This window comes from Legionella sp. PC997 (assembly GCF_014109825.1).
GTDB lineage: Bacteria > Pseudomonadota > Gammaproteobacteria > Legionellales > Legionellaceae > Legionella.
In genome coordinates, this window is the sequence record NZ_CP059578.1 from 1 (window position 1) to 57,671 (window position 57,671).

The window sequence follows — 57,671 nt, forward strand, 5'->3', positions numbered from 1 at the left end:
ATGTTCGCCCTTGTTGATTGTAATAATTTTTATGCCAGCTGCGAGCAACTGTTTCGACCTGACCTAAAAGAAACACCTATTGTGGTGTTATCCAATAATGATGGTTGCTGTATTGCTCGTTCTAATGAAGCAAAAGCTTTAGGTATCGCCATGGGCGAGCCTTATTTTAAAATTAAAGCCCTATGCCAACAGCATGGAGTAAAAGCATTTTCTTCTAATTACACCTTATATGGAAATATCAGTCATCGGGTAATGTGTACCATTGAAGAAAACTGGCCGCATGTGGAAATTTACTCAATTGATGAGGCTTTTCTTGATTTAAGCAGTTTGCCAGCTGAATTTCACGATACATTTTGTCAGGAATTGCAAAAGAAAATACTTAAACATACGGGCATTCCTACTTCAATTGGTATTGGGCCCACCAAAACCTTAGCAAAGATTGCCAATCATTTATGTAAAAAGGTATATAAGATTCCCGTGTTTAATGTCACAACCAATCGCGAATTACTCCTAAAACAAATAGCAGTGGGAGATGTCTGGGGAGTAGGGCGGCAATGGGATAAAAAACTTACTGCTAGAGGCATCTATACTGCATATGATTTATCAGTGACGAATACTCATCTTTTAAGAAAAAACTTTAATGTCATTTTGATGCGTACTGCAATGGAGCTTCAAGGAATTGCATGTGGCGGTTTGGAGGAAATTGAGCCCAAGCAAAGTATTATGTCTTCGAAAAGTTTTGGGCAGATGCAAACAGAGTTTTCTGCTGTAGCACAATCAGTTAGCAGCCACTGTGCACGTGCGGTTGAAAAAATGCGTGGTCAAAATCTTGTGGCGCAGCGCATGTACATTTTTGTTCATACAAATCGATTTCGAGAAGATTTGGCACAATACTATCAATCAATGGAGTTTCGCTTTATCAATGCAACAGATGACTTACGCCTTATTACCAAAATTGCAAAAAGATGCCTGCGACGTATATTCAAATCGGGATATTATTATAAAAAAGCTGGAATTTGTCTTGAGGACTTAATTCCAAAAAATCAAAGACAACTAGATATGTTTCATCAGCCTAGTGATGAACAAATACAACATAAAGATGATTTAATGGATGTATTTGACGAAATTAATCAGAAATACGGAAGAAGCACCATTCGACTAGCAGCTGAGGGATATTCAAAACCTTGGGCGATGCGCGCAGAATTAAAATCACCAGCCTATACAACACGTTGGAGTGAAGTTCCGCGGGTTAAGTTAACTTAAATAGGATTTAGCTATAATTAAGGGTAGCTTCTATGACAATTTCATCTCAAAATTTCGCTACATGGAGGAAGAAAAAATGAATAAAGAGCATCATGTTGTTCCCAATGCCCAAGGAGGCTGGGATATTAAACAAACACATCATTCCAAAAAATTTCATTTTGATACTAAAGAGGAAGCAGTTAACAAAGCTCGGGAACTTAGCAGTAAAGAACATACTGAGCTTGTTATTCATGATAAACAGGGAAGGATTGATACTAAGGACAGTCATGGTAACGATCCTCGAAATATTCCAGGCTAATTCAAATGAGTATTTATTTTTGAAATTAATAAATGATGGTCTATATTTATAATGTAGGGTGAGTGCTTTGAGCTTTGCCTCAAGTACATTTTCCTACTGCGAAAACCACCTTAGGGTGGTTTTTGTCATTCTGACTCAACAAAATGGAAATATAAATATGGGTCTAGAGCATTATCATCAAAAAAGGGACTTTTCTAAAACTCCTGAACCAAAGGGTAAAATACATCACCGTAACTACCATCGTTTCGTAATTCAAATGCATAAAGCAAGTCACCTGCATTATGATTTTCGTATGGAATTAGATGGAGTATTAAAAAGTTGGGCAATTCCTAAAGGACCGTGCTTAGACCCTGATGTAAAACGATTAGCCATGCACACCGAAGACCATCCTGTGGAATATTTAAAGTTTGAGGGTTTTATTCCAAAAGGAGAATATGGCAGTGGAAGGATGATTATCTGGGATACTGGAAAATGGGAACCTATAGATGAAGACCCTTTGAAAGCTTACAACAAAGGGCATTTACGCTTCATTTTACATGCTAAAAAACTAGGCGGGCGCTGGGATATATTCAAAATCAGAGGGGAGGGGACTTGGTTTTTAAAAAAATATGACGATGATTTTGCGCGTCCTTTGGAATCGTTTGATATCACTGAAAAAGAACCTCAAAGCGTTGTCAGTGGACTCAAGGTGGAAGAAATAAGAGAAAATGTAAGCTCACAAGCTCCTAGAAAACGTGCACTTTTTAAAGGGTTTAAATTAGATTTACCCGAATCACCTTTTCCTCAAAGCTTATCACCACAGTTAGCAACTCTAGCTAAAGAGGCACCTGAAGGTAATGAATGGATACATGAAATAAAATATGATGGCTATCGCATGCTTGCTTTTAAAGAGGGGAGTTCGGTGCGCATGATGTCTCGCAACCATAAAAATTGGACTAAAGAATTTAGGGTTGTAGCGGATGCGATAGCGAAACTTCCTATTAAGAATTTATTACTTGATGGAGAATTAGTTATCTTAGATGAGGAGAGTCGTCCTAATTTCCAGCTCATGCAAAATTCAATTAAGGGAAGAACAGACAAACAATTTATTTATTATCTGTTTGATATCGTATATTACGATAAATGGAATCTGTGTTCACTCCCATTACTCAAGCGGAAAGAGATTCTAAAGTCCCTTATTCCCGACTTTCATCCTATTTTTCACTATAGCCCCCATATTGTGGGCTCAGGGAATGAAGTATATGAAAAAGCTTGTGCTTATTCTTTAGAGGGTATTATATCGAAATTAGCGCTAAGTACTTATCAAACCAAAAGGACTAAGACCTGGTTGAAGTTAAAATGTACAAAGAAGCAAGAATTTGTTATAGGTGGATATACACCACCTCAAGGTTCACGCACGCATTTAGGCTCTTTGTATTTGGGATATTATAACTCAAAAGGTGATTTGATTTACTGTGGCAATGTTGGCACAGGATTTAGTGCCGCTACACTTAGAGAAGTTACTTTAAAACTCAATGAGCGAATTAGCCCAAAGAACCCATTTTCTTTGAAAAATCCACCAGGGTATAAAACAGCCATATGGGTCAAACCTGAGTTGGTATGTGAAGTGGAATACATTGAATGGACCTCTGAAGGAATTTTAAGACATCCCAGTTTTAAAGGTTTACGAGAAGATATCAACGCAAATCAAGTGACCAAAGAAGAAGCAAAATCATTTGAAGAAATTAATCGAGACTTCATTACTCAAGAAAATTTGCAACCAACAAAGCATATTCGCTTAACCCATCCAGAGAAAATCTTATATCCTGAAGATGGTATTACCAAACAGATGGTGTTTGATTATTATGAGCATGTGTGTAATTTTATGTTGCCTCATATTCAAAACCGTCCTTTAACTCTTGTTCGTTGTCCCAGTGATTATAAAGAGTGCTTTTATCAAAAAATGTTCAACAAATCATCCTCCAAAGAACTTCAAAAAGTCTCAATTGAATCACCTAAAGACCATGAGATAAGTGATTATATGTATCTCACAAATAGAGAGGGTTTATTAGGGCTTGCGCAAATGGGTGTATTAGAGATTCACCCATGGGGTAGTCAGGTATCTCATCTCAAGTTTCCTGATGTACTCATATTTGATTTAGACCCATCTCCTGAAGTCCCGTGGAGTAGGGTGGTTGAAAGTGCTTTTGAAGTAAGACAATTCTTAAAAGAGTTTAATTTAACTTCCTTTGTTAAAACTACTGGCGGTAAAGGCTTACATGTAGTGGTTCCAATTAAGCCTGAACATAATTGGGACGTAATCAAAGAATTTACCCATTCTTTTGTTGAGACATTAGAAAAAATTCATCCGAATCATTATGTCAGTGAAATGTCTAAAGCCAAAAGGGTAGGAAAGATTTTTATTGATTATCTACGTAACCAATGGGATGCAGCCATTGGACCATACTCAACCCGAGCACGTCCTCATGCGCCTGTAGCAACTCCCATTCATTGGGATGAGCTAACAAATAATATTGAAGATACTTTTTATAATATTTTTACCATTCAAAAACGATTGAATTCCCTAAGAGTTGACCCATGGAAAGACATTTGGCTAATTGGAAAAAAACAATCGCTTAACTTAGATGATAAAAATTGAAAATAGAAATTAACAAAGATAGAAATTTCTATTTTTAATTTAAATCACTCTTTTGCTTATAAATCTCAAACTGTAAAACTTCTTTATCCCAATACTTAATCACACTTGTATTTATCATCCCTGATTTTGAAAGTACTTTTTGAGAGGCGATATTGTCGGGGTGGACAACAGCGATAAGTTTTTGGATTGATAGATTATCAAATCCCCAAAGAATTAAAGATTTGGTTAATTCTGTTGCATATCCCTTCCCCCAATATTCAGGTAAAAGAGCATAAGCCAATTCGATGTTCACTTGATTATCATCATAATTAAAATAAATTAAACCAGCTCTACCGATAAATTGGCCTGAATCTATTTCATAAACAGAACCAAGGCTAAATTGATGCTTTTGAAAGTGACTGATGGCCTTTTCCAATCCAGTCCTTGCCTCCTTTTTATTCCTCCTTCCATTGCCTATAAATTTCATCACTTTTGAATTTGATTGAAGGTTATATAAATTATCAAAATCATTAGACGAGGGTTCGCAAATTATTAATCTATGAGTTGTTAAAAAAGTTTTCATTTTGAGCTTTATATCAGACCAATCTATTTGAGAGTATATGGAAAAAAATTTTTAAATCTAATTCATTAATATGAAAAGAAAGAAAAGTGTTCTTCCAGGATGTTAATAATTGTTCAATTAATATTGAATTTATTTAAATTATTACTATATTTTAAAGCTTAACCTATGTAAAAAATACTCTGCCCCCTGGAAAATAATATGACTTCATTGATGGATGCTGCAATTATGTATTTATCTGAGAAAAATTACAGTGAAAAAGAATTGAGAAATAAATTGGAGCAAGAATTTGGAAGTTTGCCAGAGTTAGATAAAGCAGTGAATTCGGTAATAACTCGCCTTAATGAACTTGAAATACTTAATGAAAAACAATTAGCCATTAATATTGCGACCCATTATTCACACAAAGGCGATCGGTTCATTTTAAGAATGTTAGAACAAAAAGGAATAGATTCTGATTTAGTTAAAGAGGCAATTAATTCTTTATTGCCTGAACAATTTAGGGCTATGGATGAAGTGAGAGGACATTTTTTTTCGAACTCGAACAAAACACCCGATGATCTATGTCGTTTTTTAGCAGGGAGAAATTTCTCGAGTCAAACCATAGAATTGGTTTTAAAACAATTTATGAATTATAAAAATGGTAAATCATTATTTAAAGAAGTTGCCTAAAGGGTTGTACAATTTCTATTAAATTAATAGAGACTCATTAAGAATAATATTTTTCTTGCACTAAGGAATTTACTGAATTATCATGAAAAAACCTAAGGGAAATAGGTAGGAAGTTCAAGGGATATGATTAAACCCATTGATACCAAAAACTCTAATGTATCTATTGTCGATGATGATTTAATAACTTGTGAGGCATATTTACATTTATTTAAATCTGTTCATATAGAAGCTTATGCTTATCAAAATGCTAATGACTTTTTAAATAGTTATAATAAAAAAACTGGATGTCTCATTCTAGATGTTAGAATGCCAGGAATGAGTGGTTTAGAACTTTTAGAGCATTTACAAGCTCATAATATCAAAATACCAGCCATTGTAGTTACAGGATACGGTGATGTGACTATGGCTGTAAGAGCCATGAAAGCAGGTGCTGAAGACTTTTTTGTAAAACCTGTAAATCAGCAAACATTGTTAGAAGCTAGCCAACGATGCTTAATTAAAAACTATAATATCCCAGACAAAATTGAAGAGCAAATCAATAGATTAAGTAAACGCGAAAAAGAAGTCATGGATTTAATCGTAGAAGGCAAACTCAACAAACAAATGGCTGCTTTACTAAAAATTTCTATCTCTACAGTAGAAGTTCACAGAGCAAATGTTATGAGAAAAATGGAAGTGAAAACATTAGCAGAACTTATAAAAAAAATCTACTATTTTACCAATCTAAATAAAAATTAATTCTATTAAAATAGAGAGTCTCTTCTAATTCTTTAAAATAGAATTTTCACTACACCGCTTGCAGCTTTAAAATATCTGCGGGGGGAACCCTGGATAAAAGTTATAGACTCAAGTCCCCAAGAAGTAAACATTTGAAGGTTTGTATTTTAATTCAGTATGTTTTTAATTTAATCAAAACATAACAAATCTACTATTTTTGAAATTATTTTTATTAATAATTTTTAAAAAATAACTTATAAAACAAATGTAAAATGCTCATGATCTGATCAAGTCAAATCATACTATTCATTACATAATTGCAACAAATTAAATAAGTACTATCCTAATAATAAGAGTTAGATTAAATTCAAAGTTAATAACATGAGTTGAATCTGGATTGTAAAAGACTACTACTTATAACTTTCAATATTATTTCTTAAAGTTATAAACTTAACTATAAGTCGTCTATGGAAAACCCAATACTTTTTTTAATAATCGATGAATCATTAGGAGAACGCATCATAATGCGCACTCATTTATCGCAGTTGCAGCATAAGGTAGATATGGCTTCAGATGCAGTTTCAGGGTTAGAGCTAGCTTCAATGAGACGCTACGATGTGATTTTAGTTGATGAAAAATTAACCAACATTGTCTTTAACGAGCTTGTTGAACTAATTCACGACAGCTCGATCCACAACCAAACCACACCTATTATAAAAATAACCTATAACCCTGAACAAAATTCCCTCCACCTACAAAAAAAACAAATTCAATGCATGAAGCCTTTTACACGACAATACATGCTTAACATTGTCGAGTTAGTATATGAACTACAAAGCAAAAAATAATTTTGAAGTTAAATATAATTTTCAAGAAATTAAATAAAGGTGCAATACAAAAGAAAACAAAGTTACTTATAAATTTTCACTACTAAAATTTATAATATTAAAACCAAAAATGGATAAAAAAAAATATTATAAATCCACTAAAGGAGCCAACATCAATAAAAATTGTTCCTTTTGATAATAGGGGGAAACTCTAGAATCAAGTTTTTAAAGGATAACAATTTATGTGTATTTATACTGCAAAGATATATATAGAAGATGAAATCATCGATGAACGAAACAGTGACGATCTTGATGGCCTATATATCTGGATGATTGCTAAGGCGGATAGTCAAAAAATTCCTTACAAAGGTATAATTATAAATAATTATACGAAAGAAGTTGTTCGAACATTTAAAACCTCTTCAATAGAATAGATTATGGGCAAAAGAATCAATTTTACTAAGATTGAAAAATTATTTTTTCAAAACAAAACTTAACTTTCCTGTTCTTTCAAGACGTGCTTCTTTGATATTATCCAATGTGTCAAGATGAATTGTTTCTCTTACACTTTCCATTATATCGTCTTTTGTAATTTGATTTTTTCGTAAAACATCCCAATTTACTTTACCGTTACAAATGACTATCTTAGATTCGCCTTTTAAAATTTTACCTGCACGATGACTTTTAAAAGTCCAATGTGCAATGAGCCAGTGTAAGATAATTAATACTCCGCCACCTATCATTGATTGAAAAAGCGTAGATGAACCATTGATGGCCCGACTTACTACAGAAAGTTTATAGTAGAGAGCTTTCAGGTGAAATCAAAAAGTTTTTTTAAGCCCATGTTGTTTTAATGAAATTATCTATATTTGATAGATTTGACCTTGTTTTATTGAGGAGTCTAATTTGCTTCTAACTCTGTTTCTTTGAATTAAATGATCAATAGTGAACAGTTATTGAAATATTATAAAGTGGCTTTTGCAAAGATACAAACTGCACAAAATACGTACATCAATTCATCTTTAAATAAGTACTCTGCGTTAGAATTATAACTTCTTTTTAATATGATTTTTAATATTATGTATACTATTATAATTGACAAAAACATTCCTTTAACTTCTCAGATTAATAATATACCTGCTGGTGCAACAACAGTTAAGTTTAAAGAACTGTACAGAGAACCTAATTTAAAAACGATAAGCCGATAATCACCTTTGCTGCAGAAGTCCAAAACAGCTACAACAAATGGCATCTAGTTTTCCGAAATCTGTTCATCATGTGAGCTTAGCTCATAATCAACTGAATCTTATGGGAATTGATTTAACCAAGGATTTAAAAAACTATGAATCCCTTATTCAAGCTCAAGGAAAAGCAATGAAAAAAATGCTTTCAGGCTTTGAAAAACATGTTATTGAACTTGATTTGTCTCATAATGATCTAGGAAAATATGTATACTCACTTAAAATAGGACTGCAGGGACTACACAAGGTTTTTACTTTCCTTAACTTATCCGGGAATAGTTTGGGGCAACAATCTGAGGTTGGTCTTGCAGAGGCATTATCCGTTCTGGTTAGAAGCGAGAGTTACTTAGCCGTTGATTTACGTAATAACAACCTCTTTAAAGGAAAAACAATAAGGCAGCACGAGGAGTTGCTAAGAGGTTTGTGGCCTTTTCTTTATAAGCAATTTTGTAATTTTAATAATAATGGCAATATAATATTAAATGTAGGCAAACAATTGGCTTATTTAAACGAGATTAATGAATTACCTTTAGATGTAAAGAGATTGATTGCCAGTAAATTTGTAAGGGTTAGTTGTGGAGCCCAATATCAGTTTAATTCTTCCTCGTTCTTTAAGGCCAAACCGAAAGAGAAATTAGTTAAATCGCAATCTTTAGATATGTTAATGACGTAATTAAAGATAAGTAAATTTTTATGTAATGAATAGTTTTCCTTGTAAAACTGGAGAACTATTTTAGCGATCAGCTACATAAAAATAATAAAGTTCTTTTTCCTCAAAGAGGATACGAAGAAATTTGGAAACCGAATTTGGATCCTGGATTAGAAGGCTCTAGAATTCCGCTTCCTGATAATTTTATTCAGGATGGTTTGTCTTTATGCGAATCACCTCTGGGCATGAGGATAGGTAACACGCAGAAAAACGTACTTTTGATAAAATAGTGCAAATAATACTACTGTAAAAGAAACTGATTTGTTACAAAATCTCGTTTAAATACACGAAAAGCGTTAATGAAATTAATGGACTGGTTCTACTAAGAAGCTAAAGTATAAATTACTTGGGAGTCTATTATGTTAAATATTATTTTAGTTTGGATTTTCTCTGCAATTGCCCTACTTATCACTTCAAGATTAGTGAAGGGTTTTCACCTTAAAGATTTTAAAGCCGCGATGATTGCAAGTTTGGTCGTTGGATTTTTAAATGCAATTATAAAACCGATTCTTTTTATCCTAACACTGCCAATTAATATTCTGACCCTAGGCCTGTTTACATTTGTGTTAAATGCGATAATCCTTGGCATTGCAGCAGGAATCCTACCAAGTTTTACAATAGATGGATGGATTACAGCTGTTAGCGCTGCAGTCATTTTAATGATCGTACAACTTCTTATTAATTTTGTCTTTGGTTTCTAAAAATACATCACCTTCATTGCTGCTATTTAATGAATAGATTTGAAGCTTTGAAATTACCTTTGTATACCCTACTAAGAGAGCAAGGCTAAATGTGCAAATGGGTGACATTACCCTTTTAAACTGACTGTATAGATTAAGTAAAGAATAAGGCTGAAAAAGCATGATACTAGTTCATATAACGATGGGTTTGTGAACAATCACTATAATGCATTTTCTAGTCTAAATTAATCCTAGATAGTGTTCAAAAACTAAGTCCATAAAACAAAGTTTATTAAAAAATAATTTTTATAGATAATGAACCCAAAACTTATAGATTCCTCCCAAGAGAATAATTATTCCTAATAATGAGTAGATCCAATGATTTTTTATAAGCTCTATTATGGTACTCGGATGTACTCCATATATATCAACCCATTTTGCTTTTGTTCTTAAAGTCCCATCGAGAGTACGCTCTAGAATATTGGCTAATGCATCTGATTTCCTAAGAGTGGATTGATGTAATTTTACGAACTCTCTTTTTTCAAAGGCATCTGCCTCCTCTTCACCCGTGAGAATGTCTTTCATAGTAATTTTATTATGTTTTAATAATTCATTTAGGCGGCCATGCTCTCCATGGCTGATATATTTAATTCCATAGAGCCCTATGAGAACTCTAGCAAGATCAATTTTATTTAAGTCATTAATTATTACGGGCTCACCATTTAAAACTTTATAACGATGCTCTATTGCTTGAAAACCAAAATTAATATCTCTCATATTCCAATGTATAAACTTATAGCTATTCTTGTTAGAAAGAAAGATGAAATATTGATCTAACATTTTTCTTTCTAATTTATCGTAGTGATTTTCGATCTGATCTTGGGCAATGTGTTCTTCTTCTGCAGACTTATGAATAGAAAATGAATGCGTTTGGCCATTTTCAAAGTTTCTTATAGCTATGGATGTAACTCTAGGAGTGTGGCCATCAACAATTTTATAAAAAGATTCACAAGAATAGTGAATGATCATACAGTAGGATTTGTTATTATTTACTGTAGATAATTGATCTTTGCTTTCCTGTCTTCTTTTCTTTCGTTGTATCCAATTACTGTGAGTCATGTATTATATCCCTATATCGCTCAATCACTAGCCATCTGAACGGCCGATAAATCCTTTTATGCTACTCAACTTTAAGAATTTTTTAATCAATAGAATTGTATGAGACACCTGTCTTTGATTTTTAATGTAATTGCTATCATCCTTTAATAGTTAATTATAGCTTTTTATTTGAGATAGATAACGTATCTATCTATCTCAAATAACCTGGAATAGATAGGAAAGAGAAAAGGAACCTATGGGTTTGTTTGCGCGTTAGAAGATCAATAATCAAGAGTGTGTGATGGATAATGTTTCTCAATAATTCATATAAAAATATTTTTAATAATTCTAAAATAATTAATTAACCGTGCATTTTTCAAATGATATGTCTCCTCTGCCATTATCTTCAATACCAGATAAATTATGAAATAACTGGAAATTATATTGAGGTTCAAAAACATAAAATTTCGTTATGTTAACGTTGTTATCATGTACAATTTTATCTACTAACATTTTCTTACATTGTAGTTTTTTATTAAAGTAAATGCATCTCGAAATATATGTAATATCTTCAGAAGTTTCCAGAAGTGTAAAAAAGGGATGTTTATCTAATTCTTCTTTGGAGTATTCGTGCTCAAAACCCAATTTTTTTATTATGTTACAAGTGTAAGTTACGGCATAGCTTGTAATAGGTAATAGCAATAAAATAATAAGTATTTTTTTTGATAAGTTCATTTTTAATCTCCTGAGGTTAATCTAAATATAGGAGAAATAAACAATTTGATTTTAAAGCAGGTAATAAAAATTTTTGTTTAGAGAAAAACCACCGTTAAAATGAACTCATTAATTTCTGTATAAAATTTGAACTTTAGTGGGCTGTGGCGGTTTAAAAAGCTGTTTCAATTAAATATTGTTTCATTTATTGCAATGGAGCGTTTTATTAAACGGAGTTTAAGTGTCTATTGGGTACATTCTATTGATAGAAAACATTATCCTTAAAACGATTAATTTCTCTTTACTTTCATTTCATGGAGGTAAATAAAAATTTTTAACTTCCCCTACGCAGTATTTGTTTATAAGTTTTCCCTCAATAAAATAAGTAGAACTAACCAAATATCTTTTCTATTTCAAATTTAGTAGGGCTGTTGCTTCAAATGAATCACCCTTTCCAAAATATAAAATTTTCATCAAGAACTAACTCCTTAAAACTCACTATTGCAGAAGGCTTATTATTAAACATAGTACCGGTATTGGTAGTGGTGGAACAGGTTATTACAATATTTTCTCTTGTACATATATAAGAAATCAATGATCCTTCAATGGCTTTAACTGAATAGCCATCCCCACTTAGCATTTTACAATCACTATCCTGTAACCATATCTCCTTTGCTCCATAAATTATTGATGAATATAAAACAGATAAAACTATTAAAAATTTTTTCATGATTACATTACACTCCTTTGTACATGAATTATTCTTCATTATAGACTTAGTGCATAGGCAAAGATTGATACAATTAAAAGCTCCCCAAATATAATTTAATTTATAGTATTCCTTCTAAATTTGTTTTCCTTAATAGTTTGAGATAGATACGTACCTCATCCATCATAAACAAAGGATAATGAGTAAGATAACGTATATATTTTCTGGAGCGGTAAGAAAAAAGTCAAAAATTTGTGATGGATAATATTTATTAATTACATTTAATTTTTTAGATAAAGAGCTCCTATTTTTGTACCATTCCGAGCGTATTCATTGTAAAGTTCATTCGGTAGATGATCCAGAAGATCCTCGTAAATCCTATATATTTTGTCCCAATCATCAGTACCTAATTCACCAGGTAGACATGCCATTCCTGGAAAAACTTCATCTTTTATCTCTATGAGTATTTTCTGAATTGAATCATGACTTTCATCATCAAGATAACGATGGTAAAAAAAAGAAGTAATTTTTTTAAATTGTTTTAGTTGATCAGGTGAAAAATTTATAGATAAATTTTGAGCTAAATAATCCAGTTCATGGGTGAATGGAATTTTTTTCTTATTCCATATCCACAAGCTTTTTAAAAGAAGCTCTATTCCTAAATGCCCGAGTGTAGCCGCGGTATTAAAAAACGATGGAAATGTAAATAGGTATTTTGAAACTGCTAAATACTCATCGGATAATCTTATAAAATGAATAGCTAATTGAGATACATCATTATCCTTAATATCGGTAAATTTCATGAAAATTCTCAAATGTATATTGTGAAGTAAGTATAGATATTTTTAAAAACTATTTAATTAAACAGTGTTTGATTTATCGCCAAGGAGCATCATATTAAACTAATTAGATTCATTATTGGCCATCCCTTTACGCCGTTATCCGCACATTGAAGTTAATAAGAAAACTTCTAGTCTATAATTTATTTAAGTCCTGGCCTAGTGCAAGAGGGGGGATACGTGACGCTGATGTTAATAGGAAGAAAATGGGGATAAATACAAAAATTAGTGATTTGTATAAAACAAATTATGTTGCACATTATACAAAAGCGCAAACTGCCATAAAATTCATTTTACCTAACCAAACTATTAAATTAGGGAATGCGTTGAGTGTTAATGATCCTTATGAAAACAAATTATCATGGTTTGAGGATGATTGTAGTACTTATGCTGAAAATTATGTCATTGATAGAGATGAGGCAAAAAAAATATTGGCTCAAAGAATAAAATTATTCTGTACTACTCAATGCAATATTGAGGGTGAAAATAAAATATTTAGTTATATTCATGGCTTAAAAAATTCATTTTTTTCAATACCTTCAATGTGGACACATTATGGGGATAATCATGCTGGAGTATGCCTCATTTTTGATAAAGAAATTTTAAATGAACAAATTAAAAAAGTAAGGTCTGATAAATTACTTAGTAATAAAGTAACGTACCACGACTATATTCCACATCGATCAGCTGAAGTAAATAGAAATAATTTGAAAACATATTTAGAAGATCCAATAATATTTAATGAATTTTGTTACCCATATATAAAGGAGGTGTTTTTTAAAAAAAATACATGTTGGTCTTATGAAGAGGAGTATAGATGGCTATTGCTCACCGAAAATGAAGATGAATTATTAGTCAACTACTTAAATTCACTTAAAGCTCTTGTTCTTGGAGCGGATTTTGATTACGAAAATAATTTTCAGTCGATATTAGACTTTAAAGTTCCTTATTACTCTATCCGATTCGAATACGGTAAATATATAATTACTGGAGATTAACCCACCCTTCATTCAATCTATTAAAACCATATCTGCCATATAGCCTCTTTAATTAAAAATAAATAGAGCAATTGAGATTAAAATAATAATCAACATAATTATGTATTTATGATTAACCATGATGAATCGTCCAATAAGCGTAACTCTTGAATTTTAGACTATTTATTCAAAATCTAGGATATCGTCAGTTTATTAATTCAACATTAATCGATATTAAAAATAGTTCTTATGAATATTGAGTTCAAAAAAATACCATTTAACTCTTTAATATCTGTAGTGAATTAAATTTAGCAATGAAACATTTTATTGAATTAATCGTTACCTTCGCTTCCCCGAATAGGGCTGACTTTTACGAATTAATTAATTCTAGAGAATCTGTCTTCAATAGTTTTAATTAATTCAACAACAAAGGTAGCTGGATGGAAGTTTAAGTTAATTTTATTATCTTTAAATGCAGGTATTAATTGATTCCATAATCTAGATGTTTTAAAAGTTCCGTTTTGTGCAGAGCTTCTTTGTTTTAATCTTTTATAATGATTAAGTTCATTTCTAACAAACAGGATTCTTTTAAAACTTGTCTTGTGTAAAGAGCTAACTTTATAATTAATAGATTTTTTACGTAATATATAAGGAAGAATTACAATTAATTTATCCTCTATAGAGCATTCTTTTATCAAATCTTCTTTTTTATGCAATAAAACACTGGTTTTAAAATTTTTAGTTAATTCTTTCAATTTCACATAATCATCAAGATCAGGACTAAATGAGTCTATTCTGAGATTAAGGTATGCTTCCAAAGCGTTAAAAGAAAAAACATAGGCGGAAATAATAAACCTAAAATATTTTAATAAATCACTGGGATTATTCGTTGCCAGCGTATAAATCTTTTTTTTATCTTTTGTTCGTTCTTTTTGAAGGGTACGAGAGATAGACTGACTTACCGCAAAGGCTTTCGTCTCATCATCAGAAGCCATCTCCAGATAAAACTTCCAAATTATTAAGGCAGGAAATTGATAAAAGACATGATCGTATTCTGCTACTTCTAGACGATTTATAATTGTACCATCCGTAATAAATTGATTAAGCAAAAATTGATCGCCTTTAACTAAAAATACATCTTGAACTGGACCGAATTGCTCTTTTTCCATTCCTATCTACTTCTTCAGATAAAAAGATATAATAAAATTTGTCATATGGATACATTCTTGTCACTTTTGTTTGGCCTTATTCATATAATAATCTTCCAAATATGTTCTTATATTATAAAGCGACTTAATCTTGAATTGTATAAAGATCAAGACCATATAATTTATAGCTATCTAAAGTAAATTCCTTTTCCATATCTGTCAAATTAGGAAGAAAAAATTCATTTATATCAAATTCCTCCCAAAAAGAATCAGATTTTAGGTCATTTGCATCCATAATATATGTTAATTTATATTTATTGTCTGATAATTTTAAAATGTATGGAACAATATGCCCAAAGCTATAACCAAGTTTAATAGCTTTTTGCGCTATTTTTAACATACTTAGGCTAGAAGGCATCCAGCGATTAATTTCCCTCCAAGCTTTTTCCTTAATTTTTTCATCCAGTATTTCTGCGCTACCTTCGATTAAGTACTCCCAATGGGGTTCGTCATCGTATTGTTCACCATTCCAATATTTATCAATAACGCTTATATATTCACATCTTATAATTTTGTCCTCATTTAATGCCGCGTAAGTAATCCACTTAGAGTCAACTTTAGATACTTTATTTGAGTTGATCCTAACTTTAACCAAATTTTCATTTTTTAAAATGGGATCCTCCCCAATCCATAGCTACTTTAGCATCACTTTTCTTTTTAAATACATATAAACAACTCATTCGAGACACTGCATTAGGAAAATGTTTTGCTCTAACATATTCAAATATAAATTCATTACAAAGCCTACTATTATTTTTAGAGTCAATTATCCCTGCTAACCATACTGATGGATGTGGAGGTTTATTTTCCTCAATAGATTGAGGGGTTATTAGGACTCCTCTACAGCATTCCCAAGCTACTAACCGGGTTTGGGGAGCAATGGAACAGCCAACCGACTTAAGGACTATATTGGTCTTTTAATATCTATAATTCGGTATGTTTCATTTTATAGGATTGTAAACTGTGAAGTTGTTCAAGTATTTTCATTGAATACAGATAGATAACCAATTTTTTTCATCATTAGTAATTAAGTTTTCAAATTACCTATAATAGAACAAATAGTTTTATTGTTTTATTCAATATCTATGATGAATTCTTTAAAAACCTTTATTTTTAGGTAACAATGACGCTTTAACATTACGGCTCTGAAGAAAACTATGAATAAGGGGTATAAATAAATGGGCTGCTCCACTTGTCCTTCTCACAAAGAACCAATGCCCAAACTGTGGCATAATCCTAAAGTCATTACGGCAGCAATAGCCGGTATATTATTAACTATTGGTTTTGTAGGCTCATATTTGACACTACCAAGGATAATTGCTAACGGGTTTTACATAGGCGCGGTGTTAATTGGTGGATATTATTTCGCACGGGAAGCTATAGAAGAATTTTTCAAAGAACATGAAATCGGTATTGAGTTTTTGATGTCTACCGCTGCTATTGTTGCTGGTGTGATGGGACAATGGGCAGAATCGGCAACACTGGTTTTTTTATATTCTATTTCTGAAGCAGCAGAGGGTTATGCTGGTGAAAGGGCGCGACATGCTATCAGAGTATTGATGGAACTTGCCCCAAAATCCGCATTAGTCCGACGTAATAATAGCGAGTTCCTAATACCTTTAGAAGACATTCAAATTGGAGATGAGTTTATTGTTCGTCCTGGTGAAAGCATCGCTACAGATGGAGAGGTCATATCTGGACATTCTAGTGTAAACCAAGCGCCTATCACGGGTGAATCAATTCCTGTTGAGAAATTTGTGGGAAATAAAGTATTTTCTGCAACTATTAACGGCGAGGGGACTCTTACTATTCGCGCTACCAAAAAATTTGCTGAGAACACGTTATCTCGTATTATTTTTCTTGTTGAAAAAGCACAGGATAAAAAAGGTCGCAGTCAACGATTTATAGAGCGTTTTGGCAATCTCTACAGTCCATTCGTTCTTTTAGCAGGGGTACTAATAGCTACCCTACCTCCTCTATTTGGGCTGCATTGGCAAGAATGGGTGCTACGTGCAACGGTGTTTATTGTTGCAGCTGCACCATGTGCTTTAGTAATTTCTATCCCAATTACCCTTGTAGCTGCTCTTGGTACAGCCAGTCGAAACGGAATATTACTTAAGGGTGGGATATATTTAGAAAAATTGGTTCAAATAAAGGTTATTGCGCTTGATAAAACAGGAACCTTAACACAAGGACAACCCAAGGTCACCGATATCATTTCGTTAAATAATTATACTCAGAACCAAATATTAAATGTAGCTGCCACCCTTGAATCGCGTTCCCAGCATCCACTGGCACATGCCATTTTACAACAAGCAAAGGCAGAAAGTGTTGCATATAAACCTGTTGAACATTTTAAGTCATTGACTGGTTCAGGGGTTCAGGGTTTTATAAATGGAGAACAATTTTATATTGGCAATCCAAAATTATTTATTGATATGGGTCTATTGGTAGAAACTGTAATTCAAGAAATAAATAAATTACAGACCGTTGGAAAGACTGTCGTATTAGTAGGAACAGATAAGGAAATTCTCGGTTTAATTGCAATTACTGATCCTCTAAGATCTACAGCAAGGCAGATGGTATCGTCCCTAAAATTGATGGGTATTGAGCGTGTTGTTATGCTCACTGGAGATAACTCGATAACTGCCGCGTCAATTGGAGTTCAAGCAGGTGTAGATGAAGTATTCTCTGATTTATCACCAGAAGATAAGACACGAAAAATTGAGGAACTGGAAAGACGTTACGGTAAGGTAATGATGGTTGGCGATGGAGTAAATGATGCTCCAGCACTTGCAGCAGCACATGTAGGAGTTGCAATGGGCGCCGCTGGAACCGATGTTGCATTAGAAACTGCGGATGTAGCATTAATGGGTGATAATTTATTAAAATTACCTTATCTCATCGAGTTTAGTCATCGAACCTGGAATATAATTTTACAAAATTTAGGACTATCTATAATTGTTATTAGCTCTCTTATTGTCGGGGCGGTAACTGGCTATTTTACGTTGCCAATAGCAGTTTTAGCCCATGAAATAAGTGAGCTTATTGTTATTGCAAGTGGTCTTCGCATGTTAAAATCTTAACTGTAGATGAGCGCATTACAATGCGCTTAATACTCTCTCCAGTTTTTGTCTTACTTCTCCAGCGACCAGATTGATCTCAGGATTGCCGACCAATTCTAATACTGATTTTGGATCCATAAATTCAATATGCACTTTGCCTATATCATCCTGGCGTACAACCACATTACATGGTAGAAGCAAACCTATAGATGGCTCCTTTTCTAAAGCATGATGGGCAAATTGCGGATTGCATGCACCAAGAATTTGATAGGGAGGCATATCTTTATTTAATTTTTTTTTCAAAGTTGCTGACACATCTATATTTGTAAGAACTCCAAATCCCTCTTTTTGCAGTTCTTCAGTAACTTTTTTAATTGCATCATCAAATGAATACAATACTTCTTTTCCAAATCCATATTTTATATTGATCATTCTTTATCCATAAAAATTAACTCAAACCATACCAGATGTTATCATTAATAAATAATTCTTAATATTAAGAATACCATAGGATTGGGGATCTGTAGTGAATTATTCTTGTTGTAAACGATAAATTGTTGCTTTATGGACATTAAACGTTTTTGCAATCTCACTTACCGATTTATCTTCTTGCAAAAGCCGCTTGGCCAATGACTTTTGTTCTTTATTCATTTTTTCAGGTCGTCCAAAACGAACTCCACGTTGCTTTGCAGCTGCGCGACCCGCACCAGTACGTTCACGAATTAAGTCACGCTCAAATTCTGCAATACCTGCGAATACGGTCATGATCATTTTACCGGCATGAGAAGTGGTATCTGCCCAAGGCTCGGAAAGCGAACAAAAGGAAGCCTCTGTTGTTCTTATGCAGTCTATTAATTCTAATAAATGCTGGGTTGAACGCGCCAATCTATCCAATTTCCAAACAACGACTACATCTTCAGGTCGAAGCTGATCAAGTAATCGTTGTAATTCTGGACGATCTCTTTTTGCACCAGAAATTTTTTCCTGATAGATACGTTTACAACCAGCTTCTTTTAGTGCAACTAATTGCAACTCTAAATTTTGATCCGTGGTTGAAACGCGAGCATACCCAATTTTCATAACTAATCCCTAATATTTTATTTGCAAATCATATCGCAAAACAATAGACTTTTGCATCTGATTTTTGCAACGAATTTAAACCTTTAAATAAAGGCATTCAAATTCCGTTGCAAAACTTCTAAGTTTAGCAACAACACCTATTGATTTTGGATAAACATGCCTGTTAGTTTTCTCTCCCCAGTACAATGTGACAATTACGCTAAATATCCTACTGACCTACCACCAGATATCGTAGATAGCCTTTTTTTCCTCGATGATCAGGATATGGAGTGGATTGCAAACAAGCGTGGTGACTTCAGCAGGTTAGGTTATGCATTACAGCTGACAACAGTTCGATTTATTGGAGCTTTTATTTCCGACTTGAATCAGATTCCTCGTGTGGTAATTGAGCGAGTTGCTATTCAAATCAAGGTTAATGATCCTGAAAGTTGCATATCAATGTACATGAAAAGTGAGCAGCGTTGGCGTCATGCTGTTGAAATTCGAGCGCGTTATGGCTATATAGAATTTGCTGAAAAAGGTAGTCGTTATCGTCTTGGTCGCATATTATGTGCACTATGCTGGACTGGTACTGACAGACCTGGAGTGCTTTTTGATCATGCAGTGGGTTGGCTATCGACCAACAAAATATTGTTACCAGGTATTACAGTTCTTGAGCGTTTTGTTGCAGAAATTCGCTCCAGGATGGAGTCTCGCTTATGGCGAATGTTGATTAAAAATTTAAGCGCATCACAACAGGAAAAACTGAATGACCTCTTGGTGGTAGAGGATGACGAACATCTGTCATTGCTTGATAAACTGCGTAAAGGTCCGGTTAGCATCAGTAGCACAGCTCTTGTGCAAGCATTAAAACGGGTTGAGTCTGCCCGCAACATTAGTGTTGAATTACCACTGTACCGCATCCCCGCCTGTAAAATAGCAACACTTGCACGCTTTGCTAATACGGCAAAAATTACAGCCATCAACCGCTTGCCGTTTGAGCGTAAAATGGCGACGCTCGTTGCTTTTGCGAATCATTTTGAGTCAGACTCCCAAGATGATTCTCTGGACGTGCTCAGTATGGTATTGCGTGATTTATTCTCAAAGGCCAAGCAAGAAAATAAAAATACACGACTGCGAACTCTTAAAGATCTCGATCAAGCTACAGCCACATTGGTCGATGCATGTAAATTACTACTGAATACAGAATTATGTGATCATGAAATTCGGGACACAATTTATACAACAGTAGGTCATGAAGCGCTTGTATCTGCAGTTGAAAATGCCACTGCCTTAATCAGGCCGCCAAGTAATGTGTTTTATCATGAGCTTGAACAAAAGGAAAAAACAGTTCAGAAATTTTTACCTTCGCTCCTTCGAGTAATAAATTTTGATAGTAATCAAGCGGGAAAACCTCTTCTTGCCAGTCTTGAATGGTTAAAGGGAAAACAAACGGATGAACCGCCAATGGAGATTATTGGAACATCATGGAAACGTAATATTGTTATTAAAAATGAATGTAGCGTTATCAATTGGCCACAAGACGAACCACGACCCACTTATCGCGTCATAAAGAAACTTGTAAAAACCCAAGATGGTATCATTTTGCATAACGATAAACTTTTATATGCTGACCTTATCAATAAAAAAATTAAGGAAATCGTTGTACCAGAGAAAAAACAATCTCAAGTTGAGAAATTGAAAAAATCCATTTTAAACATGAAGGAAGTTCAAAAAAACGCAAATAATAAAGAGCTTGCATTAATAACATCAATAACTGGCCGGGATAGCAATAGAACTACAATTGACCGAACAGCATATATATTTTGTGTTCTTGATAAATTGCAATCGGCACTGAAACATAGGGATGTGTTCATAAGTCCGAGTTGGCGGTATGCTGATCCAAGAGCCAATCTTTATTCTGGCTCAGAGTGGGAGGCAATACGTCCTATGATTTGCCGCTCATTAAATTTAACAATTGACCCAATGTTAGCCATAACAAGCCTTACAGATGAACTACATCAAGTGTATCGGTTAGTTGCTGCAAATATTGATAATAACCCTGCTGTTCGATTTGAAACAGTTAAGGGTAATGAGGAGCTGATTCTAACTCAGCTTGATGCACTTGATGAGCCTCCATCATTAAAAGCATTGAGAGCTGCTGTAAAAGCCAAATTACCACGTGTCGATTTACCCGAGATGGTACTTGAGATAGCCACACGTACTGGATTTGCGGATGGATTTACCCACATCAATGAAGGAAGTGCGCGTGCTGAGGATCTATTAATCAGTTTATGTGCTGAATTGCTAGCAGACGCTTGCAATACTGGACGAGAACCGTTTGTTCGTGAGGACATACCTGCTTTAAAAAGAGATAGATTGGTATGGGTTGATCAAAATTATATTCGAAATGAAACGATAATGGCGGTCAATGCCATTTTAGTTTCTGCTCAAAATCAAATTCCATTAGCTAAGAAATGGGGCGGAGGCGATATTGCATCGGCTGATGGCATGCGCTTCGTTGTACCGGTTAGAACAGTGCACGCTGCTCCAAATCCAAAATATTTTAAATCAGGTCGTGGTGTCACTTGGTACAATCTAATCTCTAATCAACGAACTGGCTTAAATGCTGTAACAGTACCTGGCACTTTACGTGATAGCCTAATATTGTTAGGCGTTGTTCTTGAGCAACAGACGGAATTACAGCCAACGCGGATCATGACAGATGCAGGCGCATACAGTGATATTGTATTTGGACTGTTTCGTTTGTTGGGACTTCGTTTCAGTCCGCGATTGGCTGATATGGGTGGTGCTAGATTCTGGCGGATTGATCCGTTGGCTGATTATGGAAAGCTCAATGTACTTGCAAAAAGTCGTATAAATATAAATCTTGTTCCTCCTGAGTGGGATGATATTTTACGTTTATTGGCTTCATTAAAACTCGGGAGAGTTCCCGCAGAAGGCATTATGCGCACTCTTCAAGTTGCTGATAAACCAACTCGTTTAGCCAAAGCAATTGCCGAAATTGGGCGAATTGACAAAACTATCCACATGCTCAATTATCTTCATGATGAGTCATTCCGTCGTCAGACTTTGGTACAACTAAATTTGGGCGAAGGCAGACACAGTTTAGGTCGTTCTGTTTTTCATGGTAAGCGAGGAGAACTTCATCAGCGGTATCGTGCAGGGCAAGAAGATCAGTTAGGTGCCCTTGGACTGGTTTTAAATATCATTACACTTTGGAACACTATTTACATGGATGCTGCCATTAATCAATTACGACAAGAAGGCTTCCCCGTATACGATGAAGATGTAGCCAGACTGTCCGCATATGGATATGGTCATATTAATATGCTCGGACGATATTCCTTTGCCATGCCAGATGAGGTAAAACGTGGTGAGTTAAGGCCATTAAGAACAACAGAAAAGCCTTAAGTCGGTTGGCTGTTCCATTGCTCCCCAAGCCCGCTAACGGATGTTTAATATCTAAAAATATATATCCTGATTCAATTTTTTCCTTCATGCTGTCTACCTTAATCTGATTCTTTAACATACTTGTATAAAGTAGGCTTCGAAATGCCAATCAAATTACAAATTTGCTTTATACTATGTTTTTTTTCTTTATAAAGTTGAAGAGCTAATTTTGATTTGTCTTTATTTAATTTTTTAGGCCGTCCGCCATTTCGTCCTCTTGCTCTTGCTGCCTCTAAGCCTGCATGAGTTCGTTCGCGAATTAAATTTCTTTCAAATTCGGCGAGTGCCCCGAAGATATGGAAAATTAACTTCCCGGAACTAGATGATGTATCAATTGATTCATGAAGACTTCTTAATCCAACTTTTCTTGAATCAAGAAGGGCGACCATGTCAATTAAATCTTTAAGTGAACGACTTAGTCGGTCTAAACGCCAAACAACGAAAATATCTCCCTCCCGGGCGAACTCTAAAGCAGCCTCTAAACCTGGTCGTTGAATTTTGCTTCCAGTAATTTGATCATTGAAAATTTTCTCACATCCTGCATTTATTAAGGCATCATTTTGTAAGTTTAAATTTTGATCATCTGTAGAAACTCGGGCATATCCAATTAGCATAATATAATCTTTTGGTTAAATATCTCGATAAAATTAATAATAAATTAACATAGAATATTTTACCATATTAATTTACCTGGTTTGATTCAAGAATTAGAAAAACTTATGCGTGATTCTTAAAGGAAATAAAACCCCCGTTTAACTAACTAAAAAGATTAAATAATCAAAAATTGACATATATCATTTATTGATATATCATATCTATATGAACTGGACAATAAAAATAACAAACAAAGCCGCTAAGCAAGTAGATAAGCTACCGAAATCTGCTAAAGCTACTTTATTACTTTTGCTTCGTGATATAGAGCGAAATGGGCCAAGTACAAGTGGAAGCTGGAAAAACTATGGAAAATTAAAGGGCATGATAGGGGATAAACGTCATTGTCATTTAATGAAAGGAAAACCAACGTATGTTTGTTGTTGGGAAGTTATCGATAAACAAGTAAAAATTATTGAGGTGTATTATGTCGGAACACATGAAAAAGCCCCATACTGAAAATATTGCTATGGTTACTTGGCATGGAGCACATTATGCGTTGCCAGTAAGGGTTATTGAAAAATATAGAGTTAAAGAAGAAAGTAAATCTCATTTATCTATTGATGATGTTTTTGGTGAGCTTATCAATGAGCATGGCGAGCCTGGTCTTTTATTAAGAGGCTTACGTCATAGAGAGGGTTTAAGCCAAATTGAATTTTCAAAAACTCTAAATATAACTCAAACAAATTTGTCTGCAATGGAGAATGGTAGGCGTCCAATTGGCAAAGAGCTTGCAAAACGAATTGCTGAAAAGTTTCAAGTTGATTATCGTATCTTTTTATAAAAAAACTATTTTAGGAAGAGCATATATAACTACCATAATAAGTCTTATTAATTCTAAAATTAGAGTAAGTCCATTTTATCGATCAGGGTCTCGAATAAGCAACAAAGGATAATAGATTCGTTCTTTGCCTGGTAGTGGTAAGTCTTTATTAATTTGTTAATTAAAAAATATGTACACCATAATAAAGAATGAGAATTATATGAGCAACTTTGATGATTACCGTTTTTTTAAAGTTTGCTATCAAACAAAAAATATGCAAACCACTTCGGATAACAAACCATGGATGCTAGATTAAGAAGATCATTATTAAATATACAAAAAAGTTGCTTTAGCTAGGAATGCGTATAAATATTTTAAAATAATCGCGCTTGATGGGGTAAATAATTATCAAAAATTTATTCACTAATTAAAAGCTTAAAAATGTGTAAAAATATTACCAGACGAAATAAATGCTGCGGCACTCCGACAGAATAGAGCTGCATAATTTTCAGTTCGTTAATCCCCATTAAGTTCCACTGAAAGGTGATTTCATGAAAAAATGTGGCCTCGTCAAATATACTATTTTTAATAGAAACTTTCTGCGTAATAGAGTACAAACATATAATCCGCTGGAGAAAAATTTATTTAGAACTTCTTTTGATGATATAAATGAAATATATAGCTAATGACATAACTTAAATTATCTTTTGGGTAGTACAACCTACATTGGCTAAACAGCTTAAGTAAGGAGTCAGCAACAACTGGGTACTTTCACACAATTAATCTAAAGGTACTTTGTGATAAGTTTTTTTATAAATTTATTTTTTAAAGTTACTGTTTAACAGTCATCATGGAAGCTCTCTTTGAATTAACATATAGCAGCAATTTTAAGTAATAACGTGGGTAAATGGTAGGAAGCAAGTTGAGTATCTAGGAAGGGCATATGAATAAAAACAATGAAAAAAGAAATATTTTAATAATAAGTGTAACTAACTTATTGTTCAGCGGTACACTTTGTGCTGAAACTCCAATATGGACGTTTTCGGCACCACACCCAAAAAGTGTGACAGTTTCCGATAGAGGGTTTGCGACTGTCATCTATACCGTAACAAATCAATCAAGAAGAGCAAAAAGTTTGGTATTAAAGCCAACTCAAGGTCTTAGTGCCTCCGTCTGCAACTTAGCAGGGAGGGGAAGTATATGCGAATTAAAGTTGACCATTAATGGCAGTTTGGTACCCCCACAAGGCATTCATTCAGGGCCTATACTATGTGAACAGAACAACCCGAATCAATGTTACCAGCCAAGTCCTAATAATATATTACAAGTAAGTAAAAATACGATCAATACCACAAGTTTGCAGGTTAGTGTGAACGAGCAGGTTTTGAGTGTTACGGGTTTGTCAGAGTATGGTATTCTCACTGGAAAATCAGTTAATTCAGGCAGGGAAAGAAGCATCACAATTACAAACACAGGGGCGATTGAGGCCATGAATGTGATGTATACAACTTCTCCAGGCTTACCAATTGGCACCACAATTAGCCCTTCGAGTTGCGGAACAATAGCGCCTTCCAATACATGTGTGCTAACAATTAAACCTGGAAGAATGCCTAGTGCAACTATTGGTGATGCTAATCCCAAACCGGTTAGATTATCTATTTTAGGGACAAATACCAATACGGTACATTCAGCGATTCATGTTTTAGCTTATGGATCTATGTACCAAGGTGGATACGTTTTTGCTTTTGACGATACTAAGGGATGTATCTCTCCTAGGGATTGCAAGGGCAGTGTGAGGGGTAAAATTGTTACTACTAAAGATCAAGCAAGTGGCCCTTTCCCAGGTGGTGTTCCTTGGAGTTCAAATGGCACTAGCGCTACCCGAAATGATGTGAGTAATGATTTTATTCCTGGCATTGCCCTGAACTCCACATCATCGGTAGGAATTCCTTCTTTTAGCGCATTAGCAAGCATGTTTGATTATAATAATGGAGGTACTACTTACACCAATTTACTTGCCTTGATGGCTTCAGATTTTGAGGCGTGCGCAGGTAAATCAGATGGGGCTTGTAATACTAGAAATATAGTGAAGTTTTATAATACCTATGTAACGAATTATTCTCAATTGAGCTCGCCTCCTTTTACAGCTATGTTAGCGTCAACGAACCCATATTTTTATGCAGCTGGTTTATGCACCCAATCAATTGCAGGGCATAATGATTGGTATTTACCGGCAATTTGTGAAATGGGGTATGATGATGGTTCATCTGCGATTTCTGGTTGTGGAATACCTCCAGCCCAACCACTATTACAAAATATTCAATCTAATTTGGTTGAGGCTGGTATTTCTGAAGCTCCCTCAGGCTTATACTGGAGTTCCTCTGAGGATAGCTACGATCCCTCTGGCGAGGCTTGGATCCAGGGATTCAACTCTAATGGCAGCTATCAAAATAACGATATTAAGCGTTCTCAGCGGAGTGTTCGATGTGTTAGAGTATTTTAAGGGATTATTTTACTAAATCTATCTTACTAGAACCCAAACATATTTGAAAGTCTTGGGTTCTTTAAGCACACTATAATTCCGGCTCAGACACAATATCAATTAAATTTCATTAAGACTGATACTCTCACCTATTTTAGAATATAGTGGCTTGTGTATTAACTTGACCAATCTTTCTCTTTTATAAGAATCAAAAAGTCAGAAAATTAAAATTAAAAGCACTCCAAATTTTAAGAGAGCAAAGGGTAAATCATGCTAAATGTGCTCTGTCTAATTAATATTCTGAATATAAATTAATTTAATTGGGTAATTTCACTCATTTAAGTGATAGATTCTCTTGTGATAAATTACTTTCCTAAGACCGCCTTTTGTGTCGAGGATATGGCTAGCAACTCTCCAGTGTGATGAATGATGTGTTGGAAATAGAGCACTCAATGCTCAGAATATTTAATTCTGTACTATATCAATCTGAGTTGAAATTTGATCGATCTTCGGTAACCTTTGAATTGAAGGCCATGTTTTGAAAAATAATGTATCTGCACATTGTATAAGAAGGATTATTTTAATTCATAGGCATCGAGATAAAGTCAATGAAAAATATACATTCCAATTATCCAGGACCTTTTAGAAAACATAAATTATAATAGGATGATTTTAATTATGAAAATAAAAATAATAATAGGATGTTCAATACTAGGCTTTTTATCTACAATTCAATCTTCTTTTGCTCAAAATAAAGCGCTACCTTCACCAGTAACTTGTGAAAAATGCATGGGACAAATAAATCAAGGCGCAAAATGGAATTACGTTATCTCTGAAACGCCAAAATTTTCTGTTTTAGCTGATATTTATGATATTGATGGATTTAGCAGTACTTCCAAAACAGTGAATACCATTCATACTCAAGGTAATAAAGCTGTATGTTATATCAGTGCAGGGTCATGGGAGAATTGGCGTCCGGACGCGAACCAATTTCCCTCGTCTGTTAAGGGAAGATCAAATGGTTGGCCTGGAGAGAAGTGGCTTGATATTCGTCAAACAGACATCCTCCTTCCTATTATGCAAGCACGTATCGATATGTGTAAGGAAAAGGGTTTTGATGCTGTTGAATTTGACAATGTTGATGGGTATACCAATAAAACAGGGTTTCCCTTAAAAAATTCTGACCAAGCATTCTATAACGCTTATTTGGCTAATATGGCACATCAAGCAGGCCTAGCGGTTGGTTTGAAAAATGATTTGGAACAAGTAGAGATATTATTACCCTATTTTGATTTTGCCATCAATGAACAATGCTTTGAATATAAGGAATGCAATCAATTAATGCCTTTTATTAATTCGAATAAAGCTGTACTTGAAGTGGAATACGATTTAAAACCAAGTAAATTTTGCGCTAAAGCCAATTCCATGCACTTTAGTTCAATTAAAAAAAATGAAGATTTGAACGAAAAAGTAACATTTTGTAATTAGATTATGGTTTAAATGCAAACGCCATCTTTAGAGTCAAGGATTCAAAGCCTATCGAGATGGCGTAATCATTCATTTGCCATGCATAATCACGCTGTCTCCATTCGAATTTAAACTATTTCACTATCCTTCGTTTTTTATTCAGAAGTTATGTTTGGATTTATACAAAGGCATAGCCTGGTTTTAGATAGCCAATTAAGAATAGAATACCTCTGTGGATTTTAGTAAAATATTTAGCGAGTTTATAGAAAAATTATATGTTTAAATTGGGAGCAGTTCTACATTTAAGGAGCTTTATGAATAATTTCTCATTAATATTTGCATTATCCGCAATCATGGCAACTGGTAGTACTTCAGCGGGTACTATGGGGGCTGTAGAGCCTACGGGTTCGTGGGTGGGAACTCTGAGTTTAGGCCCCGTTTGGGAGAGTGGAGGGAAAACGCAAACTTTCTACTTGGCATCTGAGATTGAAAAGACTTATGCAGCAAATTCTGATACCCATACATTATTTGAGGGAGAAGTTTTTCTTGGTTTTCAAAAAGTACTCTCTCAAAACCTGCAAGGACAGCTAGGCTTAGCAATTGCTGCAACTAGTAATGCGAGACTTTCAGGGGCGATTTGGGATGATGCTGATCCAGAATTTGCCAATTATGTCTACGAGTACCAAATACAACATACGCATATCGCAGCCAAAGCAAAGCTTTTGGCCGACATGGGGTATTGGGTGACGCCTTGGATAAGCGGAAGTTTAGGTGTTGGTTTTAACTACGCCTACTCCTATAGTAACACGCCGATAATTTTTGAAGCCATACCCAATGAAAATTTTAAATCTCATACTGAGACTACATTCACTTATACAGTAGGCGCAGGTATACAAAAAGCATTGAATAATCATTGGCAAATAGGTGTTGGGTATGAATTTGCGGATTGGGGGAAGAGCAATCTTGATCGAGCTGCGGGGCAAACGCTAAATAGCGGAATTAGCTTAAACCATCTATACACGAACGGAGTGATGTTTAACCTCACTTATCTGGCATAAGGATATGCAATATGAATATTAATACAAAATGGTCGCGCTTAATAAATAAAATAGGTTTAGGATTTAGTATACTGGGGTTTGCTGTTGGAGTACAAGCTGCAATTCCTTTATGGACATTCGCGCCTGTACCCGGATTTCCACCTAAATTAACGATAGGTATCACCGATACAGCCCAAATTAAATACACAGTAACTAACCAGTCAAGCAAGTCACATACTTTACAAATGAAACCAATACAAGGGATAACTTCTTCGGGATGTATCGCTCCTTTAGGTTCTCATCAATCATGTATTTTGACTTTATCCGTAAATGGTGGTTTGCCAGGAACTATAAAGGGCGGGCCTGTGCTTTGTGCAATGGGAAATCCAAATCAGTGCTATCAGCCAAATTCAACTGATACTTTGAATATTCAGATACTTACCCAGGCACAATTAAGCGTACTAGCAACTTATAGAAGTATATTTTTCGCGCCACCTGAAGTAAGGACAAGTCCCTACTTTAGTGATTTACTAAAGTATGAGGTAACCTTTCCACCCCGATCTCATTGGGACGCCCAGAAAGGAATTGTGGCAGCAAATGGACAATTTATTATTATAGGTGGACAAATAATAACCAATCCGGCGGAAATTGCCTTACTGTTAAGCAGCACGACAAGAATCCCTCTTACGCCTCCCTATAATCCCTTCAATCCACCTGGACCAGGTGCTTCTAATGACATCGCTAATTTGCTGGCTTATCAAACTGTAGATAAACAAATCATCTTCATTGATCAGTTTCAGCGCTATGCAGTGGTTGGAGGTCAAACCATTCAAATTCCACCACCACCTCCCGCGCCAATATTATCGCTGGCTACCACTTTCATAGATTATATTAGCAATTTGCCTATAAGCAGTTATGGAAATAACTATCAGGTGCCCTCTAATTTCTCTTATGATGTCGTTCGTTCCTTGGCGTCCTTTGTTCAGGGGAATCCTAACGCACCCAAAACAATGTATGTCTTCGGCGAGCCTAACTGCTCTGTGTGTCATGAATTTTATGTCGCCATGCAGCCTTACGTGGTAAGTGGGCAAGTATCAATCCATTGGATTTTGGTCAGCTTTTTGCAACCCACGTCTCAAGGCAAAGTTTGGTCTATCCTAGATGGTAAAATTCCTGCCGGTTCAAATTACCCTGCTACACCAGCGGGAGCATTCGCATATAATGAAGATAATTTCAACATAACAAGCGAAAGCGGAGGTATTCCACCCTCAACTAATCCGTCAGCGTATGCAATTCGTTCCTTAAATAAGAATGAGCAAGCGTTTATTCGATATACTGGAATAGTTGGCACACCTACAATTATTTATATAAATAATCTAGGTCAAACTGAAGTGATGATTGGTACACCTATGGATTATCCTACTTTTGTTAATGATATAAGAGGATAATAAAAAAAAGCCCATTTTAAATGGGCTTTTTTAAAAAATTCTAATTTGTGTTTTAGTCCTTTAATTAAAGTATATATTAAGTCAAAAGCTCCGCTCAGCATTCATTATGCTCTAGCACAACTAGAGTAATAATTTCTTTTCCATTACAAATTTATATCTTAAAACTAAGAAACCTTATTTCAAGGGCTAACTTCAAAAACATGTTATAAGAGCTCTTAGGTATTATTACAATCTTGGTTCACTGGAACTCACTAACAGTTATCGGGTATACAACCAAAAGCTTTTATGATTTTCATTTTATATCTCTAATAGCTGAAAAAATAATACCTGAGAGATGTCTTACTTAATTATAATGGTATTGATATAATTTATTGATTTGTAATCGAAATTTTATGCCTCTTTTTCTTAATCAAAATCAAACAATCAATGATATAAAAAATTCTGAAGATTTTTCAAAAATATTGATCCGTTCTGTGAATAAAATTTTATGCCTACACAAAGAAGTAATCACTCATTTAAGCTCCTCCACGACATTCGATACACGTTTACACGAAGATAAGCGTATTTATGTAAAAAACAAAATAAAGCAATGTCTTCAAGAGATTAATGCTCTGTTGGCGCTTTTTAAATACAATGAAGATCTCCTTCCAGAGGACATCACCTTTGATAAATGGATTGAATTTTTAAAAAATTTGGAAAAGCAACACTCTAAATTGTTTAATAAAATGCACTATCAAAACATTGTAAAGGAAGAAGAATTAGTTCATTGGATTGAACAATTCAAATTTATTAATGAACACGAAGATTGTTTAAAAGACTCTCTACTGCGAGTAAGACAATGGATGAATAATAAAAGCCGCAAGCCTAAGACAGTTTTTATTAGTTATGCTTGGCCGCTTAGAAGACATTCATCCAGCGAAGAGTGGGTACAAGCCTTTTTATTACATTTTGTGACTCATCTTCGTGAAGCAGGAATAATTGTGTTCTTCGATATTCAAGATAGTAAATATGGCCATCGAATTCAGCATCACATAAATCGTTTGTTGATATCGGATTGCGTCATTTTAATTGGAACCCCATCATTAAAAGTGAAATATGAAACAAAAGAGTACTGTATTGTTCAAGATGAAATAACAGAGATGTTAGTCAGCAAAATTCCAGTAATTCCTTTATTGCTATTAGGGGATTTTAAAACTTCTTTTCCCAGACCATTCTTAAGAAATATTAACATTGAAGATTGGCGCTCTAAACCATATGTTAATCTGCTAAAAGATTTAGTAGCCAAATTATACGAATGTTCTTCCCCCCAATATGAGTCTTTTTGGAAAAAAATATTATCTTTTTCCCCCCAAAATGCCAATCCAACTGTTTCTTCTTTAAACCAAACTTTAGAATCAAAAAAAGAGCGGGACCTCAGACTTGGTTTATTCAAATCGCCTCCTGTACGGAAGGAAGACTGGGAAATACCTTATATCACGAAAAAATCTATTGGGTGAAAATACCCAAAATCCCTTTATTTATTGATTCATTAGAATTTTTAAAAGATTATAGAATTAATTTGAAGAGTGAATATTATGATTGAAATTTTGGAGATGATACAAATTTCTGAAGGGTTGAAAGAGTTTAGTCTTCCTTTAAAAAAAATTGGTATTCATACTTTTACGGTATTGTTAAATTATGATGATGAAACCCAAATCAATTTAAGCAATAAGCCAAATTGGATTAAAGATTATTATGAACTGCGATTACATGAAAGTAGTGTATTTGATAAAAAATATATTATACCTCAGAGCGGTTTTAGTCTTTGGCCTAATACCTTGAATACTCCGGTATATCAGCATGGATTGGTTTATGACAGTGGGCAAGGGATTACCTTCTATGAAAGAGGAGAAGATCATAATGCTTTTTATTTTTTTTCAGGTTCTAATAAGAATGCCTTCTTGATGAATTTAATAATAAATAATCTTCAATTTTTAGAATTATTTGTTCACCAATTTAAAACTAACGCGTCAGTACTTTTAAGCACAGCAAAAAAATTAAATTATAAAAAAGTCTATGAGAATCCCAGACCACATGTTCTTTCCTATTTAAAAAGGAAACAAGAGTCACAAGACCAAATTGCAGAATTTAAAAATAATTTATTTAAACTTGCTCCCACTTCAAGACAAAAACAAGTTTTATACTGGTATTCAAAAGGGAAGACAGCGAAAGAGACGGCAAGACTTTTAAATGTTTCACCACGCACTGTTGAGCGACATTTTGAAGAATTACGAAAAAAATATGGTAATTACAGTAAACAGGAATTAATTGCTTTCTTCTCTGCGTATGTAAAATTTTAACTCCTTAACAACTGCACGGATATAGGGAAATTTATGATAAAGTTTATTTTTTTCTTTTTGTGTCTTTCAACTTCTGTATTCGCAGATATAAACTTAGATGTTCAATCACTGAAAATACGTGTAGGTCCTCCTATAATAACGTTAGGCCCTGTACCTAACATGATAGACAATTTATTTAACTCTGTTCGCTTAACCAATAATTCTTATTTATGTTTCACTGCTAATTCTTTCAGTTATAAAATGACAGGAAGTGATCCATTATGTCTCAATAGTAGGTTAAAGCCCATTATTGGCCCAGTTGCTAATGGTTATGCTGATTGTGGACTTTGGATAAATGATGTTCTAATTGATCCAGAAAATAATAATCATTTATTCGGCTTTGCTCATGCCGAAACTGCTTGTACAAATTCTGGAACCCATAAATCAATGAATTTAGTCGAGTCTACAGATAACGGGAAAACATGGAGTCTAAATAGACAAATTATTACCGGAATGGACAGTCCTACTCTAGGTAAAATTACAGGAGAGGGCGATGCCAATATCATCCCAGGAAATGAAAACTACAACTACTTATACATCTTACGAAATAGAGATTATCGCACAATAGTCGCAAGAGCTTTGAAAAACCATCCTGAAGGACCCTGGTATAAATACTACAATGGTAATTGGAGCTCTCCCGGTTTAGGTGGTGATGCCACTGCACTTAAGGTTTTTGGATCTGCTTCAGTATGGAGCGAAAAAAATTATGTGATGCTTTTGTCCCTTCCGAATGTGAGTGAAGGTGTGCGTGCATCATTCTCCTCAGACTATATTAATTTTACTCAGTTACTAGATCCAATACTAGTTAGTGATAATTCAAGTTGGGATCGTATGCCAGAGTCTACAGAACTTTTTGCTTATGTCTCTGCCATATCAATGAAGGGTGGGCGACTATGGGGGGACGGCCGGTTTTTTCTAACTTATATGTACTTAGAGCCAGGTTCCAACTTTGGTTCACGTTATCTTGTCAAAAGAAAAGTAAGTATTACCACCACCAATGCACATAATGTAGATGGCTCTATTCCTCAAGTTGGTGTAGCGTTAAGTCGATGGGTTAATTCAGTTCCGAATCCCAATGAGCTTTGGACTACCACCGCAGCCACCCCAGGATCTTTTAAATACTTAGATCGCTTAGGTTATCTGATGACGCGTAAACTGACTGGCAATAATGCTCCGCAGACTGTTGCGATAGAAGAATGTCGTAGCAATTGGACAGGAGGTATCGATCATGTCATTACTCTTGATGGTACTTGCACCAAAGCAGGTTATACTCGCCTTCGCACATTAGGCTGGTTATATAAAGATAATTTGCCTAATACTACTGCTCTTTATCGGTGTTGGAGTCCTGAAAAATACAAGTCTCATTTTGCTTCTACTGATATTAATTGTGAAGGAGAAACTACTGAGTTTATCTTAGGATACATTATGATGAGTTAAGTTGATCAGTTTTTCTCAAGGGATGGATGATTAACATCAGGGTCAGGACTTAGTTGGAATGACAAATTTTATATATTTATTAAAAAATATTCATCCTTAATTTGTTTTAAACAAAACACTAACATAATTAATATGTATATTTTTGAATAACAATATAATTCGAAGCAAAAGATGTAAACAAATATAATTCTTTTAATTATTTTATAACTAATTTAAATTAATCATTACAAATAAAAATAACTGTAACTTTAGGATGTTTATTTGGATTATATCTTTATTTGTTTTATGGGAGCTCCCTTTTTCTTACTGTTTTTTAATTTCGTTTAGAAGACAGTGATCGACTTTCTTGATGAAATGCTAATAATACATAAGTCTTCATAACAGAGGAAAATAGCTCATAGCTTCTTTGGAATCTAATTTTAGTTTATGCATAAAGCTGAGTTAATGCATCTTCATAGTTAGAGAATACTTGAGGTGTTAGATTTCCCAAGTTTTGTTTTAATGCGATAGACATTTATGGGTAATTAATTAAATGTCTATTAATTTATCAATTAATAGACATTGTGCGAGATAGAAAGTTTTTTAATATGTTATAATTCAGGTTAGAAATTTAATTAAGCAAGATAGGAAAGGAAGAAGCTTTTCAACCAGATCTACCTGACTAAGCAACATCATATTCCTTAAACTCACGGCAAGGGTTAAATAAAACCTCATTTATTAACTTAAGTCAGTGCTTAATTCATTGATTATTTTATAAAGGAACTATTATCCATTCAGGATATAATATTCAGTTTATGGCCAATATCGGAATGTAAATGAGTAAAAATAAAATTCAAGAACAATCAATGAATTTTAATAGCCTAATTACAATAATAATGCTACTCATAACCAACTATCTTCTAAAGCTAAGAAAGCTGTAAATGCTTACCTTACTGAGAAATTGGTTAATTGGTTACTATATCTCTAAATATAAATTAAAAGGAGAAGATCGCGCTTAATATGGAGATAAATTATTGAATGCAATCGCGACAAGACTCTTAGAACTTCTAATAAGTAATTGCAATAAAAAACAATTTTATGACTACATTAAATTTTATCGAAATTATGCTCAAATTGCGCCTACAGTGTCGGCACAATTAAGTATTTCATCCATTGAGCTTTATAATATTACATATAACATGTTTAAAATGCTAATGGAAATTAATGGATGAACAAAAGAGAAGCTTTTATGAATTGGAATGTATTAAAGGGAATTGGTCTGTTCGTGAATTAAAAAGACAAATGGACAGTCTAAGGGCTTAGTTAAATATTAATAAATAAAACAAGAGGTAATGCCGAGTTAAGAGTACTGAGTTTGAAATTAGATTCTTATATATTTGAATTTTTAGGTTTAACACTAAAAGAAGTTATGAGTGAGTCTGATTTAGAAGATCAATTAATTTCTAAAATTGAGCAGTTTCAATTGGAGCTAGGCGATGGCTTTTGTTTTGAAGCACGCCAAAAGAGGATTCTAATAGGAGGAGAGCATTTTTTATCAATTTGGTTTTTTATAATCGAATTCTGAAATGCCATGCATTAGTTGAATTGAAGCTGGAAAAATTTACTCATGAGAATATAGGACAACTTAATACTTAGGTGAGTTGGTATAAAAAAAATATGATAGTGGAAGGGGATAATCCTCCAGTAGGAATATTATTGTGTACAGATAAAAATCATGCGTTAGCTGAGTATGCCATAGCAGGCATGGATAATAATTTATTTCTATCTAAATATTTATTAGAACTTCCAAAAAAAGAAGAGATGCAAAAAATTATAGAAGAAGAATTAAAAAAATCTTAGGATGAAGATTTGGCCTTAAAGTATGAAGTGTTGGCTTTTAATGAATATTCTTATGTAATTAAAGACACAAACTAAGTATTAAAAATTAAAGATAGCTGCAACTTCTCATTGTTCTTTTGTATTACTGGTTTATTTGCTTTAATGGGAGCGACGCTTCTTTTATTGCTTTTTGAGTTTTGCTTAGAAGAAAAGTGATCAACAACATGATGAAATGCCAATAAAAAAATAAAGCCCTCAATAATAGAGGAAAATAGCTCATAGCTTTTTTGGAATCTAATTTTAATGAGTGCATAGAGTTGAGTTAATGCATCTTCGTAATTAGAGAATACTTGAGTGGTAGATTTCCCAAGTTTTGTTTTGATGCGTCCATTGCTTAATATAATTATCCAATCTCCAAATAAATCCTGAGATAAACGAAATTCATAATACCGAGTTCCTTTTTCAAATCTAATATAATGAAAGGGATTTTTTTTAAGCTCAAATAATTTGAACCAAAAAGGATTGTATAAAAATAACATTAAAAGATTGCCATACTTGAAATTCTTTTTAATCGATTTGGATTATCTTCTACATATTCAGATGTTGTAACAATATGGGCATGTCCTGCTAACCGAGAGACTGCTTTGATATCCGCACCTTGTTCAATAAGACGAGTGATAAAGGTTCTTCTTCCAGTATGCGAACTTGCACCAACTAATCCTGCCTTATTATAAAGTTTCCTAAACCACTTCTGAAGCACGTCGGGATGAAAGCGACTTCCTCTTTGTGTTTTAAATAGGGGGGCCTTGAAATTAAAAAGCTCCTTTTCTTTTTTGTGAACATCATCAATATATTCCAATAAAGCAGATGCAACTTTTTTATTGGTGATATAAACATGACGTTGTTTATCCCCTTTGGTCATTGCCCTTTTTAAATTAACTTCTTCCAGAATATTAAAATCAAAATCAATAACATCTTTAAACGTTAGAGACGAAATTTCCTTAACTCTTAATCCTAAGCCAAAAGAACAATAAATTATTGCTATATTGCGTAATGCAAAAGGGGAGGCTTTTGCAATGATTAAAAGACGTTTGAATTCTTGTTCATTTAAAACCCTGGCTTTTCCTTCGCGAGACATAAAAAGTATATAAGTTCTATAAATATAATAAATAATAACATTTAAAGACCTCATCTACTATATGAAAGTCTGAATAATTTATTTAATCCTTTAAAAGTGCGGAGAGGTCTTATAATGTATGTTTCTAGACCTTATATGATGTTTTGTGATGCGAGCATGTAAGGTGATTATGATCATTAAAAAAACTTTTGAGTAGGTTATCTTATTAGTCTACACCCATATTGAGTTTTGATGTTTTTTTTTCTAATAGCCTGTCGGTTATTCCTTATATTCCAGGAATAATAATTTTTAATTAAATCAAACCAGGTAATAGAATGAGCGAATCCTCAGGAGTTATAGTATTCTCATGTTTATTGAGATGGAGTAAAGAGCAAGCAGTAATGATTGTTAGCCCTTAGCTAGATTTTCTTTCGCCCAAACAGACTAATTCATAATCTCTTCAAAATTTTAAATTTTTAACGGTGGAGATTAAGAGCAATTTTTTTAAGGTTTATAATCTGCTAGAAATAGATGGGCAAAAAGATGCGACTATACGATGACTGAAAACATTTTTATTTTTGAGGGTGGGTCCTTAATTCTTGCAATGAAACTCATATAAAAATGGAATCTATTACATTTTTAATGTATTAAATATAAACTTAAAAACTTTAGATGGAATAAGGGATAGGTCTATATTGCACATTTCACTGATGAGGTATGCCGTATTTGGGTTTGTCTTTTAATAATTAATAAGTAAATATTAACTTATTCCAAAATAGACTAATGGGGATTATTTCTTATACGGCGAGGGTCCAAAACCATTTCTTTTTTGAAGATGGGAGAATTTTCAAATCTTTTAATCATGTTAAAAATAATTCTGCAGAATTCTTGAGATTTTTCAGAGTTCAATTTATATAATTTAAATAAATTATCATCAAATTTTTTATTAAAATAATTCCATGCAATTTCCCGATTTCTATATTCTAATGAATACCAATTATTAGTATCACTAAAAACTTTCAAATCCTCCGCTTTTGAATTTATTGGTTCAAAAAAGCCATTAGTAATGAAAATATTATATGTTTGGCTGAATGTTACTAACGATTTATATATATCTAGTAACCACATAAGTTCTTTATTGTTTAAATATTTTAAATTCATATTAGAATCCAAAATTTTTTCTAGCTGCGGAATATAGTTTTCCCAATTGATAAAAATATCAAAACCTAAAAATGTTTTTTCTTTTAAAGTATTACTTAATAAATGAAACTCCCAATCAACAACATGATTTAAATCCTTTAGAGAGGTTTCCTTTGTATAGTGTAAGAATGTTAATCTAGTTAAAGCATGCAGGATTTTTTGAATGTGATCCGCAATTTTCATATTTATATATCGATGTATTTCAATATTCAAATACCGATCCGAATAATATTTTACAGATTCAAATACTAATAATACTAATACTATGGAGTAGGAGGTACCTGCCAATCCAAGCCACAATTCATTTAAAGCTTTATTATAATATGCAATAAGAAGAAAAATACTACCTAAGATAACTACTATAAGATAAGGAAAAATAATAATTAAAAAGTTTTTTATAGAATTCCATTTCATAACTACTCACTTAAGTATGGACATCATGATACATTAAGTATAGCTGCTGCAAGTGCTAATAAATGGATAATGGGTTGTAATGAGTATAAATAGGAAAGAAGTTGCACTAGTCAGATAATTGTAGAGAGAGATTAGAAAAGAACTGACCTCGAGATCCCCAATAATTGAAATTTAATTTTTACCTCACAAGCAGTAAATACACCAAATCTTTTGAGCTGATAAATATAGTTATTTAAGAATTGTAAGGCGAAGAGCTATACTTTCTTAATAAGAGTCCTTCTATGAACCATTTAAAATGGAATTTTATACTTATTTAACTTTGGAAGATTTACATAGATGTAGAAATAAAATAATCCTCCCCATTATTAATGATTTTTCTTCTGAAAATCTTGAGTATTTAGCCCTAGAATATATAAAAAGTTACGAGCCATGTCAGTTAATCGAGTTCCTTTCTTTGCTTAACATGATAGTGTCTGTAAAAGAAATAGACGAAATAAGATTAATACAAAATCATTTATTAAAAAGCGCTGGTTGGCCAATTTTTCCTCGCCATATATTGTTGCACCGATACAATCTATTAAGTCTACTGGGAGTAACTTTAAAGCATATTGAAACAATGAAAGGAACAGTTTCTCTATCCGCACGATGTTTAATGAATAGTGATAAGTTTCTGGTAGCACTAGCAATTTTAAATTGCCACCCTCACAAAGAGAATGACTTTATAAGACAATTAATTAGAGATTTTCCGAACTATAATTACAACCATTTTGGCCAAATAATATTTTTTAATCGTATTTTGAAAAGTTATTTACTTTTTTCTCACAGAGAAAATAAAGAGTGGAATGAGTTATTAGGCCTTTTTAAAAGGAAAAATGAGTTAGATATAAAACAATTAATCCAGAGCGTGGTGGGATTTTGGCAATATTATTCTTCTAAATTTGATTTAAACCGACCTCAAACCTTTTTTATTAAAGACTCTAAGTTTAAAAAATTTTTGCCTGCCATAAAATATTTAACTAGCACTACAACCGAAATAGGTAAAAAATTTCATTCTCAAGACATAAAACTTTACAATGTATCTAATGAAACAGTGTTACGACCATTTATCCTAAAAGAGGAAGGGGTAAGATTTCCAATAGATTTTTTTTCCATTATTAATACAAATGGTGCTTTAGCATTTGAAATTTTCGAACAATGCTATTTTTCATCTGATAATGGTAATAAGGCAGAACAATATAAAACTTTCAAGGACAAGATATATTCTGCTATATCAGAAGATATTTTTATTAAAATAATAAAGAGAATCTTTCCGGAACATTTCGAGGAAACTAGGAATCAAAAAGGATATCCGGATTGTATAGTCAAAGATAATCGTTCGATTATTTTATTTGAATATACCACTCAAGAACCCGGTTATTTAACAATTTTTTCTCAAGATATTAGTAGAGTTAAAGAAAAATATTCATCCATCCTTGTAAAAAGGTCAAGTCAATCTAATCCTAAAGCCAAACTTGAGCAAATTTCAAATCAAATTTCATTATTAAAGAACAAATATGAAGTCAAAAAAATTTTCCCTATTTTAGTTACTGATAATCATTTTGGTGATTTTGATTTACTTGATCAAATGGATTATTTTTTAACTCATTGGATATATAAAAAAATGAAGTCAAAAAAATTTTCCCTATTTTAGTTACTGATAATCATTTTGGTGATTTTGATTTACTTGATCAAATGGATTATTTTTTAACTCATTGGATATATAAAAAAAATCTTACAAATTTAAAAGAAAATAAAATTACTTTTTTATCAATGGATGATATATTTTTCATCTTCAGATATAAAAAAATGAACTCCATATCTACTTTAACTAAAGCATTGCAAGAGTGGAATTCAGATTTTTCACTGAAAAAAAACTACACATATAGTTTTTCAGCATATCTTGCATCAAACTGCAAAGTAATCTCAAAAAATTACAAGGCTTTTTGTGATTCTGCTTTTTCATATTTAGATATGAAGCCTCTCAATAAATGATTTCAATCTGCAAATCTTACCGGATCAAATTAATCTGATAATTAATAGGGGATAGGGAGACTGAAATCAGAAAATCCTTAACCTTAATAAGTCTGATTACTTTAATAATCAGACTTTACTGTAATATTTTATTGCGCGCTATTTCTAACTATTGATAAGGCTCCATTCACATGAGCCACTGAATAGCCAGATTCAAGCAAATCTCTCAATAGTTCAGGAAAAATCATTCTGTCTACTGAAACATTTATCAAAGATGAGTCGTTATTAATTAAGACTTCATTCTTAGAGATATCCTCTACCTGCTTTTTGGGATTAAAAAATTTCTTGAAGGAATCTATACGCATCAAATTTTTTGCACTAATTTCGCAAACATCTCGGAATTCATTTAAGTAGTCTTTCCCGCTTTTTGTAATTAACGCAGTTCCTCTCTTTGGGAAATCAATTAGTCCTGCTTTCTTTAAATATGTTAAAGCCCAACTCACGCGATCATTATGAAGTGGTGTACCATTTTTTTTCAACACTTGCAGCAATGGGTTTGGAAGGTTCCAAATTTTTTGTATCATATCTGGTAATACTTTCCGTGCATTGCTAATCATTTCTTCTTTACTAATTAAATCTAAAACAACAAACGTATATTCACGTAAATATGGTAATTTCGAATCACTCATAAAAGGCCTCAAATCTAATAAATATTAATCATAATTTTGGAATTATTTAACAGTTTTCCAAAACTACACAAAAACTACGTTATTAACTAAATAGTTTTATACATAGATATAATATTAATTGCTTTATATCATAGTAATGGTCGCTATTTAATCACTTATATAAAACTATGTCAAACTATGGTGTAGTTTAAATAGTTTTACCCATGGTTTTAATGGTAATTAAATAGTTAGATAATATAAAACAATAGTTTTATGAATATATAAGTGAATTTTCTCTACCATCTGGCATAAAGGAGAAATCTCTGACGCCCATGAATATGGCTCCAGCGCTGGAGATTTTTAGTACGTTTTTTCGTTTAGTATAAATAGTATTTTCAGTAGGACTTTTTAAAAGGAAGAGCTCATAATAGCTGGCCTTACCTAACGGGCTATTTCCTCATGTAAAATAAAAGGGCCTTGATAGTTATTCAATAATTTAACACCTTTTAACCTATTTGTTTTAATCCTTTTTTTATTCTACTGGCTAATTAATTGAAGAAAATAGTTAAATTGGGGATATTCTCTACAATACAACTCTAATTGCTTTTCACATGTTGCATTAATCATGCATCGCACATCTGGAATGAAATCCATTAAAGTTGTTACGATTACATGCTCAGGGACATTTCTTTCAAGAAGTTGTTCGACTTGAATATTAATTACACGAATTAATTCTTTATCATGGTCCGAGAGTAGTATTGGCTTCATTGTATATTTTTAAAAATTTTGTTAAAAAAATTGAAGTTGGAACAGGATGAGTGACTTCGGCAGTATCATTATTCCAACTTGACGAACTGGTTCCGAAGGTATTGTCCGAACTATCAAAAGCGCCTCTCATAGGAAGTCCTGTTGCTGGACTAATTCGAGTGTCCTCTTTTCTGCATGAATTACGTGATGATTCTTCAACTTCCGATTCAAGGTTGTTGTAAATCCATAGGAACGGTTTGAACACCAATTTAATCCATTCATAATTTATACTTAATGTGTTGTTATTCCATCTGTTCGGTTTCTAGGACACTTTGTTCTTCCTGAATTGGCTCTAAATGAAATAATTCTCTATCCACATTCCGTTTAATGTAATGATTCATTTGCTGGTATAAATCAAACAAAGTCCCCTCTCTACTAGCTTTATCAATGAAATAGGAACCAATGAGAATTTTCCGTCGCGTATCTCGCTTTCTCTCTCGGGCTTTTTCAAGTGATTCAAGTTTTTGAATTTGCGCTTTGATCTGTTCTTGTTTTTTCTTTAAGGCATCCAGCCGCGATTGTTTTTCGCTCATTTTTTTATAATCAATAGTCATCCTAGTCCAAATTCTACGAGGTTTTATATAAATATCAAGAGATAATAAATATTAATAAATAACATTGGAGCGAAGCGACCCAGATGCCGCACTGGCGATAGAAGTGCGCGCTTATACGTTGCGTTACAACGTGCGCTTTGATATGCTGAAAATTCTTAAGTGAACAAATCTAGTTTTAAAACCACAAAATTATGGTATAGGGATATGGCCATTTATCGTTTCAGCGCCCAAATCATTTCGCGCTCCCAAGGACGCAGTGTTGTTGCGGCTAGTGCCTATCGTTCTGGCGAAGAACTTATTGATGAACGCACCAGCGTAATTCATGATTTCACAAATAAAAGCGAAGTTATTCATAAAGAGATTCTACTGCCCGAGAGTGCACCTCAATGGATGAGTAACCGTTCTATTTTATGGAATGCAGTAGAGCTTTGCGAAAAACGTAAGGATGCACAACTTGCGCGTGAAGTACAACTCACCCTTCCCCGTGAATTGAGTTTAGAGCAAAACATCGAATTGGTGCGCGAGTTTGTAACAAATGAATTTGTCGCTCGTGGCATGGTAGCCGATGTATGTCTGCATAATCCAACAGGTGATGATGGGCTATATCAACCCCATGCACATATTCTTTTATGTTTGCGACAAGCTCATGAAGATGGATTTGGTCTTAAAGAAAGAAGTTGGAACGATAATGCCTTATTAGAGCATTGGCGTGAAGAATGGGCGAATTGTGAAAATCGTCACTTGGCTTTGTATGGTATTGACCAGAAGGTGGACCACCGCAGCTATAAAGAACAAGGAATTGCTTTAGAGCCCCAATATAAAATTGGTCCAAAGGATGCGCAAGCGCGTATGGCTCGTCTTGCCGATCATCAACGCATTGCTCGTGAAAATGGCCAATTGATATTTGAGCGACCTGAAATTGCCTTAGATGCAATTACTCGCTGTCAATCTACTTTTACCCTACAGGATATAGCTCGTTTTATTAACCGTCATACCGAAAATGCAGAGCAATTTAGTCTCGTATTTGAGCGGGTTAAGTCATCCCCTGAGTTGGTTTATTTAGGATTGGATAAAAAAGGAGGACAACGATTCTCAACCCAGAATATGTTGCAAATCGAATCTTCAATGATGCACCAATCGGATACGCTTCACCATCGTTTAGGCCATGGAGTAAGCGAGAAGACTATTTTACTTACGCAATCGAGTCGTACCCTTTCAGAAGAGCAAAAGTCAGCTCTTCGTTATTTAACGCAAACAGGTGATTTAAAATCTCTTTTAGGCTATGCAGGAACAGGGAAAAGTTACCTCTTAGGCGCTGCGCGTGAATCGTGGGAGCAATCAGGATATCGGGTTCACGGAGCTGCTTTGTCGGGAATTGCAGCACTTAATTTAAGAGACAGTTCAGGCATTAACTCTCGTACCATTGCTAGTCTTTTCTATCGTCTGGACAAGGGTATGTTTCATTTTACTTCACGTGATATTTTAGTGGTGGATGAAGCAGGGATGCTAGGCTCCCATACCATGGAACGTTTGACACGGGAAATAGAACAGGCAGGCGCAAAACTCGTATTAGTCGGCGATTGGCAGCAACTGCAAGCCATTGAAGCAGGAGCCGCATTTCGAGCCATCGCAGAAAACTATCAGTATGTTGAACTCAATCAAATCAGACGCCAATCAACCCCATGGCAAGTGGAAGCTTCTTTAGATTTAGCCCAAGGTGAGGTGGATAAAGCCCTTCTCGCCTATGATGCTCATGACCATGTACATCACTTCGTAAATACCCATGATGCAAAACAGGCTTTGATTGAACAATGGAACGATGTACGTATCTCAAGTCCTGCAGACTCGCAAATCATTCTTGCTTACACCCGCAAGGATGTGAAAGAACTCAATGAGATGGCCCGCTCAATGAAACGAAAAGATGGACAGCTGGGTGAAAATATTGTTTTTAATACGGAACGAGGAGAGCGTGGCTTTGCGGTGAATGATCGCGTTTATTTCTTAAAAAGAGAGGACAGTCTTTCTGTGATTAATGGCACTTTAGGAACGATTAAATCCATCGACGCCAAAGCAGGTATCATTTCAGTCGCTCTTGATGGTGATAACTCAAAATCAAAGCCGCAAATCGTTCAGGTAAACACCAATTACTACAAGCATATAGAACATGGATATGCCGCCACCGTTTATAAAGCCCAGGGTGTGACTGTTGATCGAACTTATGTCTTACCAACTGCGCATTATGATGCCCATTCCACCTACGTGGCAATGACACGCCATCGTAAAAGCTGCGATCTCTTTGTCAGTCGCGAGGTTTTTACTCATGATAAGTCACTGATTTACTCGTTAGGTAGGAATCGTGCAAAAGATATAACATTAGATTACACCCAAATGCATGGAGAATTTGCACGCCAACGTGGGCTTCTTAGGGATAACCCCCCTGCCCTCTCCTATGTATCTGAGATGACTTTTAAAACATCAGAGGATTCGCTGGAATCTTTAATGAACCAAGTAATGGGTAGAGACTTACAAAAAGAGCAACAAAAACTAGATGAGTTTGAGCGGCAGTGCCTGAGGGAAAACCCAGACCAATCACTGCACATTGCGGATAGCCTACTGTCACGCGCTGAACACCAAGCTAAAACATTAGCACATTCTTTTCAGCCCTACAGTAAGCTTTTGTCACAAGATCGACTTACTTCAGCACAAAAAGACGAATTAATCCTTTTGATGAGACAATTGCCAGATGATCCTCAGTTGATGAATGCATTTAAAAAAGAATATCCCGATTTTGCAAAACAAGCAGAGTATTTCATACAAAATAATGAGCAGCAAATACAATGCATAAGAATCATCGATAAAGAATTAGATCTATAAAAGGTGAACCATGTTAGATAGAGAAGATGACGAAGTAGCTTTAATTAATCAGTCGAGGGCTGAACATTTAAATAATTATGAAATAGCCTTTTATGAATCAATACAAAGTCTCAAATCGATTACTCTTTTATTAAAAGGGCTTTATGGACAAATGAATGAAGAGCGTGAAGTCATTACACTGGCATCCGGCCAAATGACACACTCCGTGAAACAATTTGAACAGCATCTGATTCAATTTGAATCCTTTGAAAAAACATGCAAACAAAAGGTAATAGAGCATATTAAGACCGATTTAAAACAAAATATTCGCGAAACCGCTCAAACAATAGCCCAAGAAGTGACTCATCTTGCTTATGAGTCCATTAATCAAAGCATTAGCTCTTTGTGTCAGTTAAGTAAAGAGCTAACAGAACATCGAGCACTTCAGAAAAGCTCTAGAGGATGGAGTACAGCCTTATTCCTCTCTGCAGCTTTATTAGGAGGTATTCTAAGTGGCTTTACTCTCCATTATTTAACAGCGCCCTCTAAAGAGTTAAAAGTGAAGTTAGCTGCAGGAGAAGCTTTAATGCGTTCATGGAACAAATTAACTAAAACCGAGCAAGAAAAAATCTTCCCAAACAAAGCTAATTAGATGTCGCGTATACTGCCTATTAAATACAATTGATAATGAGTAATAGTGCCTACATTAATTTGCCTTTCAATTTAAAGCTCAGTAAGTTCATCGATATATTTATGTTCAGCATTAGTGTTCATTAATGCTTGCTTATTCCTCATATGACCATCCGTACTCGACTCCCAGTCATCAAATGATTTTAATTGAGAGAAATTAAAGCCTAAGGGCATACTTCGTTCAATAAAACCATTAGTTTTTGTTGTTCGAAAGCCTAAATTAAGTGCTAACTGGGTGATGGGATAATGTCCTGGCAAACGGACAAAACAGTGCAAATCTTTTAGCTCCATAATTTGAGGATAGGATACTATTGGACGTGTAACTCGTTGCGCTCCTAACGAAATCCCGTCTCGAATACTGTTGGCGCCATATGAATAATTTTCCCGTGATTCCTCAATTTCTTCTTCACCAAGTTCTAAGGCCACAAGACGGGCCATATCGCTACTTGGACTACGAAAGAAAAATCGAGTGTTTAATAAATCAAATATTTCTTTAGCACCTGCCTGACCATAGACTTTAGTAAGCTGTGAAAAGCTTTGCATACCTAGAAGAAAACAACCGCCAAATTTGCGTACCTCAGCAATTGTTTCACCAAGCAGAGGTAATTTATGAAGACTTGGCAACTCATCACAGATAAACCAGATGCGCCTGTTTCTATCAGGCTTAAGACTTAAAAGAGCAAGGGATGCTTGTGCTAGCCACATTGAAATTAAAGGCTTAAGTGACTTATGTGTTTCACCATTTGATGAAATAAAAAGCCAACCTTTCTGTTGCTCATCTAGAATGTAATCTCGAATAGAAAAAGGTGGTTCCCCCTCCTGGTTCAGTTGAGCTAATGCAGAAAAGGATTTCAAATAGGTTGTAAGGGTTGCCCGAATAGAAATAGCGGTTTTCTCAATTTTAGTACACACTAAAGTTGCTGCGGGAGTTCCTTGTAAATACTCTTCCAAAGCAGAAAATTCATCAGTTAAAATTAATTTCAATAATTTTTCCAAGGAGCAATCAGAATGATGTCGCATTACTGAGCCTAAACATGAAAAAACGGTTCGTGATGCATTAACCCAAAATGGATCAGATTCTCCATGCATGGGAATTAAGCTTTCGGCCATATTTTCAAAATCCGAATCACGAGGCGCCTCTAACCACATATCCCAATTGGCGCAACGCTTATCAAAGGGATTTAAAATAACATCTGAGTCTTCTTGATAATAATGAGGAATAAACGAACAACCTTTGTCATAGACGATCACTCTATCGCCTCTTTTACGAAGACAATCCATTATTTTCATTATGAGTTGGCTTTTTCCGGTCCCTACTGTTCCATGTACCAGAACATGCTGGACCTCACTGTTTTTGATGAGAGGAAATGTATCAATAGTGATATCAGAATGAGCTTTATCGCGAAGAATTTTTTTCCTTACTTCATTAGAATTTTTTAGTTGGCTGCCCCGAACAAATTGGCTATCGCTTTGTGCTTTCCCTCGTTTGATAAAATAATAGGCTAAAACCAATCCGAGAATCAAAGAGAGGCAAAATGCCCAAAAAGCAGATTTTCCAAGCCAATCAATCACTTGGGTTGTATTATCCTGGTAGTATGTATAATGCAAAATGCTGTCCACTGTTTGCTTGTACGCTTTACCCTGAAATGACAGTTCAAAAGTATGTTTTTGGCCTACTAGATTTAAAAAGTGTGCATAATAAAATGCTAGTACATGCGTTATTTTTTCTAAAGGGATAAAAATCCAGGCAAAAAACACTGTAAAAACAATCCAAAGAAAAAGACAAATCATGCTTAGTGTTTTGGTGATTTGATCCCACATACGAAGGTTATGGAAACTTATTTGGCCGCCGCGGGTGTAGTTTTTGAAGTTGGGTGCCTTACTCATCAGCTACTCTCTATCTCTTTACGAAAGAAATTTGATATCGCTTTTGACAACACACTCACTCCGATTCGGCTGATCTCCATATTTACCCCTAAAGTGGTGGCAATGGCTGCTATGATTAAACAGGGTATGGTTGAGAAAAAGACAACATCCTCTTCAAAGAGTGGAATAAAAAGGAAGGCGCACATTCCAAAAATCAGAAAAAATCCCGTGAGAGCCCATTTAGTTTTTTTAATGAGATAGGTTCCTGTTTGGAGCTTTGGGCTGATTTGAAGTTTGAAAATGATGTAATTCTTAATAAAGCCTAAGCCAAATAAGGACATCAGCAAAGAGGAAAAAAACACACCTAACAACGCTTTTGCCCCTAATAATCTATGTTCTTCTTTTCGCAACATTTTATATTTGAATTCACGCTCTTTCTTTCGTTTAAGAAAACCTCGTTTCCATTTTCGCTCCTGTGATTCTTGAATCAGCTTAAGCTCCTCCTGACTGGCATCGGGAAACTGCTTTTCTAAAGAATAAAAGGAAGATGTGCTATGTCGAGCCAATTCTTCCCTGTTAGCTCGCTCTAAATTGGATTTTTCCCAGCGATCTGTATGAGGGGCATAATCCCAGTAATCGAATCTATCAGCGAAAAAAACTGCTCCTGCTTCAATGGTAAGAATCAACAAAAATAACAAAATCCAACCTAAGAATAAACGTGTGTAGTATCTTCCTGCGGGGATAATGCCTAAATCCAAATGTTTGAGGTTGTTCAAATCGATTGCCAATGCGCTTTTTAGATCCATCTTCATGTCATTTTTCTCCTTTAAAATATTTATCGGATAAGTTGTCTATACCCAATTTGTTTGCTCCTTTATCTACAGCATGCCCTGGGATAACACCTGTTTTCGCATCATACTTCCAATCTGGTTCTTTCTCTTTATGTTCTCTCATTCGAGATGCTTTGGTTTCTAAAATATGTTTAGGAGAACTTGGATGGAGGTTAAATTCAGGTATGCCATGCATATCATTTAATTTTGTATTCACTTGACTTTCTAGGGCATTTTCCCTTTCATCAGTAATGCCAACACTCAGTTTTTGTGCGCTATCGGTTAACGCATTACTATTTTTTTGATAATTCGTACCCATGTTGTTGTTCTTTGAGTTTAAAGATTGGCTTTCATTCTGATAGAGGGCATCCATTGAAGAGGCCGATTCTTTTGTACTGTATTCACCGATTAATTGCTCTCGCTTGATATCAACAAAGACACTCGCTAAATCTTCTAATTCACGGATTGAACCCATATCTCCAGGATGCGCAAACAGTTCATCACGATGAGAACTACCCACCCTTGATGCAACAAAAGATGGAAACGCTTGATTGAGATCAGCTGTAATTTGCTCGGATTTTGATTCCACATAATGTTTGGCCTCTGCAATTCTCCTGGCTCGAGTTTGCGATACATCGAAGTTATGGCTGGCGTTTTCAGCCTCTCTGATATCAACCCCCATCTGATTAGACAGTGAAGCTGCTTCAGAATGACTGTCCTCAAAATGATGAGTTTTAGCAAATTGCGTCACATATTGGCTTGCTTTATTAAAATCTTCGGCTTCTTGGGCAGAAACGACATTGTCATAACCTTCATAGGCGCGGTAGGCATTAGTTGATGCACGTTCATATTTAAGATGAGCATCCAATCCCCCTTTAATACCGAAAATTTTTCCGGCAACACTTCTTTGAAGGTCAACACCTCCTGATATTCCATGTCCACCACTGGTCATTGCTGCAAAGGCATCTTCTTTGCTTATGCCGTTACGATGCGCCACATCTTGCGCTATTCGTGACATTTGAGAGAGTGCATTAGAATATTGAGCAGATTCAGAAGAACTAATTCCGTCCCCAAGACGCATATCGTGACCTGATAATTGAGACAATGCTAGTACGCGATGGGCAAAATTACTCAAAGCAGACTGATAGGCTTTACCCTCATTGGCAGCTACTTGAGTAGATTGCTCATACGCTTGATTCAACGAGCCTGTTAGAGCATGGGAGTCGGCAATATGTATATGACTTTTAGTCATTCCAGGGCTCACATCAAAGACCGAATCTCCATTGCCTGTCACTGTTTTTAAGACGCCACTTCCTAATTGTTCTGTATGCATACCTTGCATATGCGTCCAATTGGAATCGTGTTTGTTGGCTGAAAAATTATTGGCAGTAGTATTGTAAAAACTGGTTTGACCAAGACCAAACGAGCCACTTGCAGCCTCCCCTGCCGCCGACATACTGGATCCTTGCATATGACTCATCATGCTGGTTGCCAAATTACTAAATGCACCACCTAATTGAGAGACTAAACCATGCGACAGGAAAGGAATAAGCATCATCAAATAGCCACATGCCCCTGATATATCCGCATGCAATTCATTAATCTTATCCAGATTCACCATCGTAAACAGACCGTATTCACTAGAGGAAGAGGCTCCATAAATGGTCATTCCTGCATTAAGAATGGAAAATAGTACCGGCCAAAATTGCAGTGACATAAAAAACTGCATATAACCATAAAGAATCTTAACCCCACTTGGTAACGTGGCTAAAGCAACAATCAAAGGAAACACACCAAATAATAAAAGTGTTAAGCAGGTATGAGTAATGGGTAAAATCCACAATGCTTTTTGACCTAGCACTTCCCAGCTCCAACGATGTTGTACCTGAGATTTGGTAAATTGTTGATTAACAATCCCTGCAGTTGCATCCGTAAATGCTTGGTAATGCGTCACCCCATCTCCCATTGCATTAATCATCATGTTTTGTAAAAAAATGTTACTGGAGGAGTCCGATAAACCCTGGTAATAATCAAAGGCGGATTTAAGATGAGTGCTAAATAATGCTTCATAAGTTGTATTTTTAGGTTTTCCAAATAAATTCACCCCAAAAAAGCTATATGCTTTTTTAATTTCAGCATCAAGTTTTTTGCGCAAACTGTATTGCCCCTCCAGTTTTGAGGCTTGCTGACAGGTAACCAGCTGACCATTTACACCAATCATGCGAAGGGGTGATGCTTTCGCGGTTATGAGATTCCAAATGTCAGTGGAATGGGCTAAATCTCCAACACTGTACTTCCGATTTAAACGAATATCCCCTACAACACAGACACGAAAATACTCATTTATTTCTTCTTTGAGCACGGGATCTTTAATGCGAAATGAGGTTGATGCAGAAACCAGACGTGAGCCAAAGAGAGCACCCGTCTTTGTGTATTGCAAATCATCGGGCATCGTCAGCAATGCATCATAAGCTTGTGCTAGACCATAGCCAATGGTTGTGACTAAACTGGCGTTTAAGGCAAATACCACAGGTACATTATCTACAAGTTTTGGCGTTTGCGAAGAAATGTCCTCAATCAAGACGGAAGTTTTAGGTACTAGCACCCCATTTACAAACAACACATAACCTATAAACCAACGAGCAAAAGCCATGGGATCACGGGTTTTTATAAAACCGATGGTTGCCATGACAATTCCAATTAACGCTGTAATTCGTAAAAGTCCCAAGAAACTGTCCTGTTTCATGAAGGCACTAATGGCATTGAGCACGTGTTGGAATAATTCACCACCAGCTAAAACATGAATCGTTATCATTTTTGTTCTTCCTTAACCTGCTGTGCTGTTCATTTGAGAAGCTACTTGCTTTTCGATTTGTGCCATGCGCTCAATCAATGTGAGTTTTTCTTGGAGTTTTCTACCTATCTTGGGATCAATAGAGGCTACACGCGTAGTTGCCTCATTAATTCGCTTGTGAATTTCTTTGACAAGATCTGTATTTAATTCAGATCCCGCTGTGGCCACACTGACTTCACGCAATAATTCAGTGAGATAGTTCGTTAGCAAGTCCTGGGCGATTAGCATCGAATACTCTTCAATATCTACCGCACTACTGCCATAGTGCATACTGTTTAATACGGACAAAAATTTCATGACAGGAAGAGAGGTCATGCTTAAAAAATTAAGCTCGCGATTGCCAGGTTTTTCATCATTAATGAGCTTTGTATTAATGGTACGAATGATCTCACGCACCTTATAAGTAAGCATTGAAGTTTCGGCAATGGTGATATCTTGCAAACTCACTTGCATGCACTGATTGTTGCTGCCAGAGTCTTTACAGCGCCATATTTTGGCAGTACGTGCACCTGCCCCACTGCCAACCAACGCATTAATTAAGTCTGCATTCCCTGCTAGAGAAGGGACAGTAATTACCTTTCCCTCTTTATCAATAATTAAAGTCCCGGTTAAACTCATCACCATTTCAGCTAGCTCCTTGTCACTATTTAAAAATGACTTGGATTGCAACAATGACCATATAATATTTTTATTTAAAACAACCTGCTTTTTACGCTCAGGGTCAAGGGATGCTTTGTTCATCACATTATCAAAGCCGGAACCAGAGCAAGCCATACGTGCTTTCACATAATCACTAAATAGCCCTTCTTTACCCATGGCCGCTTGATCCTTACAAATTTTTTGTTGGCTTTCTGCGGTTTTTGGCCATACACCACCCACCATATTTTGTGAAAGCTGACATGAGTTGATACTTGCCTGATTGGCCATTTGTTCTAATTGCTGTAAATAGTCTCTTACCTGTTTGAGTTCTGGAACAGTTGACGCCAGCATCACATCCACCGCATAGGCGCCTGCATTAGTCATTACTGATTTTCCCAAATCTACTAATTTTTGTTCGCTTATAAAGCTCATACTACCCGTGAATAAATCAATGCCTCCACATCCGGCTCGATAACTCGGTAAGTCCAATTGCACCAACTGGTACTGGCGAACCTGATTGCGGGCATAAAGTGAACCTCCACCAAAATATCCTGCGGCCTGGGATTCAAAGGCCGCAGGTGAGGCCACATTTGATGCATAGCCTATTCCATTAAAAAAACTATCCAGATCTTGATTTACAGTAGCTTCAACTGTGGAGAAAAGGCCAATCAAACCAAGTATGAGAAATATTTTCTTCATCACATTCTCCCTTTGTTCTCATACTTTTTGACTTTCGCAATGAGCGATTCCATGCGGTTATGTAGCTCAGATTCTGTCATTGAACCAAAACCAACGGGATATAAAGCTTTCGTTTTATGATTAACCAAAAAAAGTGCTGGATAATTGATGGCATTACTACCAAAAGCGGCATTAATCCATTCAGTAGTCGCTGGTAAAAAATTTGGAAATTCAGGTAACGGTTGATTATCCAATGACAAAGCCAAAACTTCTGCTTTGTTACGATTTGCCCACCCTTTTAATATTGGTGCAAATCGCTTGCAATGTGGGCAAAGGCTTCCATAAAACAAAATGAATCCATGGGTGCTAAAAAAACTCTTCCCATTTTTATTGCTAACTTGAACAAATCTCTGTTTAGCAGATAGTTCATGCTCAGCAATCATGGTGGTTAGCCATTGAGATTCTTTAGCATCAGCAGCAAAGATAATAAAGGCTAAAGCAAATCCTAAAAAAATACGCGCACGCATCATTCATCTCCTTTAAATTGATTGGCAACTTGCTTTATGCGCTCCATCAAGACATCCTGTGTGGTTAGACCGAAAGCAACGGGTGATACCCTCTGGGTTTGAGGGTTTACCAAAAGTAATGCGGGAAAGTAATGCACACCCAATCGATTGGCTTGTCCCTTATCAATTCGGGAATTCATAAGCTTGGAAGATGTGACACCATCAATACTAATTGGCATCATTGCAATGCCGAAACGTTTGCAGAAATCAATAATAATAGGGATCTGTTTCAAGTCATAAGGGCTTTTCCCACGGTAGAAAAACAATAAACCATGAGATTTAGATAAGCGGTTAATAATCTCTATTGTTTGGGATTCGCGTACTTCATCAGTAATTTTTGCACCGAGATTAGATGTGGGATGGGTCACTGTGTAATCATATTCAGGATGTTCCAACATTGTTTTTTGAAATAACGATTTAAATCGTGAGGATTCTTTAAGCCAATAATCCTGGAGGCTTAAAAATACCCGCATGTCCTCAACCTTTTTGGTGTAGCGCGCTTTATGTAAGGCTTCCATTGTATAAAAACGAAGCACTTCATCACGCTCGGTAAAACTAAGCTGGTTAAAAGGAGCACCTCGAGATGTGGGTTGCCTTTCCTTTTTTTGCTCCTTTTCGATGCTATACCACAGAAAACCCACTGGTTTGTCTGCGAACACTCCCAGTGAATTTAAAAATATCAAAAGAGAAATAAACCATTTAATCATGTGCACGTCCCATCTGTTTTAAGCGTTCAATATGAGACTGATTGACGGTAGATATTTGTTCTTCATTGGGCAGTACTTTTCGGGTTAAGAGCTCTTGGGTAATTGGCGATAAATCCAGAGCAGAAAAATTTATACGTTCCAATTCTTCTGGAGTAACACCACGGCAATTGGCTTTATTGTCCTCATCCTTTGCCCAACCAAAGGAAATTCCTAGCTGATAAAAACGGCCTTGAATTTGCAAAATGGAAGCCAATTTTGTGGGGAATACACACCACGATTCTTTTTCCTCCAAGCAAAGTCCTAGTTTTTTTAATGCACAAAAATTTCCTACTTTATATGCTCTCCCCTCTTCTTTAGCTTTGGCAAGTCGTTTCTCATCCTCACTGCAATGTGTCATATGGTAACTGCCTCGGCAACAATTGCGTACATCTGCTTTTACTTTGCGGCAAGTTGAATTAGCTCCCGTAAAAATCGCAGGCACGCCACTGCGAACTTGCTTGGTTGCAACATCAGAAGCCACTCCAGCCAAAGCCCCAAGGCGTGATAATCCCTCCGCCTCATCATCACTTTCTTCCTCAAATGACACGTCACACGATCCATCGCTGCAGGGTACTTTATCAGGGCAAAAGGTTTTTTCAGGAAAACAGACTTGATTCATGCAGGAAAATGTTTGTAAATACCGAACACATAATCTATTGGATGTCTGAAGGCATTGTGAATTTACTTGAGAACAACCTTTATTTAACAAGGCCAAGCAAAAACTATTTTCTAAATAGGAGCATTGATAGTGTGAAGCATAACCCCAGCATGTTCTGGTAATGCCGATTCCATCAATGATTTTTGTGGCATTTGGCTCAAGGCATGAATTGCTATTTTTCAAAATACAGGAATCTGAGGCTTTTTTTTCGCAAGCCTGGGTTATCCAGAAATCTTCACTTACCAGTTGCTTTAACTTGATATTAAGAGTTCTAGACCCTTGAATAATTTTTCCAAATGAAACGGTTAGGGTCGCATCTTTGCAGGTAGGTTCTTTTATGATTTGTAGTACTTTATTTCTATACTTTACTTCAAGATTTAATACTTCACAGGAAGGATTTATTTGTGCAAGATTTGCTGGACTGCATCTTTTGTTGTATTTGCCACATTGGGTTAAATCAAAGGTTGTCTTTCCATGGGGAAACATGGCTTCGCGAGTGAAATTTTGTGTGAGAGGTTTTAGGGTGACCTTAAGCGTTTCACCACACGATATAGTTTTATAGCCAACGGTTTCTTCGCAATTTTTTGTCTCTGTAGTTGACTCACAATAACCTGGCTCTTTATAGCAGACGCCATTGATCGCATCTTCTGGATTTTCAAGCAATCGTTCGGCATAAAGCATTTCAGGACTATTCGGATTGTAGCGTCCTTTGTTACGAGAACCTGCCTGTTGATACACCTCTAATGCAGCCGAATCGTTGGACAGTGCGTTTAAGCCTGAAGAGGACAAAGTATTCATCCCTTCTTGTGGGAAAAGGTTCGTCTCTTTGGGATTTTGCGTATAGCCATTTAAAACACTTGTAGGATTAAATGCATTTAATGTTTGCAAAGCTTCTTCACGTGCTTTTAATGCATCCGATGGAGTTAGTGCCATTCCTGAGTTAATGAATAGGGATAAGAATGAAATCAATATAAAATTATTCACCACTTATTCTCCTTGCATCTAGCATTGAGAAGTGGGTATCTCCATGGCCTGCAATTCGTGATAATCCTTCTTGTATGGTTAAATGACCGTAAATCACATCAAAATTTTGTTCATCTTCGACTACTAAGGCAGGTACTTGCTGAATACCAAAGCGTTCAAATAAGGTGGGATCAATGGCCAAGTTCAAGTTTGGAATATGTTGACTTAATTCCATAATCTTAAGTGCAGTATCCCTCATTGAATTATGATGTAGTCCATTGAGATATACTGGGATATGTAAACGACTGCTTTCTTTGAGTGTCTCTTCCAAAAACCTATCGGGCATTGAAAAACTAACAAAAACCGATACCGTTGAGGCATACAGTACATTATTCGCAAACCAGCCAAGTAGTAAAATTATTCCTTTTCTTAGCATCTCAATCTCCGTTTAAAGGAACGTACAATTACGCTTTCGCCATACTAAAAATCCATATTGGTTCGGGGTATGGGGTTTAATTTTTCCAAACTCCCAAGCTAAAGTGCTTAAACCACCTGGATAGCAGTGTTTTCCATCGGCCACCTGGTTCACCATCTCATAGCGATAGCGCGATTTTGGTGTCACTGCATAATGATGTTCTTTGCAAATTGCATCAGGCGCAGGATTTGAATCAGACAGTAACAATTCACGATGCATTTTGTAGTTCATGCGCTCTGTCAAAAGTAAAGCCGTTTGCACGGGAGAAATAGGGGCATGTACATGTCCTGTCAGCGGATAATGAGTTCCTTGGCTTCCTGCACACCAAAAAAGGTTATCTATGGGTTTCTTGGTTAACGTCGAAGAAAGTGCGTCCGCAGCACAGGCAGAAGCTGCCACAGGATTTCCAAACAAGACCGACTCAGGGCTTAGGACAAAACTCATTTCAGAGTCCTGCCACGTTGGGTCAAGTTCGGTGAGATAGGCAATATCAAAATCCCCTCCTTGCATACACCCTAGTGAGGTAATGATATTAAGCCAGCTTATAAGCGGATATTTGTACCAATGAACGTGGAAAAAAGCACGTTGCTGGCCATTCCCCACCACATGGCGCCCTCCCCTACTCTGTTTCAAACCCAAATTGAGTTTGATACCTCCTAAATTCACCAGACAATAGGGTGTATCGGTGACATCGGTGAGCGCCACAGGCTCCCAAAATCCAATGTTCAACCCAACGCGCATCCCCATAGGCCCTGGACATACCCCGATAGGACTTGACGCATTGTCGGTATCGGGAAGAGATGAATTAACTACCTTGATATTTCCAATGGATAAGGGAAATAAGCATCTCCAACA

General features: G+C 35.1%; 52 protein-coding genes and 1 pseudogene (1 of these 53 running past the window's edge). 26 read left to right on the forward strand and 27 right to left on the reverse strand.

What is annotated here, in order from left to right; genetic code table 11:
- From HBNCFIEN_RS17205 to ligD, 3 genes are all read left to right on the forward strand, one after another.
- Nucleotides 1-1,263: a Y-family DNA polymerase gene (locus tag HBNCFIEN_RS17205; protein ID WP_182393772.1), complete on the forward strand. Its 1,263-nt coding sequence runs from the start codon at nt 1-3 to the stop codon at nt 1,261-1,263.
- A 76-nt stretch (nt 1,264-1,339) separates the two neighbouring features.
- Nucleotides 1,340-1,561: a DUF2188 domain-containing protein gene (locus HBNCFIEN_RS17210; protein WP_182393773.1), complete on the forward strand. Its 222-nt coding sequence runs from the start codon at nt 1,340-1,342 to the stop codon at nt 1,559-1,561.
- Between the two features lie 157 nt (nt 1,562-1,718).
- A complete protein-coding gene (ligD, locus tag HBNCFIEN_RS17215; RefSeq protein ID WP_182393774.1) occupies nt 1,719-4,199 on the forward strand; it encodes a DNA ligase D in 2,481 nt (826 codons plus the stop codon).
- Nucleotides 4,200-4,233: 34 nt separating this feature from the next.
- On the opposite strand, the gene HBNCFIEN_RS17220 is transcribed toward ligD, so the two are convergent.
- Entirely contained in the window at nt 4,234-4,761 is a 528-nt protein-coding gene (locus HBNCFIEN_RS17220; RefSeq protein ID WP_182393775.1) for a GNAT family N-acetyltransferase, read from the reverse strand.
- Nucleotides 4,762-4,959: 198 nt separating this feature from the next.
- Between HBNCFIEN_RS17220 and HBNCFIEN_RS17225 the strand changes: the two genes are divergently transcribed.
- The 4 genes from HBNCFIEN_RS17225 to HBNCFIEN_RS17240 all read left to right on the forward strand — a co-directional run bounded on the left by HBNCFIEN_RS17225 (nt 4,960) and on the right by HBNCFIEN_RS17240 (nt 7,408).
- Nucleotides 4,960-5,430 (forward strand): regulatory protein RecX, encoded by a 471-nt coding sequence (locus tag HBNCFIEN_RS17225; protein WP_182393776.1) that lies wholly within the window; start codon nt 4,960-4,962, stop codon nt 5,428-5,430.
- Between the two features lie 123 nt (nt 5,431-5,553).
- Nucleotides 5,554-6,168 (forward strand): response regulator transcription factor, encoded by a 615-nt coding sequence (locus tag HBNCFIEN_RS17230; RefSeq protein ID WP_255464436.1) that lies wholly within the window; start codon nt 5,554-5,556, stop codon nt 6,166-6,168.
- Between the two features lie 503 nt (nt 6,169-6,671).
- Nucleotides 6,672-6,995 (forward strand): response regulator, encoded by a 324-nt coding sequence (locus HBNCFIEN_RS17235; protein WP_255464437.1) that lies wholly within the window; start codon nt 6,672-6,674, stop codon nt 6,993-6,995.
- Between the two features lie 221 nt (nt 6,996-7,216).
- Nucleotides 7,217-7,408 (forward strand): hypothetical protein, encoded by a 192-nt coding sequence (locus tag HBNCFIEN_RS17240; RefSeq protein WP_182393778.1) that lies wholly within the window; start codon nt 7,217-7,219, stop codon nt 7,406-7,408.
- 39 nt (nt 7,409-7,447) lie between these two features.
- Here the strand turns inward: HBNCFIEN_RS17240 and HBNCFIEN_RS17245 are convergent, their stop codons facing one another.
- Nucleotides 7,448-7,717 (reverse strand): YetF domain-containing protein, encoded by a 270-nt coding sequence (locus HBNCFIEN_RS17245; protein WP_182393779.1) that lies wholly within the window; start codon nt 7,715-7,717, stop codon nt 7,448-7,450.
- 565 nt (nt 7,718-8,282) lie between these two features.
- On the opposite strand from HBNCFIEN_RS17245, the gene HBNCFIEN_RS17250 reads away from it, so the two are divergent.
- Nucleotides 8,283-8,888, forward strand: a complete 606-nt coding sequence (locus HBNCFIEN_RS17250) for a hypothetical protein (protein WP_182393780.1) — start codon at nt 8,283-8,285, stop codon at nt 8,886-8,888.
- A gap of 395 nt (nt 8,889-9,283) precedes the next feature.
- Nucleotides 9,284-9,625 carry a phage holin family protein gene (locus tag HBNCFIEN_RS17255; protein ID WP_182393781.1) on the forward strand — a complete coding sequence of 114 codons (342 nt, stop codon included), beginning with the start codon at nt 9,284-9,286 and terminating at the stop codon, nt 9,623-9,625.
- Between the two features lie 285 nt (nt 9,626-9,910).
- Here the strand turns inward: HBNCFIEN_RS17255 and HBNCFIEN_RS17260 are convergent, their stop codons facing one another.
- The 4 genes from HBNCFIEN_RS17260 to HBNCFIEN_RS17275 all read right to left on the reverse strand — a co-directional run bounded on the left by HBNCFIEN_RS17260 (nt 9,911) and on the right by HBNCFIEN_RS17275 (nt 12,928).
- Entirely contained in the window at nt 9,911-10,723 is an 813-nt protein-coding gene (locus HBNCFIEN_RS17260) for a hypothetical protein (protein ID WP_182393782.1), read from the reverse strand.
- 336 nt (nt 10,724-11,059) lie between these two features.
- On the reverse strand, nt 11,060-11,437 hold the full coding sequence (locus HBNCFIEN_RS17265) for a hypothetical protein (RefSeq protein WP_182393783.1): 378 nt from the start codon (nt 11,435-11,437) through the stop codon (nt 11,060-11,062).
- 424 nt (nt 11,438-11,861) lie between these two features.
- Nucleotides 11,862-12,146, reverse strand: a complete 285-nt coding sequence (locus HBNCFIEN_RS17270) for a hypothetical protein (RefSeq protein ID WP_182393784.1) — start codon at nt 12,144-12,146, stop codon at nt 11,862-11,864.
- A 260-nt stretch (nt 12,147-12,406) separates the two neighbouring features.
- A complete protein-coding gene (locus tag HBNCFIEN_RS17275; RefSeq protein ID WP_182393785.1) occupies nt 12,407-12,928 on the reverse strand; it encodes a HEPN domain-containing protein in 522 nt (173 codons plus the stop codon).
- 242 nt (nt 12,929-13,170) lie between these two features.
- Between HBNCFIEN_RS17275 and HBNCFIEN_RS17280 the strand changes: the two genes are divergently transcribed.
- Nucleotides 13,171-13,962 (forward strand): DUF2971 domain-containing protein, encoded by a 792-nt coding sequence (locus HBNCFIEN_RS17280; protein ID WP_182393786.1) that lies wholly within the window; start codon nt 13,171-13,173, stop codon nt 13,960-13,962.
- Between the two features lie 356 nt (nt 13,963-14,318).
- Here HBNCFIEN_RS17280 and HBNCFIEN_RS17285 read toward each other — a convergent pair whose 3' ends face one another.
- The 3 genes from HBNCFIEN_RS17285 to HBNCFIEN_RS17925 all read right to left on the reverse strand — a co-directional run bounded on the left by HBNCFIEN_RS17285 (nt 14,319) and on the right by HBNCFIEN_RS17925 (nt 16,057).
- On the reverse strand, nt 14,319-15,110 hold the full coding sequence (locus tag HBNCFIEN_RS17285) for a hypothetical protein (RefSeq protein ID WP_182393787.1): 792 nt from the start codon (nt 15,108-15,110) through the stop codon (nt 14,319-14,321).
- A 124-nt stretch (nt 15,111-15,234) separates the two neighbouring features.
- Nucleotides 15,235-15,744, reverse strand: coding sequence for a hypothetical protein (locus tag HBNCFIEN_RS17290; protein WP_182393788.1), 510 nt, complete (start codon nt 15,742-15,744; stop codon nt 15,235-15,237).
- A gap of 4 nt (nt 15,745-15,748) precedes the next feature.
- Complete coding sequence (locus tag HBNCFIEN_RS17925) at nt 15,749-16,057, reverse strand: DUF2441 domain-containing protein (protein ID WP_182393807.1); 309 nt, start codon at nt 16,055-16,057, stop codon at nt 15,749-15,751.
- A 270-nt stretch (nt 16,058-16,327) separates the two neighbouring features.
- Here HBNCFIEN_RS17925 and HBNCFIEN_RS17300 point away from each other — a divergent pair, with 270 nt between their 5' ends.
- Nucleotides 16,328-18,235, forward strand: coding sequence for a cation-translocating P-type ATPase (locus tag HBNCFIEN_RS17300; RefSeq protein WP_012187540.1), 1,908 nt, complete (start codon nt 16,328-16,330; stop codon nt 18,233-18,235).
- 15 nt (nt 18,236-18,250) lie between these two features.
- Here the strand turns inward: HBNCFIEN_RS17300 and HBNCFIEN_RS17305 are convergent, their stop codons facing one another.
- Together HBNCFIEN_RS17305 and HBNCFIEN_RS17310 are read right to left on the reverse strand one after the other, a co-directional pair.
- On the reverse strand, nt 18,251-18,646 hold the full coding sequence (locus HBNCFIEN_RS17305) for a DUF302 domain-containing protein (RefSeq protein WP_012187539.1): 396 nt from the start codon (nt 18,644-18,646) through the stop codon (nt 18,251-18,253).
- Between the two features lie 99 nt (nt 18,647-18,745).
- The gene (locus tag HBNCFIEN_RS17310) at nt 18,746-19,294 is read right to left on the reverse strand and encodes a recombinase family protein (RefSeq protein WP_012187538.1); all 549 of its coding nucleotides are present in this window, start codon (nt 19,292-19,294) and stop codon (nt 18,746-18,748) included.
- A 156-nt stretch (nt 19,295-19,450) separates the two neighbouring features.
- Here HBNCFIEN_RS17310 and HBNCFIEN_RS17315 point away from each other — a divergent pair, with 156 nt between their 5' ends.
- Entirely contained in the window at nt 19,451-22,708 is a 3,258-nt protein-coding gene (locus HBNCFIEN_RS17315; RefSeq protein ID WP_012187537.1) for a Tn3 family transposase, read from the forward strand.
- Nucleotides 22,709-22,806: 98 nt separating this feature from the next.
- Here the strand turns inward: HBNCFIEN_RS17315 and HBNCFIEN_RS17320 are convergent, their stop codons facing one another.
- Nucleotides 22,807-23,361, reverse strand: a complete 555-nt coding sequence (locus HBNCFIEN_RS17320) for a recombinase family protein (RefSeq protein WP_182393789.1) — start codon at nt 23,359-23,361, stop codon at nt 22,807-22,809.
- A 205-nt stretch (nt 23,362-23,566) separates the two neighbouring features.
- On the opposite strand from HBNCFIEN_RS17320, the gene HBNCFIEN_RS17325 reads away from it, so the two are divergent.
- The 10 genes and pseudogenes from HBNCFIEN_RS17325 to HBNCFIEN_RS17795 all read left to right on the forward strand — a co-directional run bounded on the left by HBNCFIEN_RS17325 (nt 23,567) and on the right by HBNCFIEN_RS17795 (nt 36,249).
- Nucleotides 23,567-23,857: a type II toxin-antitoxin system RelE/ParE family toxin gene (locus tag HBNCFIEN_RS17325; RefSeq protein ID WP_182393790.1), complete on the forward strand. Its 291-nt coding sequence runs from the start codon at nt 23,567-23,569 to the stop codon at nt 23,855-23,857.
- Entirely contained in the window at nt 23,826-24,182 is a 357-nt protein-coding gene (locus HBNCFIEN_RS17330; RefSeq protein WP_182393791.1) for a helix-turn-helix domain-containing protein, read from the forward strand. The genes HBNCFIEN_RS17325 and HBNCFIEN_RS17330 overlap by 32 nt, the downstream gene beginning before the upstream one ends.
- A 922-nt stretch (nt 24,183-25,104) precedes the next feature.
- The gene (locus HBNCFIEN_RS17335) at nt 25,105-26,664 is read left to right on the forward strand and encodes a DUF1566 domain-containing protein (protein WP_182393792.1); all 1,560 of its coding nucleotides are present in this window, start codon (nt 25,105-25,107) and stop codon (nt 26,662-26,664) included.
- Between the two features lie 657 nt (nt 26,665-27,321).
- On the forward strand, nt 27,322-28,131 hold the full coding sequence (locus tag HBNCFIEN_RS17340; RefSeq protein WP_182393793.1) for an endo alpha-1,4 polygalactosaminidase: 810 nt from the start codon (nt 27,322-27,324) through the stop codon (nt 28,129-28,131).
- A gap of 293 nt (nt 28,132-28,424) precedes the next feature.
- The gene (locus tag HBNCFIEN_RS17345; RefSeq protein WP_182393794.1) at nt 28,425-29,168 is read left to right on the forward strand and encodes an outer membrane protein; all 744 of its coding nucleotides are present in this window, start codon (nt 28,425-28,427) and stop codon (nt 29,166-29,168) included.
- An 11-nt stretch (nt 29,169-29,179) separates the two neighbouring features.
- Nucleotides 29,180-30,595 (forward strand): thioredoxin fold domain-containing protein, encoded by a 1,416-nt coding sequence (locus HBNCFIEN_RS17350; RefSeq protein ID WP_182393795.1) that lies wholly within the window; start codon nt 29,180-29,182, stop codon nt 30,593-30,595.
- 392 nt (nt 30,596-30,987) lie between these two features.
- Entirely contained in the window at nt 30,988-32,091 is a 1,104-nt protein-coding gene (locus HBNCFIEN_RS17355) for a toll/interleukin-1 receptor domain-containing protein (RefSeq protein ID WP_182393796.1), read from the forward strand.
- 78 nt (nt 32,092-32,169) lie between these two features.
- The gene (locus HBNCFIEN_RS17360; RefSeq protein ID WP_182393797.1) at nt 32,170-32,934 is read left to right on the forward strand and encodes a helix-turn-helix domain-containing protein; all 765 of its coding nucleotides are present in this window, start codon (nt 32,170-32,172) and stop codon (nt 32,932-32,934) included.
- Nucleotides 32,935-32,967: 33 nt separating this feature from the next.
- Nucleotides 32,968-34,410, forward strand: coding sequence for a hypothetical protein (locus tag HBNCFIEN_RS17365; protein ID WP_182393798.1), 1,443 nt, complete (start codon nt 32,968-32,970; stop codon nt 34,408-34,410).
- Nucleotides 34,411-35,818: 1,408 nt separating this feature from the next.
- Nucleotides 35,819-36,249: pseudogene (locus HBNCFIEN_RS17795) on the forward strand (PDDEXK nuclease domain-containing protein).
- Between the two features lie 71 nt (nt 36,250-36,320).
- On the opposite strand, the gene HBNCFIEN_RS17390 reads toward HBNCFIEN_RS17795, so the two are convergent.
- From HBNCFIEN_RS17390 to HBNCFIEN_RS17400, 3 genes are all read right to left on the reverse strand, one after another.
- Nucleotides 36,321-36,767 carry a WGR domain-containing protein gene (locus HBNCFIEN_RS17390; protein WP_182393802.1) on the reverse strand — a complete coding sequence of 149 codons (447 nt, stop codon included), beginning with the start codon at nt 36,765-36,767 and terminating at the stop codon, nt 36,321-36,323.
- Nucleotides 36,767-37,366, reverse strand: a complete 600-nt coding sequence (locus HBNCFIEN_RS17395) for a site-specific integrase (RefSeq protein WP_182393803.1) — start codon at nt 37,364-37,366, stop codon at nt 36,767-36,769. Before HBNCFIEN_RS17395 ends, HBNCFIEN_RS17390 begins: the two co-directional genes overlap by 1 nt.
- Before the next feature lie 759 nt (nt 37,367-38,125).
- Entirely contained in the window at nt 38,126-38,959 is an 834-nt protein-coding gene (locus tag HBNCFIEN_RS17400) for a hypothetical protein (RefSeq protein ID WP_182393804.1), read from the reverse strand.
- A gap of 295 nt (nt 38,960-39,254) precedes the next feature.
- Here HBNCFIEN_RS17400 and HBNCFIEN_RS17405 point away from each other — a divergent pair, with 295 nt between their 5' ends.
- Entirely contained in the window at nt 39,255-40,649 is a 1,395-nt protein-coding gene (locus tag HBNCFIEN_RS17405) for a hypothetical protein (RefSeq protein WP_182393805.1), read from the forward strand.
- A 469-nt stretch (nt 40,650-41,118) separates the two neighbouring features.
- Here HBNCFIEN_RS17405 and HBNCFIEN_RS17410 read toward each other — a convergent pair whose 3' ends face one another.
- Together HBNCFIEN_RS17410 and HBNCFIEN_RS17415 are read right to left on the reverse strand one after the other, a co-directional pair.
- Nucleotides 41,119-41,658, reverse strand: coding sequence for a winged helix-turn-helix domain-containing protein (locus HBNCFIEN_RS17410; RefSeq protein ID WP_182393736.1), 540 nt, complete (start codon nt 41,656-41,658; stop codon nt 41,119-41,121).
- A gap of 516 nt (nt 41,659-42,174) precedes the next feature.
- Nucleotides 42,175-42,405 carry a hypothetical protein gene (locus tag HBNCFIEN_RS17415; protein WP_182393737.1) on the reverse strand — a complete coding sequence of 77 codons (231 nt, stop codon included), beginning with the start codon at nt 42,403-42,405 and terminating at the stop codon, nt 42,175-42,177.
- A gap of 50 nt (nt 42,406-42,455) precedes the next feature.
- Here HBNCFIEN_RS17415 and HBNCFIEN_RS17420 point away from each other — a divergent pair, with 50 nt between their 5' ends.
- A complete protein-coding gene (locus HBNCFIEN_RS17420) occupies nt 42,456-42,626 on the forward strand; it encodes a hypothetical protein (RefSeq protein ID WP_182393738.1) in 171 nt (56 codons plus the stop codon).
- A 60-nt stretch (nt 42,627-42,686) separates the two neighbouring features.
- Here HBNCFIEN_RS17420 and HBNCFIEN_RS17425 read toward each other — a convergent pair whose 3' ends face one another.
- The gene (locus HBNCFIEN_RS17425) at nt 42,687-42,998 is read right to left on the reverse strand and encodes a mobilization protein (protein ID WP_255464431.1); all 312 of its coding nucleotides are present in this window, start codon (nt 42,996-42,998) and stop codon (nt 42,687-42,689) included.
- Between the two features lie 204 nt (nt 42,999-43,202).
- Here HBNCFIEN_RS17425 and traA point away from each other — a divergent pair, with 204 nt between their 5' ends.
- Together traA and HBNCFIEN_RS17435 are read left to right on the forward strand one after the other, a co-directional pair.
- Nucleotides 43,203-45,872 (forward strand): Ti-type conjugative transfer relaxase TraA, encoded by a 2,670-nt coding sequence (gene traA, locus HBNCFIEN_RS17430; RefSeq protein WP_182393739.1) that lies wholly within the window; start codon nt 43,203-43,205, stop codon nt 45,870-45,872.
- Nucleotides 45,873-45,882: 10 nt separating this feature from the next.
- Nucleotides 45,883-46,503, forward strand: a complete 621-nt coding sequence (locus HBNCFIEN_RS17435; RefSeq protein WP_182393740.1) for a hypothetical protein — start codon at nt 45,883-45,885, stop codon at nt 46,501-46,503.
- A 71-nt stretch (nt 46,504-46,574) separates the two neighbouring features.
- Here HBNCFIEN_RS17435 and traD read toward each other — a convergent pair whose 3' ends face one another.
- The 9 genes in view from traD to traU are tightly spaced (at most 12 nt apart) and all read right to left on the reverse strand, a layout consistent with a single transcriptional unit that may run on beyond the window.
- The gene (gene traD / locus HBNCFIEN_RS17440) at nt 46,575-48,428 is read right to left on the reverse strand and encodes a type IV conjugative transfer system coupling protein TraD (RefSeq protein ID WP_182393741.1); all 1,854 of its coding nucleotides are present in this window, start codon (nt 48,426-48,428) and stop codon (nt 46,575-46,577) included.
- The gene (locus tag HBNCFIEN_RS17445; protein WP_182393742.1) at nt 48,428-49,219 is read right to left on the reverse strand and encodes a hypothetical protein; all 792 of its coding nucleotides are present in this window, start codon (nt 49,217-49,219) and stop codon (nt 48,428-48,430) included. Before HBNCFIEN_RS17445 ends, traD begins: the two co-directional genes overlap by 1 nt.
- A 1-nt stretch (nt 49,220) precedes the next feature.
- Nucleotides 49,221-52,052, reverse strand: coding sequence for a conjugal transfer mating-pair stabilization protein TraG (gene traG / locus HBNCFIEN_RS17450; RefSeq protein WP_182393743.1), 2,832 nt, complete (start codon nt 52,050-52,052; stop codon nt 49,221-49,223).
- 12 nt (nt 52,053-52,064) lie between these two features.
- Nucleotides 52,065-53,429 (reverse strand): conjugal transfer protein TraH, encoded by a 1,365-nt coding sequence (locus HBNCFIEN_RS17455; protein WP_182393744.1) that lies wholly within the window; start codon nt 53,427-53,429, stop codon nt 52,065-52,067.
- Nucleotides 53,429-53,938 (reverse strand): type-F conjugative transfer system pilin assembly thiol-disulfide isomerase TrbB, encoded by a 510-nt coding sequence (gene trbB / locus HBNCFIEN_RS17460; protein WP_255464432.1) that lies wholly within the window; start codon nt 53,936-53,938, stop codon nt 53,429-53,431. Before trbB ends, HBNCFIEN_RS17455 begins: the two co-directional genes overlap by 1 nt.
- A complete protein-coding gene (gene traF / locus HBNCFIEN_RS17465; RefSeq protein WP_182393745.1) occupies nt 53,935-54,681 on the reverse strand; it encodes a type-F conjugative transfer system pilin assembly protein TraF in 747 nt (248 codons plus the stop codon). Before traF ends, trbB begins: the two co-directional genes overlap by 4 nt.
- Nucleotides 54,674-56,362, reverse strand: a complete 1,689-nt coding sequence (gene traN, locus HBNCFIEN_RS17470) for a conjugal transfer protein TraN (RefSeq protein ID WP_182393746.1) — start codon at nt 56,360-56,362, stop codon at nt 54,674-54,676. Before traN ends, traF begins: the two co-directional genes overlap by 8 nt.
- Nucleotides 56,355-56,777: a type-F conjugative transfer system pilin assembly protein TrbC gene (trbC, locus tag HBNCFIEN_RS17475; RefSeq protein WP_182393747.1), complete on the reverse strand. Its 423-nt coding sequence runs from the start codon at nt 56,775-56,777 to the stop codon at nt 56,355-56,357. The genes traN and trbC overlap by 8 nt, the downstream gene beginning before the upstream one ends.
- A gap of 12 nt (nt 56,778-56,789) precedes the next feature.
- Nucleotides 56,790-57,671 carry the 3' portion of a conjugal transfer pilus assembly protein TraU gene (gene traU, locus HBNCFIEN_RS17480; RefSeq protein WP_182393748.1) on the reverse strand. The gene runs 102 nt beyond the window's last position, so 882 of the gene's 984 nt are visible here — the last part of the coding sequence; its start codon lies beyond the right edge, outside the window; its stop codon occupies nt 56,790-56,792.

Excerpts from the sequence above, each read along its gene's own strand:
- HBNCFIEN_RS17205 (WP_182393772.1), top strand. The coding sequence starts at position 1 with ATGTTCGCCCTTGTTGATTGTAATAATTTTTATGCCAGCTGCGAGCAA.
- HBNCFIEN_RS17210 (WP_182393773.1), top strand. The coding sequence starts at position 1,340 with ATGAATAAAGAGCATCATGTTGTTCCCAATGCCCAAGGAGGCTGGGAT.
- ligD (WP_182393774.1), top strand. The coding sequence starts at position 1,719 with ATGGGTCTAGAGCATTATCATCAAAAAAGGGACTTTTCTAAAACTCCT.
- HBNCFIEN_RS17220 (WP_182393775.1), bottom strand. The coding sequence starts at position 4,761 with ATGAAAACTTTTTTAACAACTCATAGATTAATAATTTGCGAACCCTCG.
- HBNCFIEN_RS17225 (WP_182393776.1), top strand. The coding sequence starts at position 4,960 with ATGACTTCATTGATGGATGCTGCAATTATGTATTTATCTGAGAAAAAT.
- HBNCFIEN_RS17230 (WP_255464436.1), top strand. The coding sequence starts at position 5,554 with ATGATTAAACCCATTGATACCAAAAACTCTAATGTATCTATTGTCGAT.
- HBNCFIEN_RS17235 (WP_255464437.1), top strand. The coding sequence starts at position 6,672 with ATGCGCACTCATTTATCGCAGTTGCAGCATAAGGTAGATATGGCTTCA.
- HBNCFIEN_RS17240 (WP_182393778.1), top strand. The coding sequence starts at position 7,217 with ATGTGTATTTATACTGCAAAGATATATATAGAAGATGAAATCATCGAT.
- HBNCFIEN_RS17245 (WP_182393779.1), bottom strand. The coding sequence starts at position 7,717 with ATGATAGGTGGCGGAGTATTAATTATCTTACACTGGCTCATTGCACAT.
- HBNCFIEN_RS17250 (WP_182393780.1), top strand. The coding sequence starts at position 8,283 with ATGGGAATTGATTTAACCAAGGATTTAAAAAACTATGAATCCCTTATT.
- HBNCFIEN_RS17255 (WP_182393781.1), top strand. The coding sequence starts at position 9,284 with ATGTTAAATATTATTTTAGTTTGGATTTTCTCTGCAATTGCCCTACTT.
- HBNCFIEN_RS17260 (WP_182393782.1), bottom strand. The coding sequence starts at position 10,723 with ATGACTCACAGTAATTGGATACAACGAAAGAAAAGAAGACAGGAAAGC.
- HBNCFIEN_RS17265 (WP_182393783.1), bottom strand. The coding sequence starts at position 11,437 with ATGAACTTATCAAAAAAAATACTTATTATTTTATTGCTATTACCTATT.
- HBNCFIEN_RS17270 (WP_182393784.1), bottom strand. The coding sequence starts at position 12,146 with ATGAAAAAATTTTTAATAGTTTTATCTGTTTTATATTCATCAATAATT.
- HBNCFIEN_RS17275 (WP_182393785.1), bottom strand. The coding sequence starts at position 12,928 with ATGAAATTTACCGATATTAAGGATAATGATGTATCTCAATTAGCTATT.
- HBNCFIEN_RS17280 (WP_182393786.1), top strand. The coding sequence starts at position 13,171 with ATGGGGATAAATACAAAAATTAGTGATTTGTATAAAACAAATTATGTT.
- HBNCFIEN_RS17285 (WP_182393787.1), bottom strand. The coding sequence starts at position 15,110 with ATGGAAAAAGAGCAATTCGGTCCAGTTCAAGATGTATTTTTAGTTAAA.
- HBNCFIEN_RS17300 (WP_012187540.1), top strand. The coding sequence starts at position 16,328 with ATGGGCTGCTCCACTTGTCCTTCTCACAAAGAACCAATGCCCAAACTG.
- HBNCFIEN_RS17305 (WP_012187539.1), bottom strand. The coding sequence starts at position 18,646 with ATGATCAATATAAAATATGGATTTGGAAAAGAAGTATTGTATTCATTT.
- HBNCFIEN_RS17310 (WP_012187538.1), bottom strand. The coding sequence starts at position 19,294 with ATGAAAATTGGGTATGCTCGCGTTTCAACCACGGATCAAAATTTAGAG.
- HBNCFIEN_RS17315 (WP_012187537.1), top strand. The coding sequence starts at position 19,451 with ATGCCTGTTAGTTTTCTCTCCCCAGTACAATGTGACAATTACGCTAAA.
- HBNCFIEN_RS17320 (WP_182393789.1), bottom strand. The coding sequence starts at position 23,361 with ATGCTAATTGGATATGCCCGAGTTTCTACAGATGATCAAAATTTAAAC.
- HBNCFIEN_RS17325 (WP_182393790.1), top strand. The coding sequence starts at position 23,567 with ATGAACTGGACAATAAAAATAACAAACAAAGCCGCTAAGCAAGTAGAT.
- HBNCFIEN_RS17330 (WP_182393791.1), top strand. The coding sequence starts at position 23,826 with ATGTCGGAACACATGAAAAAGCCCCATACTGAAAATATTGCTATGGTT.
- HBNCFIEN_RS17335 (WP_182393792.1), top strand. The coding sequence starts at position 25,105 with ATGAATAAAAACAATGAAAAAAGAAATATTTTAATAATAAGTGTAACT.
- HBNCFIEN_RS17340 (WP_182393793.1), top strand. The coding sequence starts at position 27,322 with ATGAAAATAAAAATAATAATAGGATGTTCAATACTAGGCTTTTTATCT.
- HBNCFIEN_RS17345 (WP_182393794.1), top strand. The coding sequence starts at position 28,425 with ATGAATAATTTCTCATTAATATTTGCATTATCCGCAATCATGGCAACT.
- HBNCFIEN_RS17350 (WP_182393795.1), top strand. The coding sequence starts at position 29,180 with ATGAATATTAATACAAAATGGTCGCGCTTAATAAATAAAATAGGTTTA.
- HBNCFIEN_RS17355 (WP_182393796.1), top strand. The coding sequence starts at position 30,988 with ATGCCTCTTTTTCTTAATCAAAATCAAACAATCAATGATATAAAAAAT.
- HBNCFIEN_RS17360 (WP_182393797.1), top strand. The coding sequence starts at position 32,170 with ATGATTGAAATTTTGGAGATGATACAAATTTCTGAAGGGTTGAAAGAG.
- HBNCFIEN_RS17365 (WP_182393798.1), top strand. The coding sequence starts at position 32,968 with ATGATAAAGTTTATTTTTTTCTTTTTGTGTCTTTCAACTTCTGTATTC.
- HBNCFIEN_RS17390 (WP_182393802.1), bottom strand. The coding sequence starts at position 36,767 with ATGTTATTTTTATACAATCCTTTTTGGTTCAAATTATTTGAGCTTAAA.
- HBNCFIEN_RS17395 (WP_182393803.1), bottom strand. The coding sequence starts at position 37,366 with ATGTCTCGCGAAGGAAAAGCCAGGGTTTTAAATGAACAAGAATTCAAA.
- HBNCFIEN_RS17400 (WP_182393804.1), bottom strand. The coding sequence starts at position 38,959 with ATGAAATGGAATTCTATAAAAAACTTTTTAATTATTATTTTTCCTTAT.
- HBNCFIEN_RS17405 (WP_182393805.1), top strand. The coding sequence starts at position 39,255 with ATGGAATTTTATACTTATTTAACTTTGGAAGATTTACATAGATGTAGA.
- HBNCFIEN_RS17410 (WP_182393736.1), bottom strand. The coding sequence starts at position 41,658 with ATGAGTGATTCGAAATTACCATATTTACGTGAATATACGTTTGTTGTT.
- HBNCFIEN_RS17415 (WP_182393737.1), bottom strand. The coding sequence starts at position 42,405 with ATGAAGCCAATACTACTCTCGGACCATGATAAAGAATTAATTCGTGTA.
- HBNCFIEN_RS17425 (WP_255464431.1), bottom strand. The coding sequence starts at position 42,998 with ATGACTATTGATTATAAAAAAATGAGCGAAAAACAATCGCGGCTGGAT.
- traA (WP_182393739.1), top strand. The coding sequence starts at position 43,203 with ATGGCCATTTATCGTTTCAGCGCCCAAATCATTTCGCGCTCCCAAGGA.
- HBNCFIEN_RS17435 (WP_182393740.1), top strand. The coding sequence starts at position 45,883 with ATGTTAGATAGAGAAGATGACGAAGTAGCTTTAATTAATCAGTCGAGG.
- traD (WP_182393741.1), bottom strand. The coding sequence starts at position 48,428 with ATGAGTAAGGCACCCAACTTCAAAAACTACACCCGCGGCGGCCAAATA.
- HBNCFIEN_RS17445 (WP_182393742.1), bottom strand. The coding sequence starts at position 49,219 with ATGAAGATGGATCTAAAAAGCGCATTGGCAATCGATTTGAACAACCTC.
- traG (WP_182393743.1), bottom strand. The coding sequence starts at position 52,052 with ATGATAACGATTCATGTTTTAGCTGGTGGTGAATTATTCCAACACGTG.
- HBNCFIEN_RS17455 (WP_182393744.1), bottom strand. The coding sequence starts at position 53,429 with ATGAAGAAAATATTTCTCATACTTGGTTTGATTGGCCTTTTCTCCACA.
- trbB (WP_255464432.1), bottom strand. The coding sequence starts at position 53,938 with ATGATGCGTGCGCGTATTTTTTTAGGATTTGCTTTAGCCTTTATTATC.
- traF (WP_182393745.1), bottom strand. The coding sequence starts at position 54,681 with ATGATTAAATGGTTTATTTCTCTTTTGATATTTTTAAATTCACTGGGA.
- trbC (WP_182393747.1), bottom strand. The coding sequence starts at position 56,777 with ATGCTAAGAAAAGGAATAATTTTACTACTTGGCTGGTTTGCGAATAAT.